General features: G+C 74.3%; 50 protein-coding genes, 1 tRNA gene and 1 pseudogene (1 of these 52 running past the window's edge). 25 read left to right on the forward strand and 27 right to left on the reverse strand.

All coding sequences use genetic code 11. From position 1 onward, the window contains the following. Window positions 1-852 precede the first annotated feature (852 nt). From scpB to EJA20_RS05465, 5 genes and pseudogenes are all read right to left on the reverse strand, one after another. Window positions 853-1,440, reverse strand: a pseudogene (gene scpB, locus EJA20_RS05440) (SMC-Scp complex subunit ScpB); the annotation flags it as partial. Between the two features lie 116 nt (window positions 1,441-1,556). Continuing rightward, complete coding sequence (locus tag EJA20_RS05445; protein WP_129337154.1) at window positions 1,557-2,498, reverse strand: segregation and condensation protein A; 942 nt, start codon at window positions 2,496-2,498, stop codon at window positions 1,557-1,559. Beyond that, window positions 2,482-3,411, reverse strand: a complete 930-nt coding sequence (locus EJA20_RS05450) for a ParA family protein (protein ID WP_240675077.1) — start codon at window positions 3,409-3,411, stop codon at window positions 2,482-2,484. The genes EJA20_RS05445 and EJA20_RS05450 overlap by 17 nt, the downstream gene beginning before the upstream one ends. Before the next feature lie 124 nt (window positions 3,412-3,535). After that, a complete protein-coding gene (locus tag EJA20_RS05460) occupies window positions 3,536-4,537 on the reverse strand; it encodes a site-specific tyrosine recombinase XerD (protein ID WP_420836404.1) in 1,002 nt (333 codons plus the stop codon). A 17-nt stretch (window positions 4,538-4,554) separates the two neighbouring features. After that, window positions 4,555-5,505, reverse strand: a complete 951-nt coding sequence (locus EJA20_RS05465; RefSeq protein WP_129337155.1) for a heme o synthase — start codon at window positions 5,503-5,505, stop codon at window positions 4,555-4,557. Window positions 5,506-5,941: 436 nt separating this feature from the next. Between EJA20_RS05465 and tkt the strand changes: the two genes are divergently transcribed. The 5 genes from tkt (at window position 5,942) to pgl (ending at window position 12,646) form a co-directional block, all read left to right on the forward strand. Beyond that, window positions 5,942-8,113: a transketolase gene (gene tkt, locus EJA20_RS05470; protein ID WP_129337156.1), complete on the forward strand. Its 2,172-nt coding sequence runs from the start codon at window positions 5,942-5,944 to the stop codon at window positions 8,111-8,113. Window positions 8,114-8,236: 123 nt separating this feature from the next. Next, window positions 8,237-9,379: a transaldolase gene (gene tal, locus EJA20_RS05475; protein WP_129337157.1), complete on the forward strand. Its 1,143-nt coding sequence runs from the start codon at window positions 8,237-8,239 to the stop codon at window positions 9,377-9,379. Then, window positions 9,376-10,920: a glucose-6-phosphate dehydrogenase gene (gene zwf / locus EJA20_RS05480; RefSeq protein WP_129337158.1), complete on the forward strand. Its 1,545-nt coding sequence runs from the start codon at window positions 9,376-9,378 to the stop codon at window positions 10,918-10,920. Before tal ends, zwf begins: the two co-directional genes overlap by 4 nt. Beyond that, window positions 10,917-11,861 (forward strand): glucose-6-phosphate dehydrogenase assembly protein OpcA, encoded by a 945-nt coding sequence (locus EJA20_RS05485; RefSeq protein ID WP_129337159.1) that lies wholly within the window; start codon window positions 10,917-10,919, stop codon window positions 11,859-11,861. The genes zwf and EJA20_RS05485 overlap by 4 nt, the downstream gene beginning before the upstream one ends. Further along, window positions 11,858-12,646: a 6-phosphogluconolactonase gene (pgl, locus tag EJA20_RS05490; protein WP_129337160.1), complete on the forward strand. Its 789-nt coding sequence runs from the start codon at window positions 11,858-11,860 to the stop codon at window positions 12,644-12,646. The genes EJA20_RS05485 and pgl overlap by 4 nt, the downstream gene beginning before the upstream one ends. A 91-nt stretch (window positions 12,647-12,737) precedes the next feature. Here the strand turns inward: pgl and EJA20_RS05495 are convergent, their stop codons facing one another. The 9 genes from EJA20_RS05495 to uvrC form a co-directional block, all read right to left on the reverse strand. Then, window positions 12,738-13,094 (reverse strand): RNA polymerase-binding protein RbpA, encoded by a 357-nt coding sequence (locus EJA20_RS05495; RefSeq protein ID WP_129337161.1) that lies wholly within the window; start codon window positions 13,092-13,094, stop codon window positions 12,738-12,740. Window positions 13,095-13,108: 14 nt separating this feature from the next. Beyond that, complete coding sequence (gene secG, locus EJA20_RS05500) at window positions 13,109-13,354, reverse strand: preprotein translocase subunit SecG (protein ID WP_129337162.1); 246 nt, start codon at window positions 13,352-13,354, stop codon at window positions 13,109-13,111. Between the two features lie 100 nt (window positions 13,355-13,454). Further along, window positions 13,455-14,240: a triose-phosphate isomerase gene (gene tpiA / locus EJA20_RS05505; RefSeq protein ID WP_129337163.1), complete on the reverse strand. Its 786-nt coding sequence runs from the start codon at window positions 14,238-14,240 to the stop codon at window positions 13,455-13,457. Between the two features lie 4 nt (window positions 14,241-14,244). Next, window positions 14,245-15,444 carry a phosphoglycerate kinase gene (locus EJA20_RS05510; RefSeq protein ID WP_129337164.1) on the reverse strand — a complete coding sequence of 400 codons (1,200 nt, stop codon included), beginning with the start codon at window positions 15,442-15,444 and terminating at the stop codon, window positions 14,245-14,247. Window positions 15,445-15,570: 126 nt separating this feature from the next. After that, the gene (gene gap / locus EJA20_RS05515; protein ID WP_129337165.1) at window positions 15,571-16,575 is read right to left on the reverse strand and encodes a type I glyceraldehyde-3-phosphate dehydrogenase; all 1,005 of its coding nucleotides are present in this window, start codon (window positions 16,573-16,575) and stop codon (window positions 15,571-15,573) included. Window positions 16,576-16,936: 361 nt separating this feature from the next. Further along, window positions 16,937-17,917, reverse strand: a complete 981-nt coding sequence (gene whiA, locus EJA20_RS05520) for a DNA-binding protein WhiA (protein ID WP_129337166.1) — start codon at window positions 17,915-17,917, stop codon at window positions 16,937-16,939. Between the two features lie 4 nt (window positions 17,918-17,921). Next, window positions 17,922-18,977, reverse strand: coding sequence for a gluconeogenesis factor YvcK family protein (locus EJA20_RS05525; protein ID WP_129337167.1), 1,056 nt, complete (start codon window positions 18,975-18,977; stop codon window positions 17,922-17,924). After that, on the reverse strand, window positions 18,974-19,924 hold the full coding sequence (gene rapZ / locus EJA20_RS05530) for an RNase adapter RapZ (protein ID WP_129337168.1): 951 nt from the start codon (window positions 19,922-19,924) through the stop codon (window positions 18,974-18,976). Before rapZ ends, EJA20_RS05525 begins: the two co-directional genes overlap by 4 nt. Beyond that, window positions 19,921-22,017, reverse strand: a complete 2,097-nt coding sequence (gene uvrC / locus EJA20_RS05535) for an excinuclease ABC subunit UvrC (RefSeq protein WP_129337169.1) — start codon at window positions 22,015-22,017, stop codon at window positions 19,921-19,923. Before uvrC ends, rapZ begins: the two co-directional genes overlap by 4 nt. 162 nt (window positions 22,018-22,179) lie before the next feature. Between uvrC and EJA20_RS05540 the strand changes: the two genes are divergently transcribed. Continuing rightward, window positions 22,180-22,785 (forward strand): OsmC family protein, encoded by a 606-nt coding sequence (locus EJA20_RS05540; protein ID WP_240675080.1) that lies wholly within the window; start codon window positions 22,180-22,182, stop codon window positions 22,783-22,785. Window positions 22,786-22,855: 70 nt separating this feature from the next. Here EJA20_RS05540 and uvrA read toward each other — a convergent pair whose 3' ends face one another. Next, window positions 22,856-25,723, reverse strand: a complete 2,868-nt coding sequence (gene uvrA, locus EJA20_RS05545; protein ID WP_129337170.1) for an excinuclease ABC subunit UvrA — start codon at window positions 25,721-25,723, stop codon at window positions 22,856-22,858. A gap of 165 nt (window positions 25,724-25,888) precedes the next feature. On the opposite strand from uvrA, the gene EJA20_RS05550 reads away from it, so the two are divergent. Both EJA20_RS05550 and EJA20_RS05555 read left to right on the forward strand, forming a co-directional pair. Continuing rightward, a complete protein-coding gene (locus EJA20_RS05550; RefSeq protein ID WP_129337171.1) occupies window positions 25,889-27,832 on the forward strand; it encodes a glycoside hydrolase family 15 protein in 1,944 nt (647 codons plus the stop codon). A gap of 32 nt (window positions 27,833-27,864) precedes the next feature. Then, the gene (locus EJA20_RS05555) at window positions 27,865-28,572 is read left to right on the forward strand and encodes an MBL fold metallo-hydrolase (protein WP_240675081.1); all 708 of its coding nucleotides are present in this window, start codon (window positions 27,865-27,867) and stop codon (window positions 28,570-28,572) included. A 70-nt stretch (window positions 28,573-28,642) separates the two neighbouring features. On the opposite strand, the gene EJA20_RS05560 is transcribed toward EJA20_RS05555, so the two are convergent. Beyond that, entirely contained in the window at window positions 28,643-29,812 is a 1,170-nt protein-coding gene (locus EJA20_RS05560; protein ID WP_129337172.1) for an acyl-CoA dehydrogenase family protein, read from the reverse strand. Window positions 29,813-29,914: 102 nt separating this feature from the next. Between EJA20_RS05560 and EJA20_RS05565 the strand changes: the two genes are divergently transcribed. Continuing rightward, window positions 29,915-30,208: a YciI family protein gene (locus EJA20_RS05565; RefSeq protein ID WP_129337173.1), complete on the forward strand. Its 294-nt coding sequence runs from the start codon at window positions 29,915-29,917 to the stop codon at window positions 30,206-30,208. 66 nt (window positions 30,209-30,274) lie between these two features. On the opposite strand, the gene EJA20_RS05570 is transcribed toward EJA20_RS05565, so the two are convergent. The 7 genes from EJA20_RS05570 to EJA20_RS05600 form a co-directional block, all read right to left on the reverse strand. After that, a complete protein-coding gene (locus EJA20_RS05570; protein WP_129337174.1) occupies window positions 30,275-31,258 on the reverse strand; it encodes a TerC family protein in 984 nt (327 codons plus the stop codon). Further along, window positions 31,255-32,328, reverse strand: coding sequence for a TerC family protein (locus tag EJA20_RS05575; protein ID WP_129337175.1), 1,074 nt, complete (start codon window positions 32,326-32,328; stop codon window positions 31,255-31,257). The genes EJA20_RS05570 and EJA20_RS05575 overlap by 4 nt, the downstream gene beginning before the upstream one ends. 318 nt (window positions 32,329-32,646) lie before the next feature. Continuing rightward, a complete protein-coding gene (gene uvrB / locus EJA20_RS05580; RefSeq protein ID WP_129337176.1) occupies window positions 32,647-34,752 on the reverse strand; it encodes an excinuclease ABC subunit UvrB in 2,106 nt (701 codons plus the stop codon). Between the two features lie 64 nt (window positions 34,753-34,816). Next, entirely contained in the window at window positions 34,817-35,533 is a 717-nt protein-coding gene (locus tag EJA20_RS05585; RefSeq protein WP_240675082.1) for a pyroglutamyl-peptidase I, read from the reverse strand. Beyond that, a complete protein-coding gene (coaE, locus tag EJA20_RS05590; protein ID WP_129337177.1) occupies window positions 35,530-36,192 on the reverse strand; it encodes a dephospho-CoA kinase in 663 nt (220 codons plus the stop codon). Before coaE ends, EJA20_RS05585 begins: the two co-directional genes overlap by 4 nt. Before the next feature lie 175 nt (window positions 36,193-36,367). Then, a complete protein-coding gene (gene rpsA / locus EJA20_RS05595) occupies window positions 36,368-37,873 on the reverse strand; it encodes a 30S ribosomal protein S1 (protein ID WP_129337178.1) in 1,506 nt (501 codons plus the stop codon). Window positions 37,874-38,218: 345 nt separating this feature from the next. Beyond that, window positions 38,219-39,244, reverse strand: coding sequence for a 6-phosphofructokinase (locus tag EJA20_RS05600; protein ID WP_129337179.1), 1,026 nt, complete (start codon window positions 39,242-39,244; stop codon window positions 38,219-38,221). 171 nt (window positions 39,245-39,415) lie between these two features. Between EJA20_RS05600 and EJA20_RS05605 the strand changes: the two genes are divergently transcribed. After that, window positions 39,416-40,237, forward strand: coding sequence for a class I SAM-dependent methyltransferase (locus tag EJA20_RS05605; protein WP_129337180.1), 822 nt, complete (start codon window positions 39,416-39,418; stop codon window positions 40,235-40,237). A 22-nt stretch (window positions 40,238-40,259) separates the two neighbouring features. On the opposite strand, the gene polA is transcribed toward EJA20_RS05605, so the two are convergent. Continuing rightward, window positions 40,260-42,977, reverse strand: a complete 2,718-nt coding sequence (gene polA, locus EJA20_RS05610; protein ID WP_129337181.1) for a DNA polymerase I — start codon at window positions 42,975-42,977, stop codon at window positions 40,260-40,262. Window positions 42,978-42,995: 18 nt separating this feature from the next. On the opposite strand from polA, the gene EJA20_RS05615 reads away from it, so the two are divergent. Next, entirely contained in the window at window positions 42,996-43,433 is a 438-nt protein-coding gene (locus EJA20_RS05615) for a PaaI family thioesterase (protein ID WP_129337182.1), read from the forward strand. Here the strand turns inward: EJA20_RS05615 and EJA20_RS05620 are convergent. Then, the gene (locus EJA20_RS05620) at window positions 43,349-43,981 is read right to left on the reverse strand and encodes a GNAT family N-acetyltransferase (RefSeq protein WP_240675083.1); all 633 of its coding nucleotides are present in this window, start codon (window positions 43,979-43,981) and stop codon (window positions 43,349-43,351) included. The genes EJA20_RS05615 and EJA20_RS05620 overlap by 85 nt on opposite strands. A gap of 182 nt (window positions 43,982-44,163) precedes the next feature. Continuing rightward, window positions 44,164-44,835 (reverse strand): ANTAR domain-containing response regulator, encoded by a 672-nt coding sequence (locus tag EJA20_RS05625; protein ID WP_129337183.1) that lies wholly within the window; start codon window positions 44,833-44,835, stop codon window positions 44,164-44,166. A gap of 148 nt (window positions 44,836-44,983) precedes the next feature. On the opposite strand from EJA20_RS05625, the gene EJA20_RS05630 reads away from it, so the two are divergent. Continuing rightward, window positions 44,984-45,057 (forward strand) — tRNA-Leu (locus EJA20_RS05630). Window positions 45,058-45,293: 236 nt separating this feature from the next. Here EJA20_RS05630 and EJA20_RS05635 read toward each other — a convergent pair. Further along, the gene (locus EJA20_RS05635) at window positions 45,294-45,512 is read right to left on the reverse strand and encodes a helix-turn-helix transcriptional regulator (protein WP_129337184.1); all 219 of its coding nucleotides are present in this window, start codon (window positions 45,510-45,512) and stop codon (window positions 45,294-45,296) included. 445 nt (window positions 45,513-45,957) lie between these two features. On the opposite strand from EJA20_RS05635, the gene EJA20_RS05640 reads away from it, so the two are divergent. From EJA20_RS05640 to EJA20_RS05700, 13 genes are all read left to right on the forward strand, one after another. Beyond that, the gene (locus EJA20_RS05640; protein WP_129337185.1) at window positions 45,958-46,803 is read left to right on the forward strand and encodes a hypothetical protein; all 846 of its coding nucleotides are present in this window, start codon (window positions 45,958-45,960) and stop codon (window positions 46,801-46,803) included. Between the two features lie 197 nt (window positions 46,804-47,000). Beyond that, on the forward strand, window positions 47,001-47,585 hold the full coding sequence (locus tag EJA20_RS05645; RefSeq protein ID WP_129337186.1) for a hypothetical protein: 585 nt from the start codon (window positions 47,001-47,003) through the stop codon (window positions 47,583-47,585). Window positions 47,586-47,698: 113 nt separating this feature from the next. Continuing rightward, window positions 47,699-48,502 carry an ATP/GTP-binding protein gene (locus EJA20_RS19075; protein ID WP_129337187.1) on the forward strand — a complete coding sequence of 268 codons (804 nt, stop codon included), beginning with the start codon at window positions 47,699-47,701 and terminating at the stop codon, window positions 48,500-48,502. Between the two features lie 37 nt (window positions 48,503-48,539). Continuing rightward, window positions 48,540-49,223 (forward strand): SAF domain-containing protein, encoded by a 684-nt coding sequence (locus EJA20_RS05655; protein WP_129337188.1) that lies wholly within the window; start codon window positions 48,540-48,542, stop codon window positions 49,221-49,223. A 2-nt stretch (window positions 49,224-49,225) separates the two neighbouring features. Beyond that, a complete protein-coding gene (locus tag EJA20_RS05660) occupies window positions 49,226-49,990 on the forward strand; it encodes a hypothetical protein (protein WP_129337189.1) in 765 nt (254 codons plus the stop codon). Beyond that, window positions 49,987-51,423: a TadA family conjugal transfer-associated ATPase gene (locus EJA20_RS05665; protein ID WP_129337190.1), complete on the forward strand. Its 1,437-nt coding sequence runs from the start codon at window positions 49,987-49,989 to the stop codon at window positions 51,421-51,423. The genes EJA20_RS05660 and EJA20_RS05665 overlap by 4 nt, the downstream gene beginning before the upstream one ends. Beyond that, entirely contained in the window at window positions 51,420-52,313 is an 894-nt protein-coding gene (locus tag EJA20_RS05670; RefSeq protein ID WP_129337191.1) for a type II secretion system F family protein, read from the forward strand. Before EJA20_RS05665 ends, EJA20_RS05670 begins: the two co-directional genes overlap by 4 nt. Beyond that, on the forward strand, window positions 52,310-53,203 hold the full coding sequence (locus EJA20_RS05675; RefSeq protein ID WP_129337192.1) for a type II secretion system F family protein: 894 nt from the start codon (window positions 52,310-52,312) through the stop codon (window positions 53,201-53,203). The genes EJA20_RS05670 and EJA20_RS05675 overlap by 4 nt, the downstream gene beginning before the upstream one ends. Window positions 53,204-53,268: 65 nt before the next feature. Beyond that, entirely contained in the window at window positions 53,269-53,490 is a 222-nt protein-coding gene (locus EJA20_RS05680) for a hypothetical protein (protein ID WP_129337193.1), read from the forward strand. Window positions 53,491-53,492: 2 nt separating this feature from the next. Beyond that, window positions 53,493-53,969: a TadE/TadG family type IV pilus assembly protein gene (locus tag EJA20_RS05685; protein WP_276319523.1), complete on the forward strand. Its 477-nt coding sequence runs from the start codon at window positions 53,493-53,495 to the stop codon at window positions 53,967-53,969. After that, complete coding sequence (locus EJA20_RS05690) at window positions 53,966-54,421, forward strand: TadE/TadG family type IV pilus assembly protein (RefSeq protein WP_240675085.1); 456 nt, start codon at window positions 53,966-53,968, stop codon at window positions 54,419-54,421. The genes EJA20_RS05685 and EJA20_RS05690 overlap by 4 nt, the downstream gene beginning before the upstream one ends. Window positions 54,422-54,474: 53 nt before the next feature. Then, window positions 54,475-54,867, forward strand: a complete 393-nt coding sequence (locus EJA20_RS05695) for a pilus assembly protein TadG-related protein (RefSeq protein WP_205687380.1) — start codon at window positions 54,475-54,477, stop codon at window positions 54,865-54,867. After that, on the forward strand, window positions 54,864-57,671 hold the 5' portion of the coding sequence (locus tag EJA20_RS05700) for a LysM peptidoglycan-binding domain-containing protein (RefSeq protein WP_129337195.1). Its footprint extends 219 nt past the window's final position; only the first 2,808 of its 3,027 coding nucleotides appear in the window; its start codon is at window positions 54,864-54,866; the stop codon falls past the right edge of the window. The genes EJA20_RS05695 and EJA20_RS05700 overlap by 4 nt, the downstream gene beginning before the upstream one ends.

The following is a 57,671-nucleotide window of genomic DNA, read 5'->3' on the forward strand; positions in this document are numbered from 1 at the left end:
CGGTCGGGCGACCGGCACCGGCCGGGCGGCCCGCGCCGGTCGGGCGGCCCGCCGCCGTCGGACGGCCGGCACCCGCGGGACGGCCGGCGCCGGGTGCCGGACGGCCCCCGGGCGCGGCGGAGCGGCCCTCGCCCGAGGAGCGGTAGCCCTCGCCCGACGAGCGGTACCCGTCGCCGGAGGAGCGGTACCCGTCGCCGGAGGAGCGGTACCCGTCACCGGAGGAGCGCTGCCCGTCACCGGAGGAGCGCTGCCCGTCACCGGACGGGCGGTAGCCGTCGCCGGAGGGGCGTCCGCCGCCCGAGGGCCGGCCGGAGCCGCCGCCCGGGGGACGCCCGGCACCGCCGGACGGGCGGTAGCCGTCGCCCGACGAGCGGTAGCTGTCGCCCGACGAGCGGTAGCCGTCGCCCGACGGGCGGTAGCCGTCGCCGGGCGGGCGGCCGCCGCCGGTCCTGCCGTCACCCGGGGGCCGGCCGGTCCCCGGTCGGCCGCCACCGGAGGGGCGGCCCCCCGCCGACGGGCGACCAGCACCCGAGGGACGGCCCGCACCCGACGGACGACCGCCACCGCCACCCGGACGGCCCCCGCCCGACGCGCCGCCGGCGCCTCCGCGCGCTCCGCCGCCGCCACGGCCGCGGCCGCCCTGTCCCTGGCTCACTGTCGCCCACCGTCCTCGGGCGCCGTGGCGCCCGTCCTGTCGTCGTCCCTGTCGATGCCCGTGCCCACGACCGTGACCGTGGTCGTGGTCGTGCCCCTGCCCACGTCCGTGCCGAGATCCGTGCCGAGGTCCGTGCCGGTCCCCGTGCCCGCGTCGGTGCCCGCGCGGCCGCCGCCGGACCGGCCGGCGGGCCGCTGCTCCACGTCCTCGAGCTCGTCGAGCCCGGGGAGGTACGGCGCGAGGGGCGGCAGCTCGTCGAGCGAGCGCAGCCCGAGCCGCTCGAGGAAGTATCCCGTGGTCCCGTACAGGTGCGCACCACCCAGCGGGTCCTGGCCCACCTCCGCGACGAGACCGCGCGCCGTCAGCGTCCGCATGACGCCGTCGACGTTGACGCCGCGCACCGCCGACACCTGCCCGCGGGTGACGGGCTGGCGGTACGCCACGACCGCCAGGGTCTCCAGCGCGGCCTGGGACAGGCGGGCGGTCTGGCCCTCGAGCACGAACCGCCCCACCACGTCGCCGTAGGCGGCCGCGGAGTAGAGGCGCCAGCCGCCCCCGACCTGCCGTAGCTCGAAGCCCCGCGGCCGCCCGCCGTCCGCGCCGGCGTACTCGCGCGCGAGCCCCTCGAGCAGCGCCGTGACGCGGTCGAGCGGCAGCGCGAGCACCGTCGCGAGCCGCACCGCGGGCACGGGCTCGTCGGCGACGACGAGCACCGCCTCGAGCACCGCCGCCGCGCCGCCGGGCAGGTCGTCGACGTCGAAGGCCAGCTCGTCGACCGACGGCATCCCGTCGCTCGTCCCGTCGGGCGTCTGGTCAGGCGTCCCGTCGCGCGCGCCGTCGAGCGCCTCCTCGGACGGCTCGTGCGTCGCGTCGTCGGGCAGGTCCCCCACGGTCGTCCCCGTCATCGTGCCCTCCCCGGCGCGGGCTCGTCCGGCCCGCCCCGCACGTCCCGCGCCGCCGTGTCCCGCGCCGCCGCGTCCTCCAGCGCCTCGTCGTCCCCGTCGAAGTCCCCGCCCACGGCGACCTCCCCCTCCGCGCCGCCCGTCCACCGCACGGTCAGCTCGCCCAGCGCGGCGACCTGGTCGAACGCGACGACGCCCTCCCGGAAGAGCTCGAGCAGCGCGAGGAACCGCGCCACGACGAGGAGCGTGCCGTCCGCGTCCGCGGTGAGGTCCCGGAAGGTCGTCTGCCCCGTCCGGCGCAGCCGGTCGACGAGGATCCCCGCCTGCTCCCGGACGCTGACGGGCGGTGCGTGCAGGTGCGCGAGGTCGACCCGCGGCGGCGCAGGGCGCGGTGCCAGGGCCCGCGCGGCGATCTCCGCGAACCGCTCGGGGCCGATCGTCCACACGAGCTCGGGCAGCAGCGCGGACAGGTGCGGCTCGAGGGGCACGAGCCGGGGGTGCTGGCGGCCCTCGCGGGCGAACCGCTCGGCCAGGACGACCGCGAAGCGCTTGTAGGCGCGGTACTGCAGCAGCCGCGCGAAGAGCAGGTCGCGGGCCTCGAGCAGCTCGAGGTCCTCCGCGTCCTCCACGTCGCCCGACGGCAGCAGCCGCGCCGCCTTGAGGTCCAGCAGCGTGGCGGCGACGACGAGGAACTCGCTCGCCTGCCCCAGGTCCCACCCGCCGGCGGCCTCGCCGGCGCGGATGTGGGCGATGAACTCGTCCGTGACGCGGGCGAGCGCGACCTCCGTGATGTCGAGCTTGTGCTTGGCGATGAGGCCGAGCAGCAGGTCGAAGGGCCCGGAGAAGTTGTCGAGGTGGACGGCGAAGGGCACCGTCCCCGCCGGCGCGGGGACGGCCGGTGGCGGTGCGTCGGCGGTCGGCGCCCTAGGCGGCGTCGCCACGGGCGACGAGCTCGCGCGCGAGCTGCCGGTAGGCGGCGGCGCCGGGGTGGTTCGGCGCGTAGCTCGTGATGGGCTCCGCGGCCACCGTCGCGTCCGGGAACTTCACCGTCCGGCCGATGACCGTGTGCAGCAGCGTGTCGCCGAAGGCCTCGTGCACGCGGGCGACGACCTCGCGGGCGTGGAGCGTGCGGCCGTCGTACATCGTCGCGAGGATGCCGTCGACCTGCAGGCGCGGGTTGAGGCGGTCGCGGACCTTCTCGATCGTCTCGACGAGGAGCGCCACCCCGCGCAGCGCGAAGAACTCGCACTCGAGCGGGATGAGCACCCCGTGCGCGGCGGTCAGCGCGTTGACGGTGAGGAGCCCGAGGGACGGCTGGCAGTCGACGAGGACCACGTCGTAGTCGTCCATGACCGGGCGCAGCACCCGGGCCAGGACGGACTCGCGGGCGACCTCGCCGACGAGCTGCACCTCCGCCGCCGACAGGTCGATGTTGGCGGGCAGCAGGTCGAGGCCGTGCACGGGCGTGGGGCGGACGACCTCGCGGATGTCGAGGTTGCGCTCCATGAGCAGGTTGTAGACCGTGCGGTCCAGCTCGTGCGGGCTCGTGCCCAGGCCCACGGACGCGGCGCCCTGCGGGTCGAAGTCGACGACGAGCACGCGGCGGCCGTACTCCGCGAGCGAGGCCCCCAGGTTGATGGTGGTCGTCGTCTTGCCGACGCCGCCCTTCTGGTTGCACATGGCGATCACGCGCGCCGGGCCGTGCGAGGCCAGGGGCGCGGGGACGCCGAACTCCGGCAGGGGCCGGCCGACCACGTCGGTCGCCGACGGCCCGGGGATCCCCGGGAGGACCCCGTCCGTCCGACCCGTCCCGGTCGCCTGCTCGTCCACCTGCTCGCTCGTCCCCTGGCTCATGCCACTGCTCCGCCGGTCAGCACCGGGCCACGGTACCGGAGCCGCCGGACCGCCCGGCGACGCCGTGCCGCGGCGGCACGGCCGGGTCGCCGCACCCGGGTGACGGGCGGGCCCGCCGCCGGTGTCAGAGCGCGCGCGGGTGCGCGCCGGCGTAGACCTCGCGGAGCGTGTCCGGCGTCACGAGCGTGTACACCTGCGTCGTCGTGACGGAGGCGTGCCCGAGGAGCTCCTGCACCACGCGCACGTCGGCGCCGCCGGCGAGCAGGTGCGTCGCGAAGGAGTGCCGCAGGGTGTGCGGCGACAGGTGCGCGGTGCCGGCGAGCCCCGCGCGCTCCGCCGCCTGCCGCAGCGCCGCCCACGCGCTCTGCCGGCTGAGGCGTCCCCCGCGCAGGTTGAGCAGCAGGGCGGGGGTGCCGCGCCCGGCTCCCGCCAGCGCCGGACGCGCCCGCACGAGGTACGCCTCGACGGCCTCCGCCGCGAACGACCCCACGGGGACCACCCGGGTCTTGCCCCCCTTGCCGTGCAGGCGGACGGCGGCCCGCCCGGGGGTCGTGTCGAGGTCGTCGACGTCCAGGCCCACGGCCTCGGAGATGCGCGCGCCGGTGGCGTAGAGGAGCTCGAGCAGCGCGCGGTCGCGCAGCGCGGCGGGCCCGTCCCCCCTCCCGGCCGCGTCGAGGAGACGCTCGACGTCCTCGACGGGGATGGCCTTGGGCAGCCGCCGCGGCTGGGCCGGCGGCCGGACGTCGCGGGCGGCGTCCGCGCCGACGACGCCCTCGAGGAGCCAGAACCGGTGCCACCCCCGGACGGCGACGACCGCCCGCGCCGCGGACGACGCGGACAGCGCGGCGCGGCCGTCCTCGCCCGAGCGCAGCACCCGCACGTAGCCCGTGACGTCCGCCTCGGCCACCTCGCCCGGGTCCGTGCGGCCCGTCGCCGTGAGGTGCTCGGCGTAGCGCTGCAGGTCCCGACGGTAGGCGGCGAGCGTGTTCGTCGAGAGCCCGCGCTCCACGGCGAGGTGCGCGAGGTACTGCTCGAGGGCGGCGGCGAGCCCCGGGGCCACGGCGGGCGAGGCCTGCCCCTCGGCGGGCGCGTCGGCCGTGGGCGTCCTCGCGGCGGTCGGGCTCACGTCGGGCCGCGGTCCCGTCAGAAGGGCAGGAAGACGTCGACCGTCACGGCGACGGACAGGAGCGTGAGGTAGGTGATCGACGCGTGGAACACCGACATCTCGCGCAGCTTCGGGTGCTGCGGGTCCCGGGCGCGGCGCAGCAGGCCGAGGCACAGGCCGAGGAACCACGCGCCGAGCGCGAGCGCCACGACGGCGTAGACCCAGGTCATCCCCGCGACGGGGACGAGCAGGAGGCTGCAGGCGATCATCGCGACCGTGTGCGCCACCATCTCCCGCGCCACGCGGGTGTCGCCGGCGACGACGGGGAGCATCGGCACCCCGGCCGCCGCGTAGTCCCGCCGGAACTTCATCGACAGGGGCCAGTAGTGCGGCGGCGTCCAGAAGAAGACGACGCCGAACAGGAGCAGGGGCGCCCAGCCGACGCCGCCGGTGACCGCGGACCACCCGATGAGCACGGGCATGCAGCCCGCCGACCCGCCCCAGATGATGTTCTGCGAGGTCCGGCGCTTGAGGATCATCGTGTAGCCGACGACGTAGATGAGGATCGCGCCGGCGGTCAGGAGCGCCGAGGCGGGGTTGACCAGCAGCCACAGCCAGGCGAGCGAGACGACGCCCAGCACGAGCCCGAAGACGAGCGTCTCCCCCGGCGTCACGAGGCCCGTGACGGTCGGGCGGCGCTTCGTCCGGTGCATGACGCGGTCGATGTCGCGGTCGAGGTAGCAGTTGAGGACGTTGGCCGCGCCGGCCGCGGCGGCACCGCCGACGAGGGTCGCGAGCACGAGGCCGAGGGGCGGCAGCCCGCCCTGGGCCAGGACCATCGTCGGCAGGGTCGTCACGAGGAGCAGCTCGATGACCCGGGGCTTCGTCAGCGCGACGAACGCCCCGAGGCGCTGCCGGACGCGGGCGGCACCCGGCGCGGCGGCGGCCGCACGGGGCCCGTCCGCGCCGGGCCCGTCCGCCGGGGGCACCGCGGGCCCCGCCGACGCCGGGGCGCCCGCAGCGGTCTCCGGGACGGCCTCGGTCGAGAGAGGGCTGCGTGGTCGCACGCCGGGCGGCTCCGTTCCTCGTCGGGTGGCACCGCGGACGGTGCGGGCCCTGCGGCCCCTCGGACGTGCGGCGGCACGTCCCGTCGACGGGCGGGGCCGCGTGACGCGCGTGCGGTCCCCCGGCCCGTCGGGCCGCCGCCCATGGTACGCGTCCCCCCGACCGGGGAGCGGACGCCGGGACGTGGTGTCCCCTCAGGAGGGCTAGGGTCGAACCGGTACGTCCGGGACGCCCGGCGGCCGCTCCCCGGACCGCGTGCGCCGGACCCGACGTCGGTCCGCCGCCCCGCCGGCGAGCGCCCGCCGGCGCCCCTCCCCAGCAACGACAGTCGCCCGTCGACGCGGGCGGGAATGAGGTCACGTGAACGTGCAGGCCCCGCAGGCTCCGTCGGTCGGCTGGACCGACCTCGACCGCCGGGCGGTCGACACCGTCCGGGTCCTCGCCGCCGACGCGGTCGAGAAGGTCGGCAACGGCCACCCCGGCACCGCGATCAGCCTCGCGCCCGCCGCGTACCTGCTGTACCAGAGCGTCATGCGGCACGACCCGGCCGACCCGCACTGGACGGGCCGCGACCGGTTCGTCCTGTCCTGCGGGCACTCGAGCCTGACGCAGTACATCCAGCTCTACCTGGGCGGCTGGGGCCTGGAGCTCGAGGACCTCGAGGCGCTGCGCACGTGGGGCTCGAAGACCCCCGGCCACCCCGAGTTCAAGCACACCACGGGCGTGGAGATCACCACGGGCCCGCTGGGCCAGGGCCTGGCCTCCGCGGTCGGCTTCGCCATGGCCGCCCGGCGCGAGCGGGGCCTGCTCGACCCCGACGCGGCGCCGGGCACCAGTCCGTTCGACCACTTCGTCTACGTGCTCGCCTCCGACGGCGACCTCGAGGAGGGCGTGACCTCCGAGGCCTCGTCCATCGCCGGCACGCAGCAGCTGGGCAACCTCGTCGTGGTGTGGGACGACAACCGCATCTCCATCGAGGGCGACACCCAGATCGCCTTCAACGAGGACGTCACCGCCCGCTACGCCGCCTACGGCTGGCACGTCCAGACCGTCGACTGGATCAAGGGCGAGGACGGCTACACGGAGGACGTCGACGCGCTGTACGCGGCGATCGAGGCCGCGAAGGCCGTCACGGACCAGCCGTCGTTCATCCAGCTCCGCACGATCATCGCGTGGCCGTCGCCGAAGAAGCAGGGCACCCACGGCGCCCACGGCTCCAAGCTCGGCGGCGACGAGGTGCGCGGCCTCAAGGAGGTCCTCGGCTTCGACCCCGAGAAGTCCTTCGACGTCGACGCGGAGGTCATCGCGCACACGCGCGGGCTGTCGCAGCGCACCGCCGCGGCGAAGGCGGAGTGGCAGAAGGGCTACGACGCCTGGCGCGCGGCGAACCCCGAGCGCGCGGCGCTGCACGACCGCCTCGAGGCCGGCGCCCTCCCCGAGGGCTGGGCCGACGCGCTGCCGACCTTCCCCGCCGGCAAGGCCGTCGCCACCCGCCAGGCCTCCGGCGACGTGCTGTCCGCGCTCGCCCCGGTGCTGCCCGAGCTGTGGGGCGGCTCGGCCGACCTCGCCGGCTCGAACAACACGACGATGAAGGGCGAGCCGTCCTTCATCCCGGCCAAGTACTCCACGAAGGAGTTCTCGGGCGACGAGTACGGCCGCACGCTGCACTTCGGGATCCGCGAGCACGCGATGGGCTCGATCCTGTCGGGCATCCGCCTGCACGGGAACACGCGCCCCTACGGCGGCACGTTCTTCACGTTCTCGGACTACATGCGCGGGGCCGTGCGCCTGGCGGCGCTCATGGGCATCCCCGTCACGTACGTGTGGACGCACGACTCCATCGGCCTCGGCGAGGACGGCCCGACGCACCAGCCGGTCGAGCACCTCGCGGCCTGCCGCGCCATCCCCGGCCTGTCCATCGTCCGTCCGGCGGACGCCAACGAGACCGCGGCGGCCTGGAAGGCGACGCTCGAGCGCACGGACGGCCCCGTCGGCCTCGTGCTCACCCGGCAGAACGTGCCGACCTTCCCCCGCGGCGAGGACGGCTTCGCCACGACGGAGGGCGTCGCCCGCGGCGCGTACGTGCTGCTCGAGGCCTCGTCGGGCACGCCGGACGTGGTCCTGCTGGCGACGGGCTCCGAGGTGCAGCTCGCCGTGGAGGCCCGCACGACGCTCGAGGCGGCCGGTGTCGCCACCCGCGTCGTCTCGGTCCCGTGCCTCGAGTGGTTCGACGAGCAGGACCCGGCCTACCGTGAGTCCGTGCTCCCCTCCGCGGTGAAGGCGCGGGTCTCCGTCGAGGCCGGCCTGGCGCTGTCCTGGTACAAGCTGCTCGGGGACGCCGGCCGCGCCGTCTCCCTCGAGCACTTCGGCGCCTCCGCGGACTACGAGACGCTGTACCGCGAGTTCGGGATCACCGCGGAGGCCGTCGTCGCCGCCGCGCACGAGTCCCTCGCCGCGGCGCGCGGCACGTCCACGCCGCAGAACGACTCCGGCACGCCGGAGGACTCGGGCACGGGCGACCAGCAGGCCTGAGCGACGGCACCGGGACGGGGCCGCACCGGCCCCGTCCCGGTGCGGCCCCCACCGGGCGGCGCCCTCACGGACGCCCCCGCCGACGACGAGCAGCAGCCGCAGGACCCGAGGAGAGGACCCGTCATGACCGAGCAGAGCACCCCGCTGGAGCGACTGAAGGCCGAGGGGGTCGCCGTCTGGCTCGACGACCTGTCCCGGGAGCTGCTGCGCTCCGGCTCCCTCGCCGACCTCGTGGAGCACCACGGCGTCGTCGGCGTGACGACGAACCCGTCGATCTTCGCCTCCGCCCTCTCGAAGGGCGACGCCTACGACGAGCAGCTGCGCGAGCTCGCCGCCGAGGGCGTCGACGTGGAGGAGGCCGTCTTCCGCATCACGACGGACGACGTGCGCGAGGCGGCGGACGTGCTGCGCCCGCTCTACGACGCCACGGACGGCGTCGACGGCCGCGTGTCCATCGAGGTCGACCCGCGCCTGGCCCGCGACACGGAGGCCACCGTCGCATCGGCGAAGAGCCTGTGGGCCACCGTCGACCGCCCCAACGTCTTCATCAAGATCCCCGCCACGGTCGAGGGCCTGCCCGCCATCGCCGCGGTCCTCGCCGAGGGCATCAGCGTCAACGTCACGCTCATCTTCTCCCTCGAGCGCTACCGCGCCGTGCTCGACGCCTTCCTCGAGGGCCTCGAGGGCGCGAAGGCCCAGGGCATCGACCTGGCCCCGGTGGCCTCCGTCGCCTCCTTCTTCGTCTCCCGCGTCGACGCGGCGATCGACCCGAAGCTCGACGCGCTCGACTCCGAGGAGGCCCGTGCCCTGCGCGGCAAGGCCGCGATCGCCAACGCGCGCCTGGCCTACACCGTCTACGAGGAGGTCGTCGCCTCCGAGCGCTGGAAGGCCCTCGCGGCCGCCGGCGCGAAGCCGCAGCGTCCCCTCTGGGCGTCGACGGGCGTGAAGGACAAGGCCTACCCCGACACGCTCTACGTGGACGAGCTCGTCGTCGCCGGCACGGTCAACACGATGCCCGGCTCGACGCTGACGGCGACGGAGGACCACGGCGTCGTCGGCGGCGACACCGTCTCGGGCACCGGCGCGGCGTCGCAGGACGTCGTCGACCGCCTCGCGGCGCTCGGCATCTCGCTCGACGAGGTGACGGAGACGCTCGAGGTCGAGGGCCTGTCGAAGTTCGAGGACGCGTGGGAGCAGCTCCTCGGCACGGTCCGCGACGGCCTGCAGGGCGCCGGCGAGGCCGTGGCCTCCGGGGCCGCCCGGTGAGTCCGACCGCCGTCGGGCCCGGGGTCAACCCGCTCCGGGACCCCCGCGACCGCCGCCTCCCGCGCATCGCGGGGCCGTGCGGCCTCGTGATCTTCGGCGTGACGGGCGACCTCGCCCGCAAGAAGCTCATGCCGGCGGTGTACGACCTCACCAACCGCGGCCTCCTGCCGCCCGGGTTCGCGCTCACGGGCTTCGCCCGCCGCGACTGGGAGACCCAGGACTTCGCGCAGATCGTGCACGACTCCGTGAAGGAGCACGCCCGCACGCCGTTCCACGAGGCGACGTGGCGCCAGCTGTCCGAGGGCATCCGTTTCGTCCAGGGCTCCTTCGACGACGACGACGCGTTCGACCGCCTCGCCGACACGGTCCAGGAGCTCGACGTCCAGCGCGGCACGGGCGGCAACCACGCGTTCTACCTGTCGGTGCCCCCGGGCCAGTTCCCGATCGTGTGCAAGCAGCTCGCACGGTCGGGCCTCTCGCACCCCAGCGAGGACACGTGGCGCCGCGTCGTCATCGAGAAGCCCTTCGGGCACGACCTCCAGAGCGCCCAGGAGCTCAACGACGTCGTCTCGTCGGTCTTCCGTCCCGACGACGTGTTCCGGATCGACCACTACCTGGGCAAGGAGACGGTCCAGAACCTGCTCGCCATGCGGTTCGCGAACCAGCTCTTCGAGCCCATCTGGAACGCGAACCACGTCGACCACGTCCAGATCACGATGGCCGAGGACATCGGCATCGGCGGCCGCGCGGGCTACTACGACGGCATCGGGGCGGCGCGCGACGTCATCCAGAACCACCTGCTCCAGCTGCTCGCCCTCACCGCGATGGAGGAGCCCGTCTCCTTCAGCGCCCGAGCGCTGCAGGCCGAGAAGGTGAAGGTCCTGTCGGCCGTCCGCCTGCCGAAGGACCTCGACGCCCACACGGCCCGCGGGCAGTACGCCTCGGGGTGGCAGGGCGGGGAGCCCGTCGTCGGCTACCTGGAGGAGGAGGGCTTCGACCCGGACTCCACGACGGAGACCTACGCCGCGATCCGCGTCGACATCGACACGCGCCGCTGGGCCGGCGTGCCGTTCTACCTGCGGACGGGCAAGCGCCTGGGCCGCCGCGTCACGGAGATCGCGGTCGTCTTCAAGCGCGCCCCGCACCTGCCGTTCGAGCAGACGGCGACGGAGGAGCTCGGGCAGAACGCGCTCGTCATCCGTGTCCAGCCCGACGAGGGCGTCACGCTGCGCTTCGGCTCCAAGGTGCCCGGCACCGCGATGGAGGTGCGCGACGTCACGATGGACTTCGGGTACGGCCACTCCTTCACGGAGGCCTCCCCCGAGGCCTACGAGCGCCTGATCCTCGACGTGCTGCTCGGCGACCCGCCGCTGTTCCCGCGCCACGAGGAGGTCGAGCTGTCCTGGCGGATCCTCGACCCCATCACGGAGCACTGGGCGCGGTCGGGCACGAAGCCCGACGCGTACCGCGCCGGCACCTGGGGCCCGGCGTCCGCGGACGAGATGATGGCGCGCGACGGCCGTGCCTGGAGGAGACCGTGATCATCGACCTGCCGGGCACCACGACCCGGGCGATCAACAAGAAGCTCGTCGAGGTCCGCGAGGAGGGCGGCGCGATCGCGCTCGGCCGCGTCCTCACCCTCGTCATCGACGCCGGGCACCACGACGTCGAGGAGGCGATCCAGGCCGCGAACGAGGCGAGCCACGAGCACCCGTGCCGCGTCATCGTCATGGCCCGGGGGCAGGAGCCGCAGGAGGGCACCCTCGACGCCCAGATCCGCATCGGCGGCGACGCCGGGGCGAGCGAGGTCGTCGTGCTGCACCCCTCGGCCGCGGGCTCGGCCGACGACGACACGCTCGTCATGCCCCTGCTGCTGCCCGACGCGCCGATCGTCACCTGGTGGCCCTACGAGATGCCCGAGGACCCGGCGGCGCACCCGCTGGGCCGCATGGCGCAGCGCCGGATCACCGACTCGACCCGGTGCGCCGACCCGGGTGCCGCGCTGCGGCAGCTCGCGCGGGTGCACGTGGACGGCAACACGGACCTCGCCTGGGCCCGGACGACGCTCTGGCGCGGGCTCATCGCGGCCACGCTCGAGCAGCCCCCGTTCCAGACCGTCGACCGCGCCGTCGTCTCCGGCGAGAGCACCCACCCGTCCGTCGACCTCATGGCGGCCTGGCTCGCCGAGGCCCTCGAGTGTCCCGTCGACGTCGAGCGCAACCCGGACGCCCCGGCGATCACGCAGGTCCGGCTGCAGCGGGCCGCCGGGGACATCGTCCTCGACCGGCCCGACGGCAAGACGGCGGCGCTCATCCAGCCCGACCAGCCCGAGCACCGGATCGCGCTGCCGATCCGCCAGCTGCGGGAGTGCCTGGCCGAGGAGCTGCGCCGGCTGGACGCCGACGAGGTCTACGGCGAGGCGCTCACGGAGGGGCTCGCGCTCGTCGACGCCGGGGCGGCCTCGGGAGCGGGGGCCCGGTGACCCGTCCGCTCCGCGACGTCGTCGTCCACCCGGACGCCGACGTCCTCGCGCAGGCCACGGCGGCCCGGCTGCTCACGGCGCTGCTCGACGCGCAGTCGCACCACCGCCCCGTGCACGTGGTGCTCACGGGCGGCACCGTCGGGACGCGGACGCTGGCGGAGGTCGCGGCCAGCCCCGTGCGGGCGGCGGTCGACTGGACCGGCGTGCACCTGTGGTGGGGCGACGAGCGGTTCGTCCCCGCCGGGCACGCGGACCGCAACGACACCGGTGCCCGCGAGGCGCTCCTCGACCCGCTCGGCGACCTCCTGCCCGCGGCGAACGTGCACGCGGTGCCCGGCCCGGACGCCGTGGCGACCCCCGAGGACGCCGCCCGCGCCTACGCCGAGGAGCTCGCCGCCCACGCACCCGCCGGTGGCGCGCTGCCCGTGCTCGACGTGCTCCTGCTCGGCATGGGGCCGGACGGCCACGTGGCCTCGCTCTTCCCGGGGCACCCCGGCCTGGACGTGACGGGCCGGACCACCACGGGCGTCGAGGGCTCGCCCAAGCCGCCGCCGCTGCGGGTGTCGCTGACGTTCGAGGCGATCCGGTCCGCGCGCGAGGTGTGGGTCGTCGCGGCGGGCGCGGAGAAGGCCGACGCGGTCGCCGCGGCGCTCGGGGACGGCCCGGTCACGCAGGTGCCGGCGGCCGGGGCGCTCGGGCAGGAGCGCACGCTGTGGCTCGTCGACCTCGCGGCCGCGGGCACCGCGGTGCCGGCGCCGGCGGACGGCCTCCCCGCCTCCGCCTGACGCCGCACGCACGACGGCCCGGGACCCTCGCGCGTCCCGGGCCGTCGTCGTCGTGCGGTGGGTGGCCGGTGGACCGGCCGGGTGCGGCGTGTCAGCCGGTGGGCCCGCCGCGGCGGGCGCGGAGGGCGGTCAGCGCCTCGTCGAGGATCGCGGCGCCGTCCTCGTCGGTGCGCCGCTCCTTCACGTAGGCCAGGTGCGTCTTGTACGGCTCGTTGCGCACGGGCGTCGGCGGGTTCGCCTGGTCCTGCCCGGCCGGGAAGCCGCAGCGCGGGCAGTCCCACGTGACGGGGGCCTCGGCCGCCGCCTCCTCCGCGAAGGACGGCCGGGTCTCGTGCCCGTTCGCGCACCAGTACGAGATGACCAGGCGCGGTGCCTGGTCCCCGCGCTCGGCCTCGCCCATCGGCCCGGCCCCGACCCGGGACCCCCGGATCGCGCTCCCGCTCGCCATGTCCGCTCCCTCGACTACTGGCTGACGCGCTCGACGAGCCCGAGCAGCACGATCATGACGGCCCAGACGACGGCGACGCCGACGGTGATCCGGTTGAGGTTCCGCTCGGCGACGCCGGAGCTCGCCGCGTTGCTCGTGATCCCCCCGCCGAACATGTCGGAGAGCCCGCCGCCGCGTCCCTTGTGCAGGAGCACGAGCGGGACCAGCAGCAGGCTGGTGAGGACGAGCAGCACCATCAGGGTGATGCGGAGAGCGTTCACAGCGTTGAGGTTCCTGTTCGCCGTCGGTGACCGGGTGCCAGGGTACGGGACGACCCGCCGCGCGGGCCAGCAGCCTCGCGGCGGGTCGTCCCGTCGTGCGTCAGGCCTGGTCGACGAACCGGACGATGCGCGCGAACTCCTCGGGGTCCAGGCTCGCGCCCCCGACGAGGGCGCCGTCGACGTCCGGCTTCGCCATGATCGAGGCCACGTTCGAGCTCTTCACCGAGCCGCCGTAGAGCACCCGGACGGCGTCGGCCGTCGGGGCGTCGTAGAGCTCGGCGATGCGGGCGCGGATGGCGCCGCACAGCTCCTGCGCGTCCTCGGGCGTCGCCGTCTTGCCGGTGCCGATGGCCCAGACCGGCTCGTAGGCGACGACGACCTCCGCGACCTGCTCGGCGGTGAGGCCCGCGAGCCCGCCGTCGAGCTGGGCGAGCGTGTGCTCGACCTGGCGGCTCTCCTCGCGGACGGACAGCTCCTCGCCGACGCACAGGATGGGCTTGAGGCCCTGGCCGAGCGCGGACCGGACCTTGGCGTTCGTCACGGCCTCGTCCTCGCCGTGGAGCTGCCGGCGCTCGGAGTGGCCGACCGCGACGTACGTGCAGCCGAGCTTCGCGAGGAACACCGGCGAGATCTCGCCCGTGTACGCGCCGGACTCGTGCGCCGACACGTCCTGGGCGCCGTAGCCGATCTCGAGCTTGTCCGCGTCCACGAGGGTCTGCACGGAGCGCAGGTCCGTGAAGGGCACGAGGACGACCGCCTCGGCGGTGGCGTAGTCGTGCTTGGCGTCCTGCAGCGTCCAGGCGAGCTTCTGGACGGTCTGGATCGCCTGCTGGTGGTCCAGGTTCATCTTCCAGTTGCCCGCGAGGAGCGGGGTGCGTGTGGCCATGTGCTCAGTCCTCCAGGACCGCGATGCCGGGGAGGGACTTGCCCTCGAGGAACTCCAGCGACGCGCCGCCGCCGGTCGAGATGTGGCCGAAGCGCGCCTCGTCGAAGCCGAGGGTCCGCACCGCGGCGGCGGAGTCGCCGCCGCCGACGATCGTGAAGGCGCCGTTCGCGCCCGCGTCGACGAGCGCCTGCGCGACCGCCTTCGTGCCGCCGGCGAACGCCTCGAACTCGAACACGCCCGCGGGCCCGTTCCACACGATGGTCTTCGCGTCGAGCAGCTTCGAGCGGAACAGCTCCGCGCTCTCGGGGCCGATGTCCAGGCCGAGCTGGTCGTCGGGGATGGCGTCGGCCGCCACGACGGTGGCCGGCGCGTCGGCCGCGAAGGCCGGCGCCACCACGATGTCGACGGGCAGCACGATCTCGACGCCCGCCTCCTCGGCCTGCGCCAGGTAGCCGCGCACGGTCTCGAGCTGGTCCTCCTCGAGGAGGCTCTTGCCGACGCCGTGGCCCTTGGCCGCGAGGAACGTGAAGAGCATGCCGCCGCCGATGAGCAGGCGGTCCGCCTTCGTCAGGAGGTTCGCGATGACGCCGAGCTTGTCCGACACCTTCGAGCCGCCCAGGACCACCGCGTACGGACGGTCCGGGGAGTCGGTCGCCTTGCGCAGGGAGTCGACCTCCTTGAGCACGAGGTGCCCCACGGCGTGCGGCAGGACCTGCGCGACGTCGTAGACGGAGGCCTGCTTGCGGTGCACGACGCCGAAGCCGTCGGAGACGAAGACGTCGGCGAGGGCGGCGAGCTCGCCGGCCAGCTCGGCGCGCTCCGCGTCGACCTTGCTCGTCTCGCGCGGGTCGAACCGGATGTTCTCGAGGAGGGCGAGCTGCCCGTCCCCGAGCCCGGCGACCGTGGACCGCGCCGACTCCCCCACGACGTCCTCGGCGAGGGCGACGGGCTGCCCGAGCAGCTCGGACAGGCGTGCCGCCACGGGGGCCAGCGAGTACTTCGCCTCCGGCGCGCCCTTGGGGCGGCCCAGGTGGGCGGCGACGACGACCCGCGCGCCCGCGTCGAGCAGCGCCCGCAGGGTCGGCAGGGCCGCGCGCACGCGGCCGTCGTCGGTGATGGTCGTGCCGTCGAGCGGCACGTTGAAGTCGGAGCGGACGAGGACGCGCTTCCCGCGCAGGTCCCCGAGGTCCTCGATGGTCTTCATCGGTCTCCCAGTCGTCGGTGGTGGGCGGATGCCCCCGGACACGGCTGCGTCCGCGGCGCCGGGGCCCGAGGGGCGCCGGCGCGCGCGGACGCAGCGGTGTGCACGGGGCGGTCGGACCGCGTCAGGTCAGAGACGCTCGCCCACGTACGAGGTGAGGGCGACGAGGGAGTTGGAGTAGCCCCACTCGTTGTCGTACCAGGCGATGATCTTGACGAGGTCGCCGCTCACCTTCGTGAGCTTGGAGTCGAAGATGCTCTGGTGCGGGTTCGTCACGATGTCGCTCGAGACGATCTCGTCCTCGACGTACTCGAGGACGCCCTTGAGCGGCCCCTCGGAGGCGGCCTTGACCGCGGCGTTGACCTCCTCGACCGTGACCTCGCGGGAGGCCGTGAAGGTGAGGTCGGTGGCCGAGCCGGTGATCGTCGGGACGCGGAGGGCGAACCCGTCGAGCTTGCCCTTGAGCTCCGGGAGCACGAGGGCGACGGCCTTGGCCGCACCCGTCGAGGTCGGCACGATGTTCTGCGCGGCCGCACGGGCGCGGCGCAGGTCCTTGTGCGGGCCGTCCTGGAGGTTCTGGTCGCCCGTGTACGCGTGGATCGTCGTCATGAGGCCGCGCTCGATGCCGATGGCGTCGTTGAGGGCCTTCGCGACGGGCGCGAGGCAGTTCGTCGTGCACGAGGCGTTCGAGATGATGTTGTGCGCGGCGGGGTCGTACTGCGTGTGGTTCACGCCGACGACGAACGTCGCGTCCTCGTTCTTCGCCGGGGCGGAGATGATGACCTTCTTGGCGCCGGCGGCGAGGTGGGCCTTGGCCTTCTCGGCGTCCGTGAAGAAGCCCGTGGACTCGATGACGATGTCCGCGCCCAGCTCGCCCCAGGGGAGGTTCGCCGGGTCGCGCTCGGCGAGCGCCCGGATGTTCTTGCCGTCCACGACGATGTTCTCGTCGTCGTAGGAGACGCTCAGCGGGAAGCGGCCCAGCACGGTGTCGTACTTCAGGAGGTGCGCGAGGGTCTTGTTGTCGGTGAGGTCGTTGACCCCCACGATCTCGATGTCGGCCCCCGAGGCCACGATGGCCCGGTAGAAGTTGCGCCCGATGCGGCCGAAGCCGTTGATGCCGACCTTGATGGTCACTTGCCCTCCTCGGCACGCGCCGACGGCGTCGGCGCACACAGTTGGTGTCGGAAGCACGCACGCCGGTGTGCGCTGCCCGTCGTCCGGCACCCCCGTGCCCGGCCGGGCGGCCGTGACGGTGGGGGCGTCGTCCTCGGGGACGGCACGAGCCTACAACGGTGACGCAGGCCACCGTGGGACGTAGGTCATGCGCTGAGACGGTCGCCCCGCGGTCGTCGGGGCGCCAGCGGCGGGCCACGGGGCGGTCACGCACCCCCGCCCGGCCCCCGGCCGGGTCAGCAGACGGTCGCCCCTGGGTCATGAATCGGTTCAGCGGCGCCGGTGGTTCCCGATCGTCCCCGCGCTGCCGCCGCCGGCGCCCTCAGAGGTCGAGCAGGTCCGGGGAGAGCCCGGCCTCCGTGTCCGGCAGCCCCAGGTCGGCGGCCTTGCGGTCGGCGGTGGCCAGCAGCCGGCGGATGCGCCCGGCGACGGCGTCCTTCGTCAGCGGCGGGTCCGCCAGGCGGCCGAGCTCCTCGAGGGAGGCCTCCTTGTGCGCCAGGCGCAGCTCGCCCGCCTGCCGCAGGTGCTCGGGCAGGTCCTCGCCGAGGATCTCGAACGCCCGCTCGACCCGGGCCCCCGCCGCGACGGCCGCACGGGCGGAGCGCCGCAGGTTGGCGTCGTCGAAGTTCGCCAGCCGGTTGGCGGTGCCGCGCACCTCGCGGCGGACGCGGCGCTCCTCCCACAGCAGCATCGTCTGGTGGGCGCCGAGGCGCGCGAGCATCGCGCTGATCGCGTCGCCGTCGCGGATGACGACCCGGTCGATGCCGCGCACCTCGCGCGCCTTGGCCCCGATCTGCATCCGCCGCGCCGTGCCGACGAGGGCGTAGGCCGCCTCCGGACCCGGGCACGTGATCTCCAGGGAGGCGGAGCGGCCCGGCTCCGTGAGGGAGCCGTGGGCGAGGAACGCGCCGCGCCAGGAGGCCTCGCAGTCGGCGACGCCGCCCTGCACGACCTGGGAGGGCAGGCCCCGCACCGGCCGGCCGCGGCTGTCCAGCAGGCCCGTCTGGCGCGCGAGCACCTCGCCGTCCTTGACGACCCGCACCACGTAGCGCGAGCCCCGGCGCAGGCCCCCGCCGGAGACGACGATGATCTCGCTCTCGTGCCCGTACACCTCCTGCAGGGCCTGGCGCAGCCGGCGGGCGGCCATGGAGGTGTCGAGCTCGGCCTCGATGACGATCCGGCCCGAGATGATGTGCAGGCCCCCGGCGAAGCGCAGCGTGGACGCCACCTCCGCCTTGCGCGCCGACGTCCGGTCGACCTTGAGCCGTGCCAGCTCCTCCTTCACCTGCGCCGTCAGAGCCATGCCGTCATCCTGCCATCCCGTCGCCGAGCGCCCGGCGGTCGGTGACGTCGCCGACGGAGCCCTCGAAGACGTCGTGCAGGGCCGCGGCCAGCCGCAGCGGGTCGTGGCGGGGCGTGCCGTCGCCGCGGCCCACCTGGCGCAGCACGAGGTGGGCGCCGAGCGCGTCCGTGCGCGCGCGGACCGCGTCGAGGTCGTCGACGGAGGCCGGGTCGGCCAGCACCGCGTCCACCCGCAGCGTCGGGGCGTGCCGCACGAGCGCGTCCAGGTGCTCCGCGGGGCCCATGCCGGCCGTCTCGCCCTCCGGCGAGAGGTTGAGGACGAGCACGACGGGCGCGGGCGTCGCGGCGAGCGCCTCGCGCAGCCCGGGCACGAGCAGGTGCGGGATGACGGACGTGTACCAGGAGCCCGGCCCGAGCACGACGCGGTCCGCGGCGGCCAGCGCCTCGACCGCCTCGGGGCAGGCGGGCGGGTCCGCCGGCTCGAGCCGCACGGCGCCGATCGCCCCCGGCGCGGTCGCCACCGCGCTCTGGCCCCGCACCACGCGCGACCCCGCGCCGGCGGGGTCCAGGACGTCGGCCTCGATCGTCAGGGGCACGGACGCCATGGGCAGCACCCGGCCCCGGGCGCCGAGCAGCCGTGCCACCCAGTCGAGCCCCTCGACCGTGTCGCCCAGGAGCTCCCAGAGGGCGACGATGAGCAGGTTGCCGACCGCGTGCCGGTCGAGGTCGCCGCTCGAGGTGAACCGGTGCTGCAGGACGTCGCGCCAGGTGCGTCCCCACTCGGAGTCGTCGCAGAGGGCGGCGAGCGCCATGCGCAGGTCGCCGGGCGGCAGCACGTCGAGCTCCTCGCGCAGCCGTCCGGACGACCCGCCGTCGTCGGCCACGGTCACCACCGCGGTGATGCGGTCCGTGAGGAGCCGCAGCGCCGAGAGCGTCGCGGACAGCCCGTGGCCCCCGCCGAGGGCGACGACCGCGGGCTCGCGCGGCGCGCGCGCCGCGCGGCGGCCCGGCGACCCGGGCCCGGGAGCGGCGCCCGGCGTCGGCGGCCCGGCGGCCGTCACTCCTTGCCCAGGTCGCGCGCGGACACCTGGACGCGGTGGCCGCGGTCCCGCAGCCGCTGCGCGATCGCCTCGCTGATCGCGACGGACCGGTGCTTGCCCCCCGTGCACCCGACGGCGATGGTGGCGTAGCGCTTCTCCTCGTGCACGTAGCCCGCCAGCACGGGCTCCAGGGCGGCCACGTAGCGCTCGACGAACTCCGTGGCGCCGGGCAGGCCGAGCACGTAGTCGCGCACGGGGGCGTCCCGCCCGTTGAGGTGGCGCAGCTCCGTGATCCAGTACGGGTTCGACAGGAAGCGCACGTCGACGACGTGGTCCGCGTCGAGCGGGATCCCGTACTTGAAGCCGAACGACAGCACCGCCACGCGCAGCGTCTCCTCGACCGCCGGCCCCGTCACGGCGGCGCGCACGGTGCGCGCCAGGTCGTGGACGTTGAGCTCGGACGTGTCGATGAGGGTGTCGGCCCGCTCGCGCAGGTCGGCGAGCAGCGCGCGCTCCGCTGCGATGCCGTCGAGGATCCGGCCCTCCCCCTGCAGGGGGTGGGGGCGGCGCACCTGCTCGTAGCGCCGGACCAGCACCTCGTCCGACGCGTCGAGGAAGAGGATCCGGTACTCGACGCCCTGCTCGCGCAGGCCGTCGAGCACGCCGGCGAGGTCGGCGAAGAACTCCCCGCCGCGGACGTCGACCACCGCGGCCAGGCGCTGGGCCTTCGCCCCGGCGGTGCCGCTGGTGAGCATCCCGACGAGGTGGGTGAGCATCTGCGCGGGCAGGTTGTCCACGACGTACCAGTCGAGGTCCTCCAGGACGGCCGCGGCGCGGGTCCGGCCCGCACCGGACATCCCGGTGATGACGAGGACGGCGGGGGTCTCGGGGGCCCGCGCCGCCGGGGCGGCCGCCTCGAGGGCGGGGATGCCGCCCGGGACGGTGATCGGGGACGGCTCGCCGCTCATGCCCCCAGCATGCCAGCCGGGAGCGGCGCGTCCCCGTCGAGGGCGGCGTCCGGACCGCCGACCGCCCCGTCCTCGGCCCCGGACGGTGCTTCCGCGGCCGCCGCGGCGGGGTCCGCGCCGTGCAGCGCGGCGACGACCGCCGCCGCCGTGCGCGCCCCCATCCCCGGCACGGTGGCGATCTCCTCGGCCGAGGCCGCCCGCAGCCGCCTGACGGAGCCGAAGTGCCGCAGGAGCGCGGCCTGCCGGGCCGGACCCAGGCCCGGGACGTCGTCGAGGACCGAGGCCGTCATGCCCTTGCTGCGCCGCTTGCGGTGGGCCGTGATGGCGAAGCGGTGCGCCTCGTCGCGCAGCCGCTGGAGCAGGTAGAGCCCCTCCGACGAGCGCTCGAGGATGACGGGGTAGTCGTCGCCCGGGACCCAGACCTCCTCGAGGCGCTTGGCCAGCCCGCACACAGCGACGTCGTCCACGCCGAGCTCGGCGAGGGCCGCGGCCGCCGCCGCGACCTGCGGCGGCCCGCCGTCGACGACGACGAGGTTCGGCGGGTAGGCGAAGCGGACGGGCCTGCCCGTGGCCTCGTCGACCGGTCCGGAGCGCGTCGGCACGGCGTGCCCCGGCCGGGCGGGCTCGTCGTCGAGGTCGTCGCCACCCAGCTCGAGGTCGCCGGTCTCCGCGCGGTCGGCGAGGTAGCGCCGGAACCGCCGGGTGAGCACCTCGTGCATGGCGGCGGTGTCGTCCCGGGCGCCCTGCCCCTCCGGGCCGCGCACCGTGAAGAGGCGGTACTCGCTCTTGCGCGCCAACCCGTCCTCGAACACGACCATGGACGCCGACTGGTAGGTGCCCTGGTTGTGGGAGATGTCGTAGCACTCGATCCGCAGGGGTGCCGTCGGCAGGTCGAGCGCCTCCTGGATCTCCCGCAGCGCCTGGCTCCGGGTGGTGAGGTCGCCGGCACGGCGCGTCCGGTGCAGCGCCAGCGCGTGCTCCGCGTTCTTCTGCACGGTCGCGGCGAGGTCGCGCTTGTCCCCGCGCTGCGGCACGCGGACACGCACCCGGCTGCCGCGCAGGCCCGAGAGCCAGTCCTGGACCTCCTCGAGGTCCGGCGGGAGCACGGGCACGAGCACCTCGCGCGGGACGCCGCTCGCCGTGCCGCCGTCGGCCGCCTCGCCGCCGTACACCTGCTGCAGCAGCCGCTCGACGAGGTCCGCGTCGTCCGCGTCCTCGACCTTCTCCACGACCCACCCGCGCTGGCCCCGGATGCGCCCGTCGCGGACGTGGAACACCTGCACGGCCGCCTCGAGCTCGTCCCCGGCCAGCGCGAAGACGTCCGCGTCCGTGCCGTCGGCCAGCACGACCGCGTTCTTGCCCATGGCCCGCTCGAGCGCGCCGATGTCGTCCCGCAGGCGCGCCGCCTGCTCGAAGTCGAGCTCGGCCGCCGCCTCCTTCATCCGCGCCGTGAGACGCCGGGTGAAGCGGGCGGTGTCCCCCGCCATGAAGTCGCAGAAGTCCTGCGCGAGGTCGTGGTGCTCCTCAGCGCTGACCCGCCCGACGCACGGGGCCGAGCACTTGTCGATGTAGCCGAGCAGGCACGGGCGACCCTGCTGCCGGGCGCGCCGGAACACCCCGCCGGAGCACGTGCGCACCGGGAACACGCGCAGCAGCAGGTCGACCGTCTCGCGGATCGCCCAGGCGTGGGCGTAGGGGCCGAAGTAGCGGGTGCCCTTGCGCTTGGCACCGCGCAGGACCTGCACCCGCGGGTACTCGTCCGCCATCGTCACCGCGAGATAGGGGTAGCTCTTGTCGTCGCGGTACTTGACGTTGAAGCGCGGGTCGAACTCCTTGATCCAGGAGTACTCGAGCGCCAGCGCCTCGACCTCGTTGCCGACGACCGTCCACTGCACCGACGCCGCGGACGTGACCATCGTCTGCGTGCGCGGGTGCAGCCCCGCCACGTCCTGGAAGTAGCTGTTGAGCCGCTGGCGCAGCGACTTCGCCTTGCCGACGTAGATGACCCGGCCGTGCTCGTCCCGGAAGCGGTAGACGCCGGGCTGGTCCGGGATCTCCCCCGGGGCGGGTCGGTAGGAGGCGGGATCAGCCATGGGACGAGGGTAGGCCGGGTCGCCGACACGTCCGGACGCGGGCCCCGTCCGGGCTCAGGTCCGGGGTGCCCCGCCCGCCTCCGCCGGACCGGGGACCGATGGCTGCGTGCGGCCGCCGACCGGCACTCCCCTCCGCGGGCCGGCCCCTCTAGGGTCGGCCCCGTGGCCCTCGACGACGCCGTGCCCGACGGGCGGCTGCACCTCTACCGCCCGCTCCTGCGCTGGACGGGCGCACGCGGCACCGGCACGTCCGGGTACCGCGCGTACGGCCGCGACCACGAGGTGCACGGCGGCGACCGGCCCGTCGTCCTGGGCAGCTCCGACCCGGCCTTCCGGGGCGACGCCGACCGCTGGTCGCCCGAGGACCTCCTCGTCGCGTCCCTCGCCCAGTGCCACATGCTCTGGTTCCTCCACCTCGCCGCCGAGGCGGGCGTGGTGGTGACCGCCTACACGGACGCACCGGAGGGCCGGATGGTGGAGGAGCCCTCCGGCGCGGGCCGGTTCGTGGGGGTGGAGCTGCGGCCCGCGGTCACCGTGCGGGAGCCGGCACCCGCCGCTCCCGTGGCCGGTCGCCGCACGGCCGCCGGCGAGGACCATGACCACGCCGGCGACGTCCCCGGCGACGACGCCGCCGACGGTCCCGACGACGGGCTGCGTGCCCGGCTCGGCGAGCTCCACGCCCGCGCGCACGAGAGGTGCTTCATCGCCCGCAGCGTGGCGTTCCCGGTGACGCACCGGCCGGCCGAACCCGTGCGCTCGACCGGCTGACGGCCTCGCCCGGCCCGCAGGGGGCCGCCGGTCCGCAGCCGGCCGCCCGCCCCTCGGGCGCGGCCCCTCCTCAGGCGCTGGCGCGCTCGGGCTCCGCCGCGCTGCCGAGGACCTCGGCGAGGAACCGGCCGGTGTGGCTCGCCGGCACGGTCGCGACGTGCTCGGGCGTCCCCTCGGCCACCACGGTGCCGCCGCCGCTGCCGCCCTCCGGGCCCATGTCGATGACCCAGTCGGCGTTCTTGATGACGTCGAGGTTGTGCTCGATGACGAGGACCGTGTTGCCCTTGTCGACGAGCCCCTGCAGCACGAGCAGCAGCTTGCGGATGTCCTCGAAGTGCAGGCCCGTCGTGGGCTCGTCGAGCACGTAGATCGTCCGGCCCGTCGAGCGCTTCTGGAGCTCCGCGGCGAGCTTCACGCGCTGCGCCTCGCCACCGGACAGGGTGGGCGCGGGCTGCCCCAGCCGGACGTAGCCGAGGCCGACGTCGGCGAGCGTGCGCAGGTGCCGGGCGATCGCGGGGACCGCCGCGAAGAACTCCGCCGCCTCCTCGATCGGCATGTCGAGGACTTCGGCGACCGTCCTGCCCTTGAAGTGCACCTCGAGGGTCTCGCGGTTGTACCGCGCGCCCTGGCACACCTCGCACGGCACGTAGACGTCGGGCAGGAAGTTCATCTCGATCTTCAGCGTGCCGTCGCCGGAGCACGCCTCGCAGCGCCCGCCCTTGACGTTGAAGGAGAAGCGCCCGGGGCCGTACCCGCGGACCTTGGCCTCCTGCGTCTCGGCGAAGAGCCGGCGCACGTGGTCCCACACACCCGTGTACGTCGCGGGGTTGGACCGCGGCGTGCGGCCGATCGGGCCCTGGTCGACGTGCACCACCTTGTCGAGCTGGTCCAGGCCGGTGACGCGCTTGTGGCGCCCCGCGACCTGGCGGGCGCCGTTGAGCTCGTTCGCCAGCACCGTGTAGAGGATGTGGTTGACGAGCGTCGACTTGCCCGAGCCCGAGACGCCCGTGACGGCCGTGAGGACGCCGAGCGGGAACGACACGTCGACGCCGCGGAGGTTGTGCTCGCGCGCGCCGACGACCGTCACCTTGCGCTTGGGGTCGACCTTGCGGCGCTTCGCCGGCATGGGGATCGAGCGGCGGCCGGACAGGTAGGCGCCCGTGAGCGACTCCTCGCTCGCGAGCAGGCCGCGCAGGTCGCCGGAGTGCACGACCTTGCCGCCGTGCTCCCCCGCGCCGGGGCCGATGTCGACGATCCAGTCGGCCGTGCGGATGGTGTCCTCGTCGTGCTCGACGACGATGAGCGTGTTGCCCAGGTCCCGCAGCCGCGTGAGCGTGTCGATGAGGCGGCGGTTGTCCCGCTGGTGCAGGCCGATGGACGGCTCGTCGAGGACGTAGAGCACCCCGACGAGGCCCGAGCCGATCTGCGTCGCCAGCCGGATGCGCTGGGCCTCGCCGCCCGACAGCGTGCCCGCGGGCCGCATGAGGGACAGGTAGTCCAGCCCGACGTCGAGCAGGAAGCCCAGCCGCGCGTCGATCTCCTTGAGGACCTGCACCGCGATGGCGCGCTCGCGCTCGCCGAGCTCGAGGTGGTCGAGGAAGTCGCGGGCCTCGCGGATGGGCATCGCGCAGACGTCCGCGATGGAGCGGTCGCCGACCTTGACCGCCAGGACCTCGGGCTTGAGGCGCGCGCCCCGGCAGACGGGGCACGGGACCTCGCGCATGTAGGCCTCGTACTTCTCCTTGCTCCACTCCGACTCCGTCTCGGAGTAGCGCCGCTCGAGGAACGTCATGACGCCCTCGAAGCCCGTGGAGTACTGCCGCTCGCGGCCCCACCGGTTCTTGTACTTCACGTGCACCTGGTGGTCCCGGCCGTGCAGCACGGCCTTGCGCGCACGCTCGGGCAGCGCCCGCCAGGGCGTGTCCATGGAGAAGCCGAGGTCGTCGGCGAGCGCCGTGAGCACCCGCTGGAAGTACTCGCTCGAGGTCTGCGCCCACGGGGCGATGGCGCCCTCGCCGAGGGAGAGGTCCTCGTCGGGCACGACGAGGTCCGGGTCCACCTCGAGCCGGGACCCGAGGCCCGTGCACTCGGGGCACGCGCCGTAGGGCGCGTTGAAGGAGAAGGTGCGCGGCTCGACCTCGTCGAGCGTGAGCACGTGGTCGTTCGGGCAGGCGCGGTGCTCGGAGAACCGCCGCTCGCGGCCCGGGTCGTCCGCGTCGGCGTCGACGAGCTCCACGACGAGGAGCCCCGCCGCGAGACCGAGGGCCGTCTCGACGGAGTCCGTCAGCCGGCGCTGCACGCCCTCGCGCGCGACGAGCCGGTCGACGACGACCTCGATGTCGTGCTTGAGCTTCTTCTCCAGCGTCGGCGGCGACGCGAGCTGCACGACCTCCCCGTCCACCCGCGCGCGGGCGAAGCCCTTCGCCTGGAGCTCGCGGAAGAGGTCGGCGTACTCCCCCTTGCGGCCGCGGACGACCGGCGCCAGCACCTGGTACCGCGTGCCCTCGGGCAGCTCGAGGAGCCGGTCGACGATCTGCTGCGGGGTCTGCGCCGTCACGCGCTCGCCGCAGACGGGGCAGTGCTGCGTGCCCGCGCGGGCGAAGAGGAGGCGGAGGTAGTCGTAGACCTCGGTGATGGTGCCGACGGTGGACCGGGGGTTCCGGTTCGTCGACTTCTGGTCGATGGAGACCGCCGGCGACAGGCCCTCGATGAAGTCGACGTCGGGCTTGTCCATCTGCCCGAGGAACTGCCGGGCGTAGGCCGAGAGCGACTCGACGTAGCGCCGCTGGCCCTCGGCGAAGATCGTGTCGAACGCCAGCGACGACTTGCCCGAGCCCGACAGGCCGGTGAAGACGACGAGGGCGTCCCGGGGGAGGTCCAGGTCGACGTTGCGGAGGTTGTGCTCGCGGGCGCCCTGGATGACGAGACGGTCATTCACGGCGCCGAGTCTACGTCGCCCCTCCGACACGTCGCACACGTGTTCGACCCCGGCAGGGGCCTGCGGCGCCACCGCGGCGTCGGTCCGGCGGGAGCCCGGGCCCGTCCGCCCGTCGGGGCGGCGTGCCGGTGTGCCGCCGCCCGGCAGCAGCCGCATGCTGTGCCCGTGCCCCGCCCGACGCCCGTCCCCCCGCCCTGGGACGCCCCCGCGCCCATCGGCGACTACGCGGTGCTCGGCGACGGCCGCACCGCCGCCCTCGTCTCCCGCCACGGCTCCGTCGACTGGCTGTGCCTGCCCCGCTTCGACTCCGCCGCGTCCTTCGCCGCGCTCCTCGGCGACCCGGGTCACGGGCGCTGGCTCCTCACGGTGCCGGACGCCACCGCGGTCGAGCGGCGGTACGAGAGCGACTCGTTCGTCCTCGAGACCCGGTACACCTCCCCCACGGGCACGGCCCTCGTGCGCGAGGCGATGCCCCTGGGGGACGGCCGCGCCGACGTCGTCCGCGTCGTGACCTGCCTGACCGGCACCGTGACGGTGGAGCACGAGTGGGTCGTGCGCTTCGGCTACGGCGCCGTCCGCCCGTGGGTGCACCACGTCCGCGACGACGAGGGGCTCGACACCATCCGCGCCATCGCGGGCCCGGACTCCCTCGTCCTGCGCGGCGACCGCCTGCCCACCCCCCAGGGCGACCGGCACGCCGACCGCTTCACCCTCGCCGCCGGCGAGAAGGTCGGGCTCACCGTCACGTGGACGCCGTCGTGGGAGCCCATCCCGCCGCGGCTGCCCGAGCGCCAGCGGCTGGACCAGACCGCGGGCGCCTGGCAGGAGTGGGTCGCCTCGGGCCGCCCCGACAGGCTGCACCGCGACGCCGTGGTCCGCTCCCTGCTCGTCCTGCGGCTGCTCACGGACTCCGAGACGGGCGGGATCGTGGCCGCCGCGACGATGGCCCTGCCCGAGGACCCGGGCGGCGAGCGCAACTGGGACTACCGCTACTGCTGGCTGCGCGACGCGGCGATGACGCTCGAGGCGCTGCTCGAGCAGGGCTACGCCGACGAGGCCACGCGCTGGCGCGACTGGCTGCTGCGGGCCGTCGCCGGCGACCCCTCGGACCTGCAGATCATGTACCGCACCGACGGCGGGCGGGACCTGGTCGAGCGCGAGCTGCCGCACCTGCCCGGGTACGCCGGGTCCCGCCCCGTGCGGATCGGCAACGCGGCCGTGGCCCAGCGCCAGCACGACGTCCTCGGCGAGGTGATGCTCGCCCTCGAGGCCGCGCGCGAGGGCGGGCTCGAGGAGTCCGAGGACTCCTGGTCGCTGCAGCGCCACCTCGTCGACGACCTCGCGGACCACTGGCGCGTCCCCGACCGCGGGATCTGGGAGGTGCGCGGGCCGCAGCAGCACTTCGTGCACTCCAAGGTCATGTCCTGGGCGGCCTTCGACTGCGCCGTCCGGGCCGTCGAGCAGCACGGGCTCGACGGGCCCGTGGACCGGTGGCGCACGGAACGCGCGGCCGTCCACGCGGAGGTGCTCGAGCACGGCTTCGACCCGGGGCGGGGCACCTTCGTCCAGCACTACGGCGCGACGCACACCGACGCGGCGCTCCTCGCCATCCCCGCCACCGGCTTCCTGCCGGCCGACGACCCGCGCGTGGCGGGCACCATCCGTGCCGTGCGGGAGGAGCTCGAGGTCGCCCCCGGCCTCCTGCGCCGGTACCGCACGGACCGCGCGGACGACGGCCTGGCCGGGGCGGAGCACGCGTTCCTCGCCTGCTCCTTCTGGCTCGCCGACGCGCTCGCCCGGGCCGGCGACACCGACGCCGCGGCGGAGGTGCTCGACGCCCTCGTGCCCCTCGGCGGGCACCTCGGGCTGCTGGCGGAGGAGTACGACCCGGCCAGCGGGTCCATGCTCGGCAACGTGCCGCAGGCGCTGTCGCACCTCGCCCTCGTGCGCGCGGTGCACTCCCTCCGCCTCGCGCGCGAGGGCCGCCCGCGAGGGCGCTCGGAGGCCGCCCCGGTCACGGGCGACCCCGCCGCGGGTCCCGACGAGGGCCGGGCCGTCGCCGTCGCGCTCCCCGCGGGCGACCCCGTGCCGGCGGCGAGCGCGCCGTGACGGGCCGGGAGGCGGCCGGCCGGCCGGCGCCCGTGCCTCGCACGGGGCCCGCGGAGCCCACGGAGCCCGTGGGGCCCGCGGGGTCCACGGGCCGGGGCGAGCGGCTCGGCCCCTGGTGGCTGCGGCACGCCGTCGTGGGCCACCTCGGGACGAACGCCTACGTGCTCGAGCACGCGGCCGACGGCACCCGCGTGCTCGTCGACCCCGGGGCGGAGCCGGCGCGGCTGCTCGCGCTGCTCGACGAGGGCGGCCCGCGACCCGCCGACCGCCCGGGGCGGCGGCTCGACCTCGTCGTGGTGACGCACCGGCACGCGGACCACCTCGACGCGCTCGCCGCGGTGGTCGCCGCGACGGGCGCCCCGGTGGCGGCGGGCCGGGACGACGCCGATGCCGTCACCGCCGCCACGGGCGTCCGGGTCGACGTCCGGCTCGCGGACGGCGACCTCCTCCCGGTGCCGGCGGACCCGCCGCAGGTCGTCGAGCTCCGGGGGCACACACCGGGGTCGGTCGCGCTCGTCGTGGGCGGGGCCCACCTCCTCACGGGCGACTCCCTGTTCCCGGGCGGGGTCGGCGCGACGGGCGGCGACCCGGAGCGGTTCGGGCTCCTCCTGGCCGACGTCGAGGAGCGCGTCTTCGCCCGCTTCGACGACGCGACGACCGTGCACCCCGGCCACGGCCGGCCGACCACCCTCGGCGCCGAGCGCCCCGGGCTGCCCGCCTGGCGCGCCCGCGGCTGGTAGCCCCCGACGGAGCCGCGCGCGTCGCCGGCGGAGGCGCGGCGCGGAGCCCGGCTCCCCTCCGACCGGCGCCTCAGGCGCGGGGCGGGCCCAGCACCGAGGTGGCCAGGGTGGCGTGCGCCGACTCGTCGTCGGAGGGGTGGAACATGCCCGCCAGCACGTCGCGGTACAGCCGGGCCAGCTCGCTGCCGCTGCGGTAGGCGCTGCCCCCCGCGACGCGGATCGCCCCGTCGACGACCACGCGGGCCGTCTCGGTCGCGCGCACCTTGAGGCCGACGAGCTGCGCGAACCACCGCGCGCCGTGGTCGGCGCCCTCGTCGACGTCCCGCGCGAGCGCGTACAGGCCGAGCTCGGCGCCGTCCTGCGCCATCGCGGCGTCGGCGAGGCGCCAGCGGATGTCGGGGTCCTGGTCCAGGGTGCGGCCGTCGTGCTTCATCGACGTGCGTCGCTGCGCCGCCTCGACGCCGAGCTCCAGGGCACGCCGCCCGATGCCCGTGTAGACGGCGGCGAGCAGCGTCTCGAAGACCGCGAACAGCGCGAAGACGAAGGGGTCGGCGCTCGGCCCGACCGGCAGGCGCCGGTAGACCCACTCCGGCGGCGCCTCCGCCCCGTCGAGCACCGTCGTGCGGGACTGGGTGGCGCGCATGCCGAGCGTGTCCCAGTCGTCGCGCGTGGAGACGCCCGGGCTCGTGCGCGGCACGACGCCGTGGACCAGGCGGGGGCCGTCGGGGTCGTCCTCGTCGAGGCCGAAGGTCGCCAGCCGCGTCCACACCGGCGCGAGGGTCGTGAAGATCTTCGTGCCCGTGTAGCGGTAGCCGCCCTCGGGCGTCCGCTCCGCGCGCGTGCGGGACCCGAACATCACCAGGTCGTTGCCCGCCTCCGAGTTGCCGAAGGCGAAGACCTCACCGGCGGCGGCCTCGCGCAGGAGGAACTCCACCGTCGCGTCGCCGTGCTCGACGAGCCACGCGGCCAGACCGGTCACGACGAGGTGCATGTTCACGGCGAGGGCGGTGGCCGGCGCCGCCGCCGCGAGCCGCACCTGCTCGCGCGCCACCGCCTCCAGGCCGAGGCCGGCGCCGCCGAGCCGCTCCGGCACGAACGCGGTGAGGTAGCCCGCCGCGACGAGCTCGGCGAGGTCCTCGTGCGGGAAGGCGTTGTCGCGGTCGAGGTCGGCGGCGCGCCCGTGCACGCGGGCGAGGAGGTCGTCGGGGAGCAGGCGGGCGTGGCGGTCGGTGCCGGGCATGCCCTCACTCTGCCACCGGAGGGCGACGCCCCCGCCCTGCACCGCGACCCCCGGGACGGGCCCTGCGCGCCGGGACCGGGCCCTGCTGCCAGGATGGCCCGCATGCCGATCTACGCCGTCCAGTACACCTACGACGAGCGCACCGACGTGCGCGACGAGGTCCGCCCCGAGCACCGCGCCTGGCTCCGGGACCTCGCCGACGCCGGCGGGGTGCTGGGCTCCGGCCCCTTCGTCGACGGCGACCCCGCGGGCGCGCTGCTCGTCCTGCGGGCCGACGACCGCGACCTGCTCGACGAGCTCCTGCGGCAGGACCCGTTCCACCGCCACGGCGTCGTCGCCCGGACGGACGTGCGGGAGTGGACGCCGATCATCGGCCCGTGGAGCCGCGACCTCTGACGCGGGTGCCGCCGGGGCCGACGGGTCCCCCGCCAGGTCCGCCGACGGGCCCGTGGGCACGACCGGTCACGGCCGGACGCGGGACTCCCGGCGGACCTTGAGCAGGCTCGCGGCCGTGGCCGTGCCGAGCGCCACGACGATGAAGGCCAGCGACAGCCAGATGGGCACCGTCGGGACCGGGATCTCCTCGCCGCCGTTCAGGAACGGCAGGCTGTTCGTCGCCAGCGCCTCGAGCACGAGGTCGACGCCGATGAAGGCGAGCACGGCGGACAGCCCCAGCGGCAGGTACTCGAGCCGGTCGAGGAGGCCGCCGAGCAGGAAGTACAGCTGCCGCAGACCCATGAGGGCGAACACGTTGGCCGTGAAGACGAGGAAGGGGTCCTGCGTCAGGCCGAAGATCGCCGGGATGGAGTCGAACGCGAAGAGCACGTCCGTGGTCCCGATCGCGACGAACACGACGAGCAGGGGCGTGAAGACCCTCCGCCCGTCGACGACGGTGCGCACCGCGCCGCCGGCGTACTCCTTCGACATCGGCAGCACGCGACCCGCCGCCCGGACGACCGCGTTGTCGCGGTACTCGTCCTCCTCGCCCCCGCCGCGGGCCAGCTTCACGGCCGTGACCACGAGGAACGCGCCGAACAGGTAGAAGACCCAGGTGAACTGCTCGATGACGGCCGCGCCGGCGAGGATGAAGCCGGCCCGCAGGAGCAGCGCGAGCACGATGCCGACCATCAGCACGCGCTGCTGCTGCTCCCGCGGCACGGCGAACCGGCCCATGATGAGGACGAAGACGAACAGGTTGTCCAGCGACAGGCTGTACTCCGTCAGCCAGCCGGCCACGAACTCCTGCGCGGGCTGCCCGCCCCCGACCGCCCAGACGGCCGCCGCGAAGACGAGCGCGAGGGCCACGTACACGCCGATCCACGCCGCGCACTCCCGGGGGGACGGGACGTGCGGACGGGCACGGACGAGGACGAGGTCGACGAGCAGGATCGCGACGACCGCGACCAGCGTGACGGCCTGGAAGGTGCCGGGCAGCTCGTGGGTCACCGGCGGGCGCTGCCCGTCGGCTCGTCGTCCTTGTGGGCGCTCGGGTCGGCGCCGGTGCCCGGGCGGGCGGCCGAGCCCTCCGCCTGCGCGACGGTCGCCGCGCGGTCGCGACGGTCCTTCCACAGGCTGGCGAAGGTCGTGACCGCCAGGATCCCGACGATGACGCCGAGCGACACGGACGTGGTGACCTCCGGGATCGCGGTGATGTGCTCGCCGCCGTTGATGAACGGCACCTCGTTGGTGTGCATGGCGTGGATGACGAGCTTCGCGCCGATGAAGGCGAGGATCGCGCCGAGGCCGTAGGACAGGTAGACGAGGCGGTCGAGCAGCCCGTCGATGAGGAAGAACAGCTGGCGCAGGCCCAGGAGCGAGAAGGCGTTCGCGGTGAAGACGAGGAACGTCTCCTGCGTCAGGCCGAAGATGGCGGGGATCGAGTCGACCGCGAAGATGACGTCGGCGGTGCCGATCGCGATCATGACGAGCAGCATCGGCGTGAAGAACCGCTTGCCGTCGATGCGCGTCGTCATGCGGTCCTGGACGAAGTCGTCCGTCGTCGGGATGAACCGCCGCATGAAGCGCAGCGCGCCCGGCTCGTGGTACTCGTCCTCGTGGCCGGCGCCGGACTTGATCTGCGTGTACGCCGTGTAGATGAGGAACGCGCCGAAGACGTAGAAGATCCAGCTGAAGTTCTCGACGAGCGCTGCGCCGACGAGGATGAACACCGTCCGCAGCACCAGCGCGATGGTGATGCCGATGAGCAGCACCTTCTGCTGGTACTGCCGCGGCACGCGGAACGCGGCCATGATCAGCACGAACACGAAGAGGTTGTCGACCGACAGGCTCTTCTCGGTGATGTAGCCGGCGAAGTACTCCCCGCCGTACTGGGCGCCGGCGAAGAGCCAGACGCCGACGCCGAACACCACGGCGATCGCCACGTAGGCGAGCGACCACATGCCCGACTCGCGCAGCGTCGGCTCGTGCGCGTGGCGCACGTGGCCGACGTAGTCGACGGCCAGCATCGCGAGGATGCCGGCGATGGTGGCACCCCAGACCCAGACGGGGACGTCCATGGGCACAGTTCTCCTTCGGTCAGGTACGGCTGATCGATGGAGGTCTCTTCCGCTCATCGCCCGACGTCCCCGGGGGGACGTGGGGCGGGCAGAGCCGACGGCACCGGGCAGGCGTCTTCACCGACCGTGATGACGATGCCGTCGCGGGGAGTACTCCCCTCCGCAGACCAGGGTACGGGACGCCGGCGGCGGGACGCGCGTCCGCCCCGGGGTGAGGGTGGTCACCCCGGGACGGGCGCACGGTCGCGGGCGGTCCCGCGTCGACCCTCCGCCGGCCGGGCCGACGCGGTGCCCGTCCCGGCGGCGGCTCGGCCCGGCTCAGGCCGTCGCCGACTGCATCTGGCGGAGCTCCTTCTTCAGGCCCGAGATCTCGTCGCGCAGCCGGGCCGCCAGCTCGAACTGCAGCTCGGCGGCGGCGGCGTGCATCTGGTCGCTCAGCTCGTGGATGAGCTCGGCCAGCTCGCCCGACGCGGCGCCGGCCAGCTTCGCGCGCTCCGACCGGTGCGTGTCCTTGGAGCTGAAGCCCGGGACCGGCGCCTTGCCGCGGCTGGCCTGCCGCCCGGCCCCGCCCAGCAGCTCCGCGGTGTCGGCGTCCTCCCGTGCGAGCAGGTCGGTGATGTCGTTGATGCGCTTGCGCAGCGGCTGGGGGTCCACCCCGTGCAAGGTGTTGTAGGCGACCTGCTTCTCGCGGCGGCGCTCCGTCTCCTCGATCGCCTGCGCCATGCTCGGCGTGATCCGGTCCGCGTACATGTGGACCTCGCCCGAGACGTTGCGGGCGGCACGGCCGATGGTCTGGATCAGCGAGGTCCCCGAGCGCAGGAAGCCCTCCTTGTCCGCGTCGAGGATCGCCACGAGCGAGACCTCCGGCAGGTCGAGGCCCTCGCGCAGCAGGTTGATGCCGACGAGCACGTCGTACTCGCCCATCCGGAGCTCGCGGAGCAGCTCCACGCGGCGCAGCGTGTCGACCTCCGAGTGGAGGTACCGCACACGGACCCCCTTCTCGAGGAGGTAGTCCGTGAGGTCCTCGGACATCTTCTTCGTCAGGGTCGTCACCAGCACGCGCTCGTCCTTCGCGACGCGCTCGTGGATCTCGCCGAGCAGGTCGTCGATCTGGCCCTTCGTCGGCTTCACGACCACGTGCGGGTCGACGAGCCCCGTCGGCCGGATGATCTGCTCGACGACGCCGTCCGACTGGGACAGCTCGTACGAGCCGGGCGTGGCCGACAGGTAGACGGTCTGCCCGATGCGCTCGACGAACTCCTCCCACCGCAGCGGACGGTTGTCGATCGCGCTCGGCAGCCGGAACCCGTGATCGACGAGGGCCCGCTTGCGCGAGCGGTCGCCCTCGTACATCGCGCCGATCTGAGGCACCGTGACGTGGGACTCGTCGATGACGAGGAGGAAGTCCTCGGGGAAGTAGTCGATGAGCGTGTTCGGGGCGGAGCCCGGGGTGCGGCCGTCGATGTGCCGCGAGTAGTTCTCGATCCCCGAGCACGACCCGATCTGGCGCATCATCTCGATGTCGTACGTCGTCCGCATGCGCAGCCGCTGCGCCTCCAGGAGCTTGCCCTGGCGCTCGAGGTCGGCGAGGCGCTCCTCGAGCTCGATCTCGATCCCGCCGATCGCGCGCTCCATGCGCTCGGGGCCGGCGACGTAGTGCGTCGCCGGGAAGACGTGGATCTGCTGCTCCTCGCGCACCACCTCGCCCGTCAGCGGGTGGAGCGTCTGGATGGACTCGATCTCGTCGCCGAACATCTCGATGCGGATCGCCAGCTCCTCGTACACGGGGATGATCTCCACCGTGTCCCCCCGGACGCGGAACGTCCCGCGGGTGAACGCCACGTCGTTGCGGGTGTACTGCATGGTGACGAACTGCCGCAGCAGCAGGTCGCGGTCCAGCACGTCCCCCACGGTCAGCGTGACCATCCGGTCGACGTACTCCTGCGGCGTGCCCAGACCGTAGATGCAGCTCACCGTCGCGACCACGATGACGTCGCGACGCGTCAGCAGCGAGCTGGTGGCGGAGTGGCGCAGGCGCTCGACCTCCTCGTTGATGGAGGAGTCCTTCTCGATGTACGTGTCCGTCTGCGCGATGTACGCCTCGGGCTGGTAGTAGTCGTAGTACGAGACGAAGTACTCGACGGCGTTGTTCGGCAGCAGCTCGCGGAACTCCGTGGCGAGCTGCGCCGCGAGGGTCTTGTTCGGGGCCATGACGAGGGTCGGCCGCTGCACCTGCTCGATGAGCCAGGCCGTCGTCGCCGACTTGCCGGTGCCGGTGGCCCCGAGGAGGACCACGTCCTTCTCCCCGGCGTTGAGGCGGCGGGTGAGGTCGGCGATGGCGGTGGGCTGGTCGCCGGAGGGGGTGTACTCCGACTCCACCGTGAACGGGGCCACCGTCCGCTGCAGATCGGTCACTGGGCGCATGCCCGTACCGTACGACGGCCCACCGACACGGACCGCCCCGCCCCGCCCCGCCCCCGACGGGGACTCAGGCGAGGGTGCCCTCGGACCGCAGGTCGTCCCCCGCGCGGGCCAGGGCCGTCCGCAGGACGGCGGCCAGCGCCCGCCCCGCCACCTCGGCGTCGAGGGCCGGCTCCCCCGCGGCGACCTGCTGCGGCAGGCGCGGCACGTGGACGAAGCCCCCACGCACCCCCGGCCGCACCTCGAGCAGCCCGGCGAGGGCGTAGGCCACCGCGTTGCACACGTACGTGCCCGCCGTCAGGGACAGCTCCGCGGGCGCACCGGTGTCCCGCGCCGCCGCGACGCAGGCCTTCACCGGCAGCGAGCTGAACCGCGCCGCCGGCCCGTCGGGGTCCGCCGGCCCGTCGACGGGCTGCACGCCGTCGGCGTCGGGGATCCGGGCGTCGACGAGGTTCACCGCCACGCGCTCGAGACCCACCGCCGACCGGCCTCCGGCCTCGCCGACGCAGACGACGAGCACCGGCACGACCGCCTCGACGAGCCGTGCCAGGGCGGCCGGGCCGCGGGCGAAGGAGACGGGCAGGGTCGCCGTCCGCAGAGGGACGGGGCCGTCCCAGTCGCGGGCGACGACGGCGACGGCTGCCGCCGAGGCGTTCACCGCCTGCCCGTCGAAGGGTTCGAACGCCGTCAGGAGCACCGGGGCGCCGCCCGCGGGTGCCCGGGCCACGCCCGCCGGGCCGCCGGCCCCGCCGCCCGCCGCGTCACCCCCGGCGCCGGGGCTCACGCGCCCGTCCCGGGGTGCCGGGCGTCGTGCTGGACCGCGTCGGCGGCCGCCTCGGCGTCCCGCTCCGCGACGAGCCGCGCCCACAGCGCGTCGACCTGGGCCCGCAGGTCCGCCTCCGACCCCGTGCCGTCGAGCACGACGTCCGCCGCCGCGAGGCGCGTCTCGTCGTCCGCCTGGGCGGCGACGCGGGCCGCGGCGGCGGCGGGGTCGAGGCCGCGCCCCCGGACGAGGCGCTCCACGCGGACGTCCGCGGGCGCGTGCACGACGACGACGAGGGCGAACGTCCCGGCCCGGCCGGTCTCGACGAGGAGCGGGATGTCGTGCACGACCACCGCGCCCGGGTCCGCCGCGGCGGCGGCCGCCTCGAGCTCGGCGGCCCGGCGCCGGACGGCGGGGTGCACGACCGCCTCGAGCCGGGCCCGGGCCTCGTCGTCGGCGAAGACGCGCGCGCCCAGGGCGGGCCGGTCGAGCTCCCCGTCCGCCGTCAGCACGTCCGGGCCGAACGCCTCCACGACCTGCTCGAGCCCGAGCGTCCCGGGCGCGACCACCTCCCGCGCCAGCAGGTCGGCGTCGACGACCACCGCCCCGAGCTCGGCGAGGCGACGGGCGGCGACGGACTTGCCCGCCGCGATGCCCCCGGTCAGTCCGATGCGCTGCACCCCGCCATCCTGCCCCGGACGGGCCGCCGGCGGGAGCCCGGGCCGCGCCTCGGCCGCCCGGCCGTCCCCGCCCCGGTCGTCCCCGGGACGGCGACGGGCCGGCCCTCCCCGTGCGGGGTGGACCGGCCCGTCGTGCCGGCGGCGCCCCGTGGGGACGCCGCCGCTGCTCAGCGCGTCAGTTGCTCGTGAGCTTCTCGCGCAGGGCGGCGAGGGCCTCGTCGGAGGCCAGCGTGCCCGTGACCTCCTCCGACGCCGACGAGTAGGTCGTCGGGACCGGCTCGGAGGACGACGAGGACGAGGTGGACGACGACGTGACGCTCACGCCGACGCCGTTCGCCGCGTCCGCGTCGGCCTGGGCCGCCTCGGACACCTGCTTGCGGTGCGCCTCCCAGCGGGCGTGCGCCTTGGCGTACTCCGCCTCCCACGCCTCACGCTGCGTCTCGAAGCCCTCGAGCCACTCGTTCGTCGTCGGGTCGAAGCCCTCGGGGTACTTGTAGTTGCCGGCCTCGTCGTACTCCGCGGCCATGCCGTAGAGCGCGGGGTCGAAGTCCTCCGAGGCGGGGTCGAAGCCCTCGTTCGCCTGCTTGAGCGACAGCGAGATGCGGCGGCGCTCCAGGTCGATGTCGATGACCTTGACGAAGACGTCGTCGCCGACCTGGACGACCTGCTCCGGCACCTCGACGTGGCGCACGGCCAGCTCCGAGATGTGGACGAGGCCCTCGATGCCGTCCTCGACGCGCACGAAGGCGCCGAAGGGGACGAGCTTCGTGACCTTGCCGGGGACGACCTGGCCGATGGCGTGCGTCCGGGCGAACGCCTGCCACGGGTCCTCCTGCGTCGCCTTGAGCGACAGCGAGACCCGCTCGCGGTCGAAGTCGACGTCGAGCACCTCGACGGTGACCTCCTGGCCGACCTCGACGACCTCGGAGGGGTGGTCGATGTGCTTCCAGGACAGCTCGGAGACGTGCACGAGGCCGTCGACGCCGCCGAGGTCCACGAACGCACCGAAGTTGACGATCGAGGAGACGACGCCGGGGCGCACCTGGCCCTTCTGCAGCGTCTGCAGGAAGGTGGAGCGGACCTCGGACTGCGTCTGCTCGAGCCAGGCGCGGCGCGAGAGGACGACGTTGTTGCGGTTCTTGTCGAGCTCGATGATCTTCGCCTCGATCTCCTTGCCGACGTACGGCTGGAGGTCGCGCACACGACGCATCTCGACGAGGGACGCGGGGAGGAAGCCGCGGAGGCCGATGTCGAGGATGAGGCCACCCTTGACCACCTCGATGACGGTGCCGGTGACGACGCCGTCCTCCTCCTTGATCTTCTCGATCGTGCCCCAGGCGCGCTCGTACTGGGCGCGCTTCTTCGACAGGATCAGCCGGCCTTCCTTGTCCTCCTTCTGGAGGACGAGGGCCTCGACCGCGTCACCGACCTTGACGACCTCACCGGGGTCCACGTCGTGCTTGATGGACAGCTCACGGGAGGGGATGACGCCCTCGGTCTTGTAGCCGATGTCGAGCAGGACCTCGTCGCGGTCGACCTTGACGATGGTGCCCTCGACGATGTCGCCATCGTTGAAGTACTTGATGGTGGCGTCGATCGCGGCGAGGAGGTCCTCGGCCGAACCGATGTCGTTGACCGCGACCTGCTGGACGGCGGGCTTCGCGGGGGTGGAGATGCTCATGTAGTAGTGGGCTCCGATGCGGACAGATGATCGTGCGGAAGCGGACGGCTCGCGCCCCCGGAGGACCCGGCGGCACGACGGGGGCGTGCCCGAGCGCTCGGGCAGGACCTCCGGGAGGACGGGGCCAGGGCCCCGACCGGACTGTGGTCGTCGCCGGACCTCCGGGACCACCGTCCTGCGGGGCGGGCGACGAGCACCCGGGCCTCCACGGGACGGCGCCACCCGGACGAGGGCGCGCGACACCGCCGGGGAGTCTATCCGCCCCGTGACGAGGGGGTCAAAGCGTCGGCCCGCCGGCCGCCGTGCCGTCGGCGGAGGGCCGGGCCCGGAGGCGCGTCCCCGCCCTCAGGCGAGGGAGTCGGCCACCCGGATGAGCTCGTCCGGCACGTGCTTGACCCGGCCGGCCACCTCCTCCAGCGGCACGAGCTCCACGGCCTCGCCGCGCAGCGCCGTCATCACGCCGGTGCGGCCCTCCGTCACGGCGTCGATGGCGGCGACGCCGAAGCGCGAGCCGAGGATCCGGTCCGCGGCCGTGGGGATGCCGCCGCGCTGCACGTGGCCGAGCACCGTCACGCGGGTGTCGAAGCCCGTGCGCCGCTCGATCTCCGTCTTCAGCCGCTCGCCGACGGCGCCGGCGACGATCTCGCCGAACCGCCCGACCTCGGTCTCGTACGACATCGACGAGCCCTCCGCCGGCACGGCGCCCTCGGCCACGACGACGATGGAGAAGCTCGCGTGCGCCCGGTGGCGGTGCTTGAGGTAGCGCTCGACGCGGTCGATGTCGAAGGGCGCCTCGGGCACGAGGGTCAGCTCGGCTCCGCCCGCGATGCCCGCCGTCACGGCGATCCACCCGGCGTGGCGGCCCATGACCTCGACGATCATCACGCGGTTGTGGCTCTCCGCGGTGGTGTGGACGCGGTCGATCGCCTCCGTCGCGATCGTCACCGCGGTGTCGAAGCCGATGGAGCGGTCGGTGCCCCAGACGTCGTTGTCGATCGTCTTGGGGATCGCCACGATCCGGACGCCGGCCTCGGCGACCTTGCTCGCGGCGTGCAGGGTCCCGTCGCCCCCGATGCAGATGAGCGCGTCGATGCGCTCCTGCTCGAGGGTGGCCAGCACGGCGTCGAGGCCGCCGTCGTCGGCGTGCGGGTGGTACCGGGCGGTGCCGAGGAGCGTGCCGCCGACGGCCAGCATGTTGCGGATGTGCGGACGGCCCAGCGGCATGACGTCCCCGTCGACGACCCCGCGCCAGCCGTTGCGGAAGCCGATGACCGAGTGGCCGTGGCGTCCCTCGCCGCGCTTGACGACCGCGCGGATCGCCGCGTTGAGGCCGGGGACGTCGCCGCCCCCGGTGAGCAGTCCGACGCGCACGTGGGGCACCCTTCGGGTCGTGGTCGGCCGGGACCCGCAGGTGCCTGACCTGGGCCGATCGGCCCGTGCACCACCGTAGCGAGGGTCGGGACGGCTCGCGCAGGACCTGCGTCCGGTGCGCCCCGCGCCGCCGGCCGCCGGCGACGGGGCCGTGCCCGGCACACTGGGCCCGTGGACAGGAGCGACGACCGGCTGGCGGACGCGGGCTACCGGCACGTGGACCCCGTGGCCGGCGGGGCCGCGGCCCGCCGCTGGTGGGACTCGAACGCCGACGAGTACCTCGCCGAGCACGGGGGGTACCTCGGCCCGGCGGACTTCCTGTGGTGCCCGGAGGGGCTGCGGGAGGGCGACGCCCACCTGCTCGGGCCCCTGGAGGACCTGCGCGGCCGGCGCGTCCTCGAGGTCGGCGCCGGCGCCGCCCAGTGCAGCCGGTGGCTGCGCCGGCAGGGGGTGGACGCCGTCGCCTCGGACGTGTCCGCCGGCATGCTGGCCGCCGGCGCGCGTCTCGACGCGGCCGCGGGCGTGCGCACGCCCCTCGTGCAGGCGGACGCCCGGGCGCTGCCCTTCCCCGACGGCGGCCTGGACGCCGTCTTCACGAGCTACGGCGCCATCCCCTTCGTGCCGGACGCGGCGCGCGTGCACGCCGAGGCCGCGCGCGTCCTGCGGCCCGGCGGACGCTGGGTCTTCTCGGTGACGCACCCGGTGCGGTGGGCCTTCCCCGACGACCCCGGCCCCGGCGGTCTCACCGTGAGCCGCTCGTACTTCGACCGCCGGCCGTACGTCGAGACGAACGCCGCCGGGGACGTGCTCTACGCCGAGTACCACCGCACCCTGGGCGACCACGTCCGGGACGTCGTGGCGGCCGGCCTCGTGCTCGAGGCGGTCGTCGAGCCGGAGTGGCCCGCCGGGAACGACCACGTCTGGGGCGGCTGGGGCCCGGGGCGCGCCTCCCTGCCCGGCACCGCGATCCTCTGCACCCGGCGCCCGGCCTGACGCCCCGGCCGGGTGCGTGCGGTCAGTGCCCGGCGGCGTGCCAGCTGTCGCCCGTGCCGACGGAGACGTCGAGCGGCACGTCGAGCGGTCCGTCCGGCAGCGAGCGTCCCGCCCCCGCCATCTGGTCCCGCACGAGCGCCTCGACGGCGTCGCGCTCCCCCGGCGCCACCTCCACGACGAGCTCGTCGTGGATCTGGAGCAGCAGCCGCGAGGTCAGCCCCTGGCGGGTGAGCTCCGCGTCGACGCCGAGCATCGCGAGCTTGATGAGGTCCGCCGCGCTGCCCTGGATCGGGGCGTTGAGCGCCATCCGCTCGGCGGCCTCCCGCCGGACGCGGTTGTCGCTCGTGAGGTCCGGCAGGTAGCGCCGGCGACCGAGGAGCGTGGCCGTGTAGCCCAGCGTGCGCGCCTGCGCCACGACCCCCGTGAGGTAGTCGCGCACGCCGCCGAACCTCGAGAAGTAGTCCTTCATGAGGGCCGACGCCTCGCCCACCTCGATCGTGAGCTGCTGCGAGAGCCCGTACGACGACAGCCCGTACGCCAGCCCGTAGCTCATCGCCTTGATCTTCGAGCGCATTGCCGGCGTGACCTCCGTCGTCGGCACGCCGAAGACGCGCGAGCCGACGTAGGAGTGCAGGTCCTCCCCGGAACGGAAGGCCTCGATGAGCCCCTCGTCCCCGGACAGGTGCGCCATGATCCGCATCTCGATCTGGGAGTAGTCGGCCGTCAGCAGCGTCTCGTACCCCGCCCCGACGACGAAGGCCCGGCGGATCTGCCGTCCCGCCTCGGTCCGGATGGGGATGTTCTGCAGGTTGGGGTCGGTCGAGGAGAGCCGGCCCGTCGCCGCGATCGTCTGCTGGAACGTCGTGTGGATCCGGCCGTCGTCGGCGACGGAGCGGCGCAGCCCCTCGACGACCTGGCGCAGCCGGATCGCGTCGCGGTGCGCCAGCAGGTGCTCGAGGAACGGGTGCTGGGTCCGCGCGAAGAGGTCGGTCAGGGCGGCCGCGTCGGTCGTGTACCCCGTCTTGTTGCGCTTCGTCCGGGGCATGTCGAGCTGGTCGAAGAGGACCTCCTGGAGCTGCTTCGGCGACCCCAGGTTCACCTCCCGCCCGATGACGGCGTAGGCCTCGGCCGCCGCGTCCTGCACGTTGCCGTCGAAGGACCGCTCGAGACCGTCGAGCAGCTCGGCGTCGACCGCCACGCCCGTGCGCTCCAGGCGCGCGAGGACGTCGACGAGCGGCAGCTCCACCTCCGCGAGCAGCGACGTCGAGGCGCGGTCGGCCAGCTCCGCCTCCAGCACGTCGACGAGGTCGCGCACCGCGGAGGCGCGCACGGCCGCGCGGCGCCCCTCGCCGGCGCCGTCGAGCTCGAGGTCGAGCGAGCCCTGCGCCGCGGAGTCATCCTGCGCGCTGAGCTCGCGGCGCAGGTAGCCTACCGCGAGGTCGGGCAGGTCGTACGCCCGGCGGTCGGGCTGGCACAGGTAGGCGGCGAGCTCGGTGTCGAACGCCACCCCGGCGAGGGTGACGCCCCGACCGGCCAGCGCGTGCCAGGCGGCCTTCGCGCCGTGGACGGCCTTGCGCCGGTCGGGGTCGGCCAGCCAGGACGTCAGCGCGGCCTCGTCGGCGGGGTCCATCGCGGTGAGGTCGAAGGCGACCGCCCGGCCCTCGCCGTCCGCCACGGCGACGCCCCACGCGTCCCCGCCCGCCGGCGAGCCGCTGCCCCGCACGTCGAGCCCCAGCAGCTCCTCGGCGCGCTCCTCGAGCCAGGCCGCGAGCCCGCCCGCCCCGATCTCGACGAGGTCGAGCGCCGCCGCCGTCGCCTCGACCGCCGCGTCCCCCTCCTCGGGGAGCATGGCGAAGAGACGGTCGCGCAGGGCCCGGAACTCGAGCTCGTCGAGCAGCGTGTGCAGCGCCTGCCGGTCCCACGGCCGCGCCGCCAGGTCCTCCGGGCCCAGGGGCAGCTCCACGTCGACGAGGAGCCGGTTGAGCCGGCGGTTGAGGGCCACCTGCTCGACGTGCGCGCGCAGGGACTCCCCCGCCTTGCCCTTGATGGAGCCGGCCGCGGCGAGGACGCCCTCGAGCCCGTCGTGCTCCGTGATCCACTTCGCAGCGGTCTTCGGGCCGACGCCCGGCACCCCGGGCAGGTTGTCGCTCGTCTCCCCGACGAGGGCCGCGAGGTCGGGGTAGCGCTCGGGCGGCACGCCGTACTTGGTCTGCACGGCCTCGGGCGTCATCCGGCTGAGCTCGGACACCCCGCGCACGGGGTAGAGCACGGTCACGTCGGGGCGGACGAGCTGGAACGCGTCGCGGTCCCCCGTGCAGACGAGCACCTGCATGCCGGCCGTCTCCGCCTGCGCCGCCAGCGTCGCCAGGACGTCGTCCGCCTCGACCCCCGCCTTCTTCAGGACGGGGATGTGCATCGTCTCGAGCAGCCGCTCGATGACGGCCACCTGGCCCTTGAAGGGCTCGGGCGTGGCGTTCCGCGTGCCCTTGTACTCCGTGTACGCCTCGGTGCGGAAGGTCGTGCGGCCCGCGTCGAACGCGACGGCCACGTGGGTGGGCTCCTCGTCGCGCAGGAGGTTGGCGAGCATGGAGGTGAAGCCGAAGACGGCGTTGGTCGGCTGCCCCGACGAGGTGGCGAAGTTCTCCACGGGCAGGGCGAAGAACGCCCGGTACGCCATGGAGTGCCCGTCGATGAGCAGGAGGCGACCCGCCGCACGGGTGCCGGGCTGTGCGTCAGTCACGGGTGCAACCTATCCGCCATGACCGACACGGACCCGGCCGCGCCGCCCGCCGTCCCCGGCACCGACCGCGCGGGCGCCTTCGACCCGGGCACCCTCATGGGGCGCATGGGCCTGCGCCTCGTCGAGGTCTCGCCCGAGCGCACGGTGGCCACGATGCCCGTCGTCGGGAACACCCAGCCGTTCGGGCTGCTGCACGGGGGCGCCACCGCGGTCCTCGTCGAGACGCTCGGCTCCTACGCGGCGCAGGCCCACGCCGGGCCCGACCGTCGCGCCGTCGGGATCGAGCTGTCCGTCACCCACCACCGGTCGGCGGCCGCCGGCGTCGTGACCGGCACCGCTACCCCGCTGCACCGCGGCGGGACGCTGGCGACCTACGAGGTGATCGTCGTCGACGGGTCGGGGCGCAGGGTGGCGACCGGCAGGTTGACCTGCATGCTCCTGGCGGCGCGCGCCTGACGCCGGGCCTCCAGGACCTCCCGCACCTTCGCGCTGCGCCGCGGGGCGGCGTGGCCGTCCTGCGTGAGCCGGCGCTGCAGCGCCGCCGTGCTCACCACGCGGTGCGCGGCGGCCGGGCTGAACCCCAGCCGGGCGAGGAAGCGCTGCATGCTCCGGGCGCCCGGCATCGGCACGCAGTAGATGTCGGAGGCCCCCTCCGCGGCGGCGATCTCCGCCGTCGCGGTGAGCAGCGCGCGGCCCACCCCCCGGCGCCGGGCCTCGCTGCGGACGTACAGGGCCTCGACCTCGAGGTTGACCGCGTCCGAGAAGACCGTGGGCCCGACGACCCGGGCCAGCAGCATCCCCGTCACGCGGTCGTCGAGCCGTGCGACGAGCACCCGGCTGCCGGGGGCCCCGAGGAGCGTGGCGAGCTGGGTGCGCAGCCGCTCGGGGTCCGACGTGCAGACCTGCACCCCCGCGGCGACCTCGCCACGACCGGCGAGGCTCAGCTCGACGAGGTCGTCCAGGTCCTCCGGGGCGGCGGGCAGGACCAGGGCGGCAGCACGCACCGAGCACCTCCGTGTGAGCACGAGAACGAGAGAGGAGAGGTGCCGCGTCCGCCCCCGGCGACGGCAACCGTCCTCGCATCATGTCCCCGGCGTGGTGTGACCCGCCAGGGCTGCCGGGCGCCGCCTCGCGTCGATCTGCGAAGTTTCACCCGGTCCGGTGACCCCCAGGGGTCACCGGGTGGTCAGGAGGCGCCGCCCACCTGGTCGATGACGGCGTCGGCGACCTCACGCATCGTCAGGCGACGGTCCATGGAGGTCTTCTGGATCCAGCGGAACGACTCCGGCTCCGTCAGCCCCATCTTCGTCATGAGGAGGCCCTTGGCGCGGTCCACGCGCTTGCGGGTCTCGAAGCGGTCCGCCAGGTTCGCGACCTCGGACTCCAGCGCCGTGATCTGCGCGTAGCGCGAGATGGCGATCTCGACGGCCGGCAGCAGGTCGGCCGGGCTGAACGGCTTGACGACGTAGGCCATCGCGCCGGCGTCGCGCGCCCGCTCGACCAGCTCCGTCTGCGAGAACGCCGTGAGCAGCACGACCGGCGCGAGGTGCGCCTTGCCGATGCGCTCGGCGGCCGAGATCCCGTCGAGGTTCGGCATCTTGACGTCCATGACGACGACGTCGGGCTTGAGCTCCGTCGCGAGGGCCACGGCCTGCTCGCCGTCCCCGGCCTCGCCGACGACGTCGAACCCGGCCTCGCGGAGCGTCTCGACGACGTCCATGCGGATGAGGGCCTCGTCCTCCGCCACGACCGCCCGACGTGCCGGACGCGCCTGGGGCGTGCCGCTCGAGGCGCTGGGACGGATGCCGGTGACGTCGATCTCCGCGTCGGGGTTCTTCTCGCTGCTCACGCCGGACATCGTAGTGCCGCCGCCCGCCGGCCCGCGTCGGCGGGACCCCGTGCGCTTCGCCACGCCCGTCCGGCCGGTGCCACGGCCGCACCGACGCCCCGGAGCACGCCGGCGCCGAGGCTCGTCCCTCGCCCCACCCCCGCTATCGTGACCGGCGGCCCCGATAGCCCAACCGGCAGAGGCGTTCGGCTCAAACCCGATCCAGTGTGGGTTCGAATCCCACTCGGGGCACCGTGTTGACCTGCAGCAACGCAAACTTGCATCGCATACGCATCGCAGTGGAGATTCATCTGCGTTCATCTCACGATGCGAGCGTGCACCTGAGTGGGAAGTTGCCAGGTTCTGCTGCCGCACCCCCACGAGGTGTGACGGTTCGACGGGTCAAGGCGCTAGCGAGCTCGACCTCTGCTAGCCCCGCGCCAACCGAGCCGGTGGTGGTCCCTCCGGTCGACTTCGCTCCTCCACCGCTAGGCGCCAGGTGCGGCGGGCATCGCCAGCGGGTGCAGCAGGTGGTCGACGGCGGAACGCCGTACCCGTACCAGCCGACTGCCGATACGCACGGCCTCTAGCTCGCCGTCGGCGATGAGTCGGCGGATGAAGCGCTCCGTCACATGGAGTTCGGCGGCAAGTTCCGCGACCGACAAGAACTCGTCGTGGCTCGCTACGACTGCGTGCTGGTCCTGCATGGTCCACCTCCGGGTGTCCTCGAACGGCAGGGTGACGTCCGTGCAAGCACCACGGTGAAGGAGGCCCATAGACGCAGCAGTGACGACCTGCGGCTCCGCTCGCCTATAACCCACCGAGCCTCACCCGTCACTGGTTCGTCATCGCATCCCGGAGCCGCGTACCTGTTGACTGCCGGCCCATCCCGCGCACCTGAGGGCGATTCGAACCGCCGTCCTGGAGGTGGGCCTCGTGCACCCATGACGACGATGACGAGCGGCCGTTCACCTGCGGATGCCCTCCCCCGCGTAACAGCACGGTTGCGACTGGGGGCCGTCGACGTCGGCCCGGGCGTGCCATGACAAACCGCTGACGGCGCTGTCGTCATTGCCTCGGCTTGGCCTCGTCACTGCTGTGTCTATCGGTGCTGAGAAGCGTGCGTGGTGTTCCCGACACCAGGAGGCTGTGATGAGTACCGACTTCGACCCGACCGGTGGTCGGTGGATGAAGCGTGAGGAGCTGCTCGAGGCGCTTACAGTGATCGACGAGCAGGGGTGGGACGGGCCGGTCGCGACACGGGTGCTGTCCTACGCCCGGGACGTGGTGATCCGGCCGCTGGTGCTGCGGATCGGGTTGCGGGGCGCGGCGGCCGGGCAGGCGGAGGCCTCGGCGTGGCAGGCGTGCTGGCTGGCGCTGTGCCGGCCCACCATCCGCCGCGCGGGGTCCCCCTGGGGAGTGCTGTGGCAGGTCGCGCGCCGCGCGATCTTGGGTGAGCTGATGTCGGCCCGGTACGGGGCGCACGAGCGCAAGGTGTGGGCCCTGGCCCGTCAGCACGGCCAGCAGGCGCTGCTGGTGTCCCTGGAGGACCTGCGCGAGGGCGGGTGGGAACCGGCCACCACCCAGGAGGACCCGCTGCTCTCGGCCCGCGAGATCACCGCCGCAGCCATCGCCGGTCTCGTCACCGCAGGCTGGGCGGTCGAGGAGGCCGAACGCATCGTCACCAACGTGGCGCTGCGGCCCGACGCCAAGCCAGACCCGCGCACCCACGTGACCGGGTGGCGGCTGATGGCCGTGCAGATGGGCCTGCCCCCATGGCAGGCGCGCCGCCTCGTCGTCGTCCTGGTGGGCACTGAGAGCTGGGCAGGCCTGCTGTCCCGGGTGGCGATGGAGGGGCCCCAAGCGGTCCTGGCCCCGGACCTGCGCGAGGCACTGCGTAGCACCCGCATCCGGTCCATGCGCTCCCCCGCCCTGACCGCGACCCGCACCGCCGCCGGCAACGCTTCCGCGGGACGTCCACAGGCCGCGGTCGGCTGAGCGTCCTCCACAAGTTGGAGGCGCAGCCCTGCGTGTTCCGTTCGCCGCGGTCTACAGAGGACCGGTGGACCGGCCGCTCGTCCGGTTCCGGCCACATGGACGTCTTCACGCGCGGTCCGAGGAGGTGTGCAATGGCGACAGATCGGGCACGCCGATGGAGGCGCGATCCGCGGGGACGCGAAGGCAGGTGTCTGCCGATGAGCCAGCAACGCACGCTCACCCTGGTCGCGATCACCGCCGCCCTGGCAGTGCTGGCCGGGTGCACCAGCAGCGACCCCGAGCCCACCGCTACCTCGACCATCCCAGCGGCGACAGCGACGTCTGCTCCCCCGAGCCCGTCGCCGACCCCAACCATCGACCCGGCCGTGCAGCAGGCCGAGACCGAGATCCTCGAGGCGTACCGCGGCTTCTGGGACGCAACCGTCGTCACGTTCGGCGACCCGTCGAAGGATCAGGACCCCAACCTGCAGCGGTTCTCCGACGACACGGCGTTGACGGACACGCAATCGACGCTCCTAGAGCTGCGGCGCTCGGGCATCGCCATGCAGGGCCAGCCGGAGCTGACGCCGGTTGTGTCAGACATCATCCTAGAAGGCGCGGCCTCCGCCACGATCACCGACTGCGTCGACTCCACCAATTGGCAGCCCGTGTTTGTCGCCACCGGCGAGAGCGCTGCGGCCCCAGACCAACCGGCTCGGCTCGTGACCGTCTCGACTGCTTTCAAGCCTGAGGACCGTTGGCTCATTCGGACCTCTGTCATTCAGCGAGATCAGCCGTGCTGAACAGATGCTCTCGCGGCATGGCTGTCCTTGCCGCAGTCGCCTTCTCGGCGCTCTTCGCGGCACCTGCTTACGCCGCGCCTGTCAGCTGCCCGCCACGTCTACCCACGTGCACCGTGACGGTCGAGACTCCCGGCGTCCCCGGAACTGGCGCGGAAAAGCCGCCGGCGGCTCCGGTCTCCGGTGGCGGTGATGCAGCGCCGGTCTGCACTGTCAGCGGCACCGGCGAGGTGATGGCTTGCTACAGCGAGGCGTTCGGATGGTTTAACTCCGCTGACGATTGCTACTACCGTCTTCGCAATCCTCAGCCACCCGACGGCGTGGAGTGGGAGGGACACTATCCCGACGGCGCGATCTACGTGATTACGTGCCTGAACCGGATCCCGGGATCCAATGGTGGGTGGGTGTGGTTGCCTGCTCCACCTCCTGGGTACGGGGCCCCGGTCATCACCCCACGGCAGTTGGCGGACCGTGCCGTGGAGCAGCTGGGTCTGGCTGGTGCGGCGATCCGGATGTCGATCGAGGGCGACGCGTTGGGCACGGTGGGGATCCCGGTGTGGTTGTGGACCGAGGTCTCCCCCTCCACGTGGGGTCCGGTCACGGCGACCGCTTCGGTGCCGGGGCTGTCGGTGACGGCAACGGCGCAGGCCCGACTGATCGTGTGGGACACCGGTGACGGCGCTACCGAGACGTGCACCGGGCCTGGGACCCCGTACGCGGTGGGTCTGGTGGTTTCGACGTGCCAGCACGTGTACGAGCAGTCCTCGGCTGGGCAGCCCGGTGATGCGTGGCCGGTGACGGCGACCACGACGTGGGCGGTGACCTGGTCCGGTGGTGGGCAGTCGGGATCGATCGAGGTAACTCGCACGGCGTCGTCGTCGGTGCGGGTCGGTGAGGTGCAGGTGCTGATCACCAGGTGACCCCGCCCGTGCGGGTGGGGATGTGAGGGGGTGTCGCATGGCCGCGACGAGGACCGACTCAGCAGCGCCCGCTCCGGCGCGGGCGGCGGTGAATGGTGAGTTGCGTCCGTCGGTGCGCGTCGCGCCGCGGGGGCGTCGCCGGCCTGCGGTGGTCCTGGCGGGGATCGCGTTGGCCGGCTTCGGCGCGTTGGCTGCGATGTGGCTGGTGGCATCTGCGTCTGACCGGACTGCCGTGGTGCTGCTGGCCCGCGACGTACCGATGGGCGTGCAACTGACGGTGGCCGACCTGACCACGACGCCGGTGTCGGTCGACCCGGCGGTGGCCACCGTCCCCGGGTCCGAGCTCGAGGGGTTGCTGGGCCAGTACACGACCGTTCCCCTGACGGCGGGCGCGCTCCTGACGCCTGGGCAGGTCGCCCCCGACCGGCTGCTGGCCGCGGGCCAGACGCTAGTGCCGCTGCCGCTGACCGCCGACAGAATGCCCGCGATCGGGTTGAGCCCCGGCGACGTGCTGTTGGTCGTGGACGCCCCACCCCAGGGCGCGGACGTCCCGGCCGGGACACCGGCGTCGTTCGAGGTGGTCGTGGTGCGCGTCGGTGAGCCGGACGTGAACGGCACCCGTGTCGTCGACGTCGCCACCGGGCAGGGGCCGGAGCTGGCGGTGCGGGCGGCCACGGGCCGGTTCGCGGTCGCGGTCCTGCCCGTCGGGGGTGGGGACTGATGGTGGTGCTGGTGCTGTGCTCTGCGCACGGCGCCCCGGGGGTGACCACGACCGCCCTGGCCCTCGTGCGGGCGTGGGCGGCAGCACGGGCCGGACGACGGGTGCTGCTCGTGGATGCGGATCCGGCTGGGTCTGACCTGACCGCCGGGCCGCTGCTCGCCACACCGGTCGAGGACCTGGGGTTGCTGTCCCTGGTCATGGGTCGCGGCCAGATCACCGCGGAGGCGGTGGTGCATGCCTCGGTCGCGCTCGACGAAGACGCGGCCCGGATGGTGCTGCCGGGAGCCTCGGACACGCGCCAGTCGCGGTCGCTGAGCGAGATGTGGCCGGGGCTGGGGGCGGCGCTGCAGGACCTGTCCGACCGGGGCGTGGACGTGGTGGTCGATGCGGGCCGGCTGGGGCACCGGCACGAGCCCACCGCACTCCTATCCGCCGCCGACGTCGTCGCCGTCGTGTTCACCCCGGACGTGCCAGCGCAGCTGCATGCCACGGCGGCCGCCCGCGCCCTGATCGGGCTGCGCCCCGGCCGGGCCGCACCCGTCGGCGTCCTCGTCGGAACCACCGGAACCGGTGCCGACACCATTGCTGCTGCGATGGGACTGACCGCGGTCGTGCCGATCGCGCACGACGCGCGCACCGCCCGCGACCTGGCCACGGGCACCGTGCACGGACGGTGGGCGGACCGGTCGGCGCTGCTGCGCTCGGCGACAGCACTGGCCCGCCGGATCGAAGTCTGGGCACCCACGCCGGCCGGAGCGCGGTCATGACCTACCTCGACGTCCGTCCCGCGACCCCCGCGGTGACCCCGGCCGTGACCCCGACGCGGGTGCCGCTCGTGACGCCGGAGGGCGTGGGCGCGGGCGAGGTCGATCTGGGGGTGGTGCGGCAGATCCGGCAGGTGGTCGCCGAGCGGCTCGCGCACCGGTTGCAGGCCTCTCCGGTGGAGTCCGCCGCCGGGCGACGCGAGCTCGCGCGGGCCCTGGTGCAGGGCGAGCTAGCCGACCGTGCCCGCGACCAAGCCCGCACCGGGGCGGTGCCGTGGTCGGTGGAGACCGAGATCGCCACCGGGCAGGCGGTCATGGCCGCACTGTTCGGGCTGGGCCGGCTGCAACCGCTGGTGGACGACCCGTCGGTGGAGAACATCGAGGTCGACGGCTGCGACCAGGTGTGGGTCTCCTACGCCGACGGCACCGACCGCCGCCACCCACCCGTCGCCGACTCCGACGCCGAGCTCATCGAGACGCTGCAGCTGCTGGCCGCGCGCACCGGCACTGCCGAGCGCACGTTCTCCTCCGCGCACCCGGCGCTGCACCTGCGCCTGGACGACGGGTCCCGCCTGGCCGCGATGGCCTGGACCACCCCTCGCCCGCACGTGGTGATCCGCCGCCACCGCACCCGCACGATCACCCTGGCCGACCTGACCCGGCTGGGGACCCTCGACCCCGTCCTGGAGGCGTTCTTGGGGGCGGCGGTGCGGGCGGGCAAGAACGTGATCGTCACCGGCCTGCAGAACGCCGGCAAGACCACCCTCATCCGGGCCCTGGCCGGGCAGTTCGACCCAATGGAACGGTTCGCGACCATCGAGAAGGAGTACGAGCTGCACCTGCACGACCTGCCCGACCGCCACCCCCGGGTCGTGGCGATGGAGGCCCGCGAGGGCTCCGCGGAGTTGGACGGGCACGGACGCCCCGTCGGACAGATCACCCTCACCCAGCTGGTGACCGACGCCCTGCGGATGAACCTGCGCCGCATCATCGTCGGGGAGGTCCGCGGCCCGGAGATCATCCCGATGCTGGAGGCGATGTCCACCGGTGACGGGTCCTTGTGCACGATGCACGCCCGCACCGCCGCCCACGCCATCGACCGCATCGTCACCCTGTGCCTGTCCGCGGGCATCGCGATGACCGACACCTTCGCCTACCGACTCCTGGCCGGATCCGTGGACCTGCTGGTCCACCTCACCCTCGACGACCACACCCCCACCGGCGGGCGCCGCGACCGCTTCGTCTCCCAGGTCGTGGAGATCAACGGCCTCGGCGAAGCCAACCGCCCCGCCACAACGACGGTGTTCACCCCGAGGGCGTCGGACGGGCGGGCGGTGCCGGCGCACCAGCCGGCGTGCCTGGCTCAGCTGGTCCGGGCCGGGTTCGATCCGCGGCTGCTGGACCACCGCGACGGCCTCTGGGACGTGACCCCATGAAGAGTGCCTTGGCCGCCTTGACCGGCGCCGCCCTCGTCGGCGGGATCCTGCTCACGGTCGCCGGGCTACTTCGCACCGCAGTACCTCCCGTCGACGCCCCGTCGTGGTGGCGCCGCCGCGGCACCGCCCTGCCGTCCTCTGGCTGGGAACGGTGGCGGTGGGCCGCCGCCGCCGCAGCCGGCGTCCTTGCCTGGGCGCTCACGTCCTGGCCGGTCGCCGGGCTGGCGGTCGCCGCCGCTGTGGTCGGGCTGCCGGTGCTGCTGGGGACGGGCAGGGTCGCGGCGGGGCGGATCGACCGTATCGAGGCGATCGAGGAGTGGACCCGGCGCCTGGCCGACGTGCTGTCCACCGGCACTGGGCTCGAGCAGGCCCTGACCACGACCGCCCGCACCTCGCCCGCTCCGATCCGTCCCGCTGTCGACGCGCTCACCGCCCGGTTGGCCGCGCGGTGGTCGACCGAGGCGGCGCTGCGCGCGTTCGCCGACGACTTGGACGACCCGGCCGGGGACTTCGTGACCGCCGCCCTGTTGCTGGCCGCACGCCGCCGCGGTCCGGGACTGGCCCGGGCCCTGACCTCGGTGGCCGCCGCGGTCGCGGAGGACGTGGCCGCTCGGCGGCGGATCGAGGCCGAACGGGCCAAGCCGCGCACCACCGCCCGCGCGGTCACGCTCATCACCCTGCTGGTCGCCGGCGCCCTGATGCTCAACGGCACCTACCTGGCCCCCTACGGCACCGGGGCCGGCCAGCTCGTCCTGGCCGCCATCGCGGCCGGGTTCACCGGGTGCCTGCTGTGGATCCGTCACCTGACCTTGGCCACCCCTGACCAGCGCTTCCTGACCCCCGCCTCCGCACGACGGGGTCGGCTCGCGTTCCTCAGGGGGCGGTCGTGAGCGGCGTGTGGCCGGTCGTGGCCGCCGGCGCGCTGGTGGGCACCGGGCTGACGGTCACCGCCGCCGGGCTCTGGCCCGCCGCACCCGACCTGCGCGCCACCCTGGACCGGTTGCTTCCTAGCGACCTCAGCCACCCCACCGCCGCACGACCCCCGAAACGGGGCGCCGCGGTTCACGCGCGGGCGCTGCCACCGGTCGTAGACGCGTTTGGGCTGGCCCGTTTCAGGACGGACCTGCGGATCCTCGGGCTGACCCCGCTGGACTTGGCCGCGAAGAAGCTCACCCTGGCCGGCGTCGGCCTGGCCTTTCCGACCCTCCTGAGCGCCCTGCTTCTCCTCGCCGGGATACAGCTGCCCTTCGCGGTCCCCGCCGTAGCGTCCCTGGTCCTGGCCGGGATGCTGTTCTGGGTGCCGGATCTGCAGGTGCGGCGGGACTCGGCCGCGGCCCGCACTGCCACCCGGTACGCCACCTGCACCTACCTGGAGCTGGTCGCGATGGAACGCATCGCCGACGCCGGCGTGAGCGAAGCCCTGGACCGCGCCGCTGCCATCGCCACCACCCCACCCTTCGCCCGCATCGCCGACGCCCTTCTGCGGGCCGAGCTGTCCGGGCGCCCCTCCTGGGACGGCCTGCGCGACCTGAGCACCCAGACCGGGGTCGTCGAGTTGGGGGACCTGGCCGACATCGTCGCCGTCGCGGGGCACGACGGCGCCGCGATCTACACCACCTTGCGCGCCCGCGCCGCGTCCCTGCGCACCCAGCTGCTCACGCAGGCCACGGCCACCGCCAACGCCGCCTCCGAGCACATGGTCGTCCCCGTGTCCCTGCTCGGGCTGTGCTTCATGGCCCTGCTCGGCTACCCCGCCTTCGTCCGCATCCTCGGCACCTAGAGGACGCCACACCACCCACACGGCAGAGCACCGACCTGAACACGACGACCAGAGGGGCTTCGGTCATGAACACGCTCGTCCTGCTGACGTTCCTGCACGACTACACCACCCGCGCCCGCACCACCGTCCGCACCCGCCTGCGCAGCCGCTTGGGCGGGCACCACCACGAGGCCGGGCTGGCGACGCTGGAGATGGTGATCATCGCCCTGGGCCTGATCGCCGTCGCCACCGTCCTGGTCCTGGCCATCACCGCCGCCGTCCAGCGCCGCGTCGACCAGATCACCTGACCATGCCCGGCCTCACCACAAGCACCAAGAGCACCTCAGTGCGGACCGTCGGTGCGACCGCGCGCGGACCCACGCCGGCACGCCGCCCTCGTTGGGGCTCGCAGGAGGGGTCGGCGAGTCTGGAGCTGGTGATCCTGTTCCCGGTCCTGCTGCTGCTGGTGACGGCGCTGGTGCAGTACGGGCTGTGGTTCCACGCGCGCAGCATCGCCCTGGCTGCCGCCCACGAGGGCCTGGCCGCCGCCCGCGCCTACACCGCCACCGCCGACGCCGGCCTCACCGACGCGGCCACGTTCGCCGCCCAGGTCGGCAACGGCACCCTCACCGACGTCGAGATCACCGTGACAACCCCTGCCACAGGGCAGGTGCGGGTGCAGGTGACCGGGCGTGCCCTCCCCGTGCTGCCCGGCACCACGGGCCTGCCAATCACCCAGAGCGCCGAAGGACCCCGAGAATCCTTCACCACGAGCGGTGCCCCGTGAGCACCACCGCGGCCCCGAGACTTCGCGTGCGCCCGCGGTGGCGGGACGAGCGCGGGTCCGCCTCGCTGGAGCTGGCGATCCTGGCCCCCGCGCTGCTGGTCCTGCTGGCCGCGTTGGTCCTGGCCGGACGCTTCCAGGTGGCCTCGTCCACGCTTGAGCACGCCACCCGCACCGCCGCCCGCGAGGCCTCCCTGGCCCGCACGCCCGACGCCGCCCGCACCGCCGCCCAGACCGCCCTCACCCGCGAACTACGCGGCAGCCCGTGCACCGGCGACGCCTCCACGATCGACACCCGGACCATCGCCGGTCCCGTCGGCACACCTGGCACCGTGACGGTGGCCGTGTCGTGCACCGTCACGATTGCGGACCTGGCCGTGCCCGGGCTACCCGGCACCCGCACCCTCTCCGCCACCGCCTCCTCCCCGGTCGACGCCTACCGGAGCCGGCCATGACCACCCACGTGCGTGCACGCCTCGGGCGACGTGGAGGGCGGGAGGAGGGGTCGGTGTCGGTGTTCGTCGTGATCGCCACCTTCGGGTTGATGGTGCTCATCGGCCTCGTCGTCGATGGCGGCACCCTGCTGCGCGCCACTCAGTCCGCGCACACGCTGGCCGGCGAGGCCGCCCGCGCCGGCGGGCAAGCCGTCGACCGCCCCACCGCCGCCAGCGGAGACGTCACCGTCAACCCGGCCGCCGCCGTGCGCGCAGCCAGCGCCTACCTGACCGCCGCCGGCACCAGCGGCACCGTCGCCATCACCGGAGACGGCACACGCCTGTCAGTCACGGTCACCGACACCGCGCCCACCGTCTTTCTCGCGCTCATCGGGATCCGCGAGCTGTCCGCGACCAGCACCGCCCACGCAGTCCTGGTCCACGCCCTGCCGGGAGGGACACCATGACCACCACCACTCCCCGACCCACGACCAGACCGACCCGTCGACCGGCTCGACGGGACGTCAGCGCCGGTGACGTGCTGCGCGGAGTGGCCGCCACCGCCACCCTGCTGGCCTTCGTCGCAGGCATCCCCGCCGGCCTGTCCGCCACCCGAGAGCTGTGGTGGCCCACGCGCGTGCCGTCGTCCTGGGCAGCAGCGCGGGACCTGCTGATGGCCCCCGACGACGGCACCCTCCTGCTCGTGGCCCTCGCCGCCACGATCGCTATTGCCTGGGCGCTGTTCACCGCGTGCGTGCTCGCCGAGCTCCTTGCCCGCGCACGCCGCGCCACCGTCCCACCCCTCCCCCTGCTCAGCGGGCTCCAGCACGCCACCAGCACCCTGCTCGCCACCGCCGGAATCCTGCTCACCGTCCTGCCCACCGCCGCTCCGGCACACGCCGCCCCCGCCGCCCGGGCCGCCCTCGAGGCAGTCCTGGTCGCCGCAGTGCCCGACTCCGCTGTAGTCGGCATGCCGCCAACGGCCTCGCGCGACGACGACCCAACGCTCACGACGGCCGTGGCATCGAGGGCCTCAGCGGGCGGGCCGGCCGTGGTGGTGCAGCGCGGAGACAGCCTGTGGAGCCTGGCCGAACGACACCTCGGCGACGGCACCCGCTACACCCAGATCCGCGACCTCAACCTCACCCGACCCCAACCCGACGGCCGCACCCTCACCGACGCCGACTGGCTCTACCCCGGCTGGACCCTGCAACTGCCTCCCGACGCCACCGACCTCCCCCGCCCCACGCCTGCCGCGGACCTCGGTCCGGACAGCGACAGCAGACTTGCTGGGGTCACCGTGGAACCAGGCGACACGCTGTCTGAGCTCGCCGAGGAGTACCTCGGCGACGCCAGCCGCTACCCCGACCTCTACACCGCCAACGCCGGGCAATCTCAATCCGACGGCGCCACGCTGACCGACCCTGACCTCATCCACCCCGGCTGGACCATCGCCCTCCCACCCGCAGCCGGCACCGAGGCGACAGCGACACCTGCCCCTGGCGCGCTCCCCGCTACCGCCGCGGACGCGCCACCTCCTACAGACGCGCCGAACCCCTCGCCCGCTGCCACAACTGACAGTGCACCTAAGACGAGCACCTACGTCGCGCCGCCGCTACAGCGAGAGGCAGCACCCGGGCCCCCGCCGGCGCCTCCGCAGGAGGCCTTCACGGCACCGGAGCAGGACGAAGCCGCGCCGGTACCGCCGCACGGCCTGTTCGTCCTGGGACTGACCGGGCTGGCCGCCGCCGGGCTGGCCACCGAGCTCACCCGGCGACGCCACCGGCAACAGCACACCCGCCGCCCCGGCCACCGCATCGCCCTACCCGCCCCGGCCTCCCCCGCCGCGACCGCCGAACACGCCCTGCGTGCGGCGACCGAGCCGAACGTGTCCGGGCCGGACCTGGGGCAGGTGCTACGACGCCTGGAGACCCGCTGCTTCGCGGACCAACGGGACCTTCCTCGGCTGGGCGCCCTCACCCTCACCCCGCACGACCTCACGCTGCACCTGGTCGAGGACGAGGCCGACCCCCTGCCCCCGTTCACCCCCGCCGGCCCCAGAACATGGACCGCAACGACCGGTGACCTGCTCGCCGACCAGCTGCCCATCGACCCGTCCGGGTGCGACCCCTACCCCGCCCTGGTCACCCTCGGCCACACCGCCCAGGGCACCCTGCTGCTGAACCTCGAAGCCGCCGGAACCCTCACCCTCACCGGAGACCCCACCGCCGCCGACAACGCCCTGCGCGCCCTGGTCGCCGAACTGGCGACCTCACCCCTGGTCCGGCGCACCGCCCTGATCACCGACAGCCGCTTCACCGACTTCGCCGCCACCTTCGACCCGGGCCGAGTCCACGCCGATCGCCACCCTGACGACCGCCTCGCCACCCACCTAGCCGCCGTCGCGAAACTGCTGCGCGACGGCCAGCTCGACGACGTCCTGCAAGCCCGCTCCGACCGCGTCCTGGAAGACACCTGGATCCCCGTCCTGCACGTCCACGACAGCACGACCCCCTGCCCTCCGTGGAGCGGCGCCACCCTCCTCACCCGCGCCGCAGCACAGGACGCCTGGACTCTCGACGTTCAAGGCGACGGCAGCGGGCAGCTGCAACCGCTGAACCTCACGGTCACCGTCCAGCAACTCACTCTCGACGACGCCCTCCGCGTCCTGGAAGCACTGCAAGCGGCCACACCGGCGACAGCCGAGCCAGCCGTCCGAGACGACGTGGTTGACCTCGCGACCGACCTAGCAGCCATTCACGACCAGCTCGCGGCCGAAACCAACACTCAAGAACTGGACCGCAGCGGCGCCGGCACGGTGCGCATCAACATCCTGGGCCCCATCACCGTGGACGGCCTGGCCCAGCCCACACCGCCGCTGAGCCCCCGCACCCTGGAGCTGCTGACCTACCTGGCCCTGCACGGCCCCGCCACCGGCCCCGACCTCGACGAAGCCCTCTGGAACGGACGACGCGTCGAGACCGCCACCCGCAACGCCCTGCTGTACCGGGCACGGCAACGACTCGGCGAAAACATCCTCCCGCTGCTGGGACCCGACGGCCTCTACCGCCTCGGACCTCACGTCGCCACCGACTGGGCACAGTTCCAAACCCTCACCCTCGACGCCCTCAGGCACGACACCGACCGCGACACGCTCGAGCAGCGCCTTTCAGCGGCACTCGACCTCGTGCGCGACCGGCCCTTTCGCGGCATCTCCCCTACCGCCTATGCCTGGGCCGACCACGACATCGCAACTATCACCGCTGCCATA

The organism is Cellulomonas endophytica, assembly GCF_004123805.1.
Lineage (GTDB): Bacteria > Actinomycetota > Actinomycetes > Actinomycetales > Cellulomonadaceae > Cellulomonas > Cellulomonas endophytica.

Bases quoted from the DNA above. Each gene is read 5' to 3' on its own strand.
- EJA20_RS05665 (WP_129337190.1), top strand. From the start codon at position 49,987: ATGACCTACCTCGACGTCCGTCCCGCGACCCCCGCGGTGACCCCGGCC.
- EJA20_RS05680 (WP_129337193.1), top strand. From the start codon at position 53,269: ATGAACACGCTCGTCCTGCTGACGTTCCTGCACGACTACACCACCCGC.
- EJA20_RS05685 (WP_276319523.1), top strand. From the start codon at position 53,493: ATGCCCGGCCTCACCACAAGCACCAAGAGCACCTCAGTGCGGACCGTC.
- EJA20_RS05565 (WP_129337173.1), top strand. From the start codon at position 29,915: ATGCCGATCTACGCCGTCCAGTACACCTACGACGAGCGCACCGACGTG.
- uvrB (WP_129337176.1), bottom strand. From the start codon at position 34,752: ATGCGCCCAGTGACCGATCTGCAGCGGACGGTGGCCCCGTTCACGGTG.
- EJA20_RS05495 (WP_129337161.1), bottom strand. From the start codon at position 13,094: ATGGCGAGCGGGAGCGCGATCCGGGGGTCCCGGGTCGGGGCCGGGCCG.
- EJA20_RS05670 (WP_129337191.1), top strand. From the start codon at position 51,420: ATGAAGAGTGCCTTGGCCGCCTTGACCGGCGCCGCCCTCGTCGGCGGG.
- EJA20_RS05635 (WP_129337184.1), bottom strand. From the start codon at position 45,512: ATGCAGGACCAGCACGCAGTCGTAGCGAGCCACGACGAGTTCTTGTCG.
- rpsA (WP_129337178.1), bottom strand. From the start codon at position 37,873: ATGAGCATCTCCACCCCCGCGAAGCCCGCCGTCCAGCAGGTCGCGGTC.
- EJA20_RS05645 (WP_129337186.1), top strand. From the start codon at position 47,001: ATGAGCCAGCAACGCACGCTCACCCTGGTCGCGATCACCGCCGCCCTG.
- rapZ (WP_129337168.1), bottom strand. From the start codon at position 19,924: ATGAGCGGCGAGCCGTCCCCGATCACCGTCCCGGGCGGCATCCCCGCC.
- EJA20_RS05625 (WP_129337183.1), bottom strand. From the start codon at position 44,835: ATGTCCGGCGTGAGCAGCGAGAAGAACCCCGACGCGGAGATCGACGTC.
- tpiA (WP_129337163.1), bottom strand. From the start codon at position 14,240: ATGGCCACACGCACCCCGCTCCTCGCGGGCAACTGGAAGATGAACCTG.
- EJA20_RS05450 (WP_240675077.1), bottom strand. From the start codon at position 3,411: ATGAGCCAGGGGACGAGCGAGCAGGTGGACGAGCAGGCGACCGGGACG.
- EJA20_RS05560 (WP_129337172.1), bottom strand. From the start codon at position 29,812: ATGCCCGGCACCGACCGCCACGCCCGCCTGCTCCCCGACGACCTCCTC.
- EJA20_RS05615 (WP_129337182.1), top strand. From the start codon at position 42,996: ATGACCGACACGGACCCGGCCGCGCCGCCCGCCGTCCCCGGCACCGAC.
- EJA20_RS05640 (WP_129337185.1), top strand. From the start codon at position 45,958: ATGAGTACCGACTTCGACCCGACCGGTGGTCGGTGGATGAAGCGTGAG.
- EJA20_RS05510 (WP_129337164.1), bottom strand. From the start codon at position 15,444: ATGAAGACCATCGAGGACCTCGGGGACCTGCGCGGGAAGCGCGTCCTC.
- tal (WP_129337157.1), top strand. From the start codon at position 8,237: ATGACCGAGCAGAGCACCCCGCTGGAGCGACTGAAGGCCGAGGGGGTC.
- EJA20_RS05575 (WP_129337175.1), bottom strand. From the start codon at position 32,328: ATGGACGTCCCCGTCTGGGTCTGGGGTGCCACCATCGCCGGCATCCTC.
- EJA20_RS05655 (WP_129337188.1), top strand. From the start codon at position 48,540: ATGGCCGCGACGAGGACCGACTCAGCAGCGCCCGCTCCGGCGCGGGCG.
- whiA (WP_129337166.1), bottom strand. From the start codon at position 17,917: ATGGCTCTGACGGCGCAGGTGAAGGAGGAGCTGGCACGGCTCAAGGTC.
- uvrC (WP_129337169.1), bottom strand. From the start codon at position 22,017: ATGGCTGATCCCGCCTCCTACCGACCCGCCCCGGGGGAGATCCCGGAC.